Source organism: Streptomyces sp. NPDC006368, assembly GCF_040612535.1.
GTDB lineage: Bacteria > Actinomycetota > Actinomycetes > Streptomycetales > Streptomycetaceae > Streptomyces.
This window is the reverse complement of sequence record NZ_JBEXQK010000005.1, coordinates 115,049-171,446: the sequence shown is the minus strand read 5'-3', so window position 1 is coordinate 171,446 and position 56,398 is coordinate 115,049. Positions and strand designations below refer to the sequence as shown.

The 56,398-nt window shown below is 72.3% G+C and carries 46 protein-coding genes and 8 pseudogenes (1 of these 54 only partly in view); 25 read left to right on the top strand and 29 right to left on the bottom strand.

The genetic code is table 11. The features are described from left to right. From ABZZ38_RS06915 to ABZZ38_RS06895, 5 genes and pseudogenes are all read right to left on the bottom strand, one after another. A pseudogene (locus ABZZ38_RS06915) lies at nt 1-172 on the bottom strand (lysylphosphatidylglycerol synthase transmembrane domain-containing protein) (its annotated part extends 710 nt beyond the left edge of the window); the annotation flags it as partial. Nucleotides 173-201: 29 nt separating this feature from the next. Then, on the bottom strand, nt 202-1,206 hold the full coding sequence (locus ABZZ38_RS06910) for a class I SAM-dependent methyltransferase (protein WP_356736521.1): 1,005 nt from the start codon (nt 1,204-1,206) through the stop codon (nt 202-204). After that, nucleotides 1,203-2,324, bottom strand: a complete 1,122-nt coding sequence (locus ABZZ38_RS06905; protein WP_356736596.1) for a glycosyltransferase family 4 protein — start codon at nt 2,322-2,324, stop codon at nt 1,203-1,205. The genes ABZZ38_RS06910 and ABZZ38_RS06905 overlap by 4 nt, the downstream gene beginning before the upstream one ends. Nucleotides 2,325-2,386: 62 nt before the next feature. After that, nucleotides 2,387-2,785 carry a 6-carboxytetrahydropterin synthase gene (locus ABZZ38_RS06900; RefSeq protein ID WP_356736519.1) on the bottom strand — a complete coding sequence of 133 codons (399 nt, stop codon included), beginning with the start codon at nt 2,783-2,785 and terminating at the stop codon, nt 2,387-2,389. Between the two features lie 78 nt (nt 2,786-2,863). Beyond that, nucleotides 2,864-3,865 (bottom strand): zinc-binding alcohol dehydrogenase, encoded by a 1,002-nt coding sequence (locus tag ABZZ38_RS06895; RefSeq protein WP_356736594.1) that lies wholly within the window; start codon nt 3,863-3,865, stop codon nt 2,864-2,866. Nucleotides 3,866-4,033: 168 nt separating this feature from the next. Between ABZZ38_RS06895 and ABZZ38_RS06890 the strand changes: the two genes are divergently transcribed. Next, on the top strand, nt 4,034-4,789 hold the full coding sequence (locus ABZZ38_RS06890) for a CDP-alcohol phosphatidyltransferase family protein (RefSeq protein WP_356736517.1): 756 nt from the start codon (nt 4,034-4,036) through the stop codon (nt 4,787-4,789). A gap of 76 nt (nt 4,790-4,865) precedes the next feature. Here the strand turns inward: ABZZ38_RS06890 and ABZZ38_RS06885 are convergent, their stop codons facing one another. Beyond that, nucleotides 4,866-6,476 carry a sulfatase gene (locus tag ABZZ38_RS06885; RefSeq protein ID WP_356736515.1) on the bottom strand — a complete coding sequence of 537 codons (1,611 nt, stop codon included), beginning with the start codon at nt 6,474-6,476 and terminating at the stop codon, nt 4,866-4,868. Nucleotides 6,477-7,138: 662 nt separating this feature from the next. Here ABZZ38_RS06885 and ABZZ38_RS06880 point away from each other — a divergent pair. From ABZZ38_RS06880 to ABZZ38_RS06865, 4 genes and pseudogenes are all read left to right on the top strand, one after another. Further along, the gene (locus tag ABZZ38_RS06880) at nt 7,139-7,267 is read left to right on the top strand and encodes a hypothetical protein (protein WP_356736514.1); all 129 of its coding nucleotides are present in this window, start codon (nt 7,139-7,141) and stop codon (nt 7,265-7,267) included. Between the two features lie 140 nt (nt 7,268-7,407). Next, a pseudogene (locus tag ABZZ38_RS06875) lies at nt 7,408-7,674 on the top strand (DUF5701 family protein); the annotation flags it as partial. A gap of 272 nt (nt 7,675-7,946) precedes the next feature. Further along, entirely contained in the window at nt 7,947-8,348 is a 402-nt protein-coding gene (locus ABZZ38_RS06870) for a hypothetical protein (protein ID WP_356736512.1), read from the top strand. A 636-nt stretch (nt 8,349-8,984) separates the two neighbouring features. Then, nucleotides 8,985-9,221, top strand: a complete 237-nt coding sequence (locus tag ABZZ38_RS06865) for an XRE family transcriptional regulator (RefSeq protein ID WP_356736510.1) — start codon at nt 8,985-8,987, stop codon at nt 9,219-9,221. Nucleotides 9,222-9,438: 217 nt separating this feature from the next. On the opposite strand, the gene ABZZ38_RS06860 is transcribed toward ABZZ38_RS06865, so the two are convergent. Next, nucleotides 9,439-9,804 (bottom strand): STAS domain-containing protein, encoded by a 366-nt coding sequence (locus tag ABZZ38_RS06860; protein ID WP_356736508.1) that lies wholly within the window; start codon nt 9,802-9,804, stop codon nt 9,439-9,441. A 207-nt stretch (nt 9,805-10,011) separates the two neighbouring features. Between ABZZ38_RS06860 and ABZZ38_RS06855 the strand changes: the two genes are divergently transcribed. Then, complete coding sequence (locus ABZZ38_RS06855; RefSeq protein ID WP_356736506.1) at nt 10,012-10,401, top strand: ATP-binding protein; 390 nt, start codon at nt 10,012-10,014, stop codon at nt 10,399-10,401. Nucleotides 10,402-11,102: 701 nt separating this feature from the next. On the opposite strand, the gene ABZZ38_RS06850 is transcribed toward ABZZ38_RS06855, so the two are convergent. From ABZZ38_RS06850 to ABZZ38_RS06830, 5 genes are all read right to left on the bottom strand, one after another. Then, nucleotides 11,103-11,393, bottom strand: a complete 291-nt coding sequence (locus tag ABZZ38_RS06850) for a DUF6338 family protein (RefSeq protein WP_356736504.1) — start codon at nt 11,391-11,393, stop codon at nt 11,103-11,105. 591 nt (nt 11,394-11,984) lie between these two features. Further along, complete coding sequence (locus tag ABZZ38_RS06845) at nt 11,985-12,404, bottom strand: subtilase-type protease inhibitor (RefSeq protein ID WP_356736502.1); 420 nt, start codon at nt 12,402-12,404, stop codon at nt 11,985-11,987. Nucleotides 12,405-13,178: 774 nt separating this feature from the next. Continuing rightward, on the bottom strand, nt 13,179-13,763 hold the full coding sequence (gene thpR / locus ABZZ38_RS06840; protein ID WP_356736500.1) for an RNA 2',3'-cyclic phosphodiesterase: 585 nt from the start codon (nt 13,761-13,763) through the stop codon (nt 13,179-13,181). A gap of 357 nt (nt 13,764-14,120) precedes the next feature. Next, nucleotides 14,121-14,642: a hypothetical protein gene (locus tag ABZZ38_RS06835; RefSeq protein ID WP_356736498.1), complete on the bottom strand. Its 522-nt coding sequence runs from the start codon at nt 14,640-14,642 to the stop codon at nt 14,121-14,123. A gap of 303 nt (nt 14,643-14,945) precedes the next feature. After that, nucleotides 14,946-15,089 (bottom strand): hypothetical protein, encoded by a 144-nt coding sequence (locus ABZZ38_RS06830; protein WP_356736496.1) that lies wholly within the window; start codon nt 15,087-15,089, stop codon nt 14,946-14,948. Nucleotides 15,090-16,099: 1,010 nt separating this feature from the next. Here ABZZ38_RS06830 and ABZZ38_RS06825 point away from each other — a divergent pair. From ABZZ38_RS06825 to ABZZ38_RS06795, 7 genes are all read left to right on the top strand, one after another. Continuing rightward, a complete protein-coding gene (locus tag ABZZ38_RS06825) occupies nt 16,100-16,297 on the top strand; it encodes a thiazolylpeptide-type bacteriocin (protein WP_356736494.1) in 198 nt (65 codons plus the stop codon). 52 nt (nt 16,298-16,349) lie between these two features. Beyond that, complete coding sequence (locus tag ABZZ38_RS06820) at nt 16,350-16,532, top strand: thiazolylpeptide-type bacteriocin (protein ID WP_356736492.1); 183 nt, start codon at nt 16,350-16,352, stop codon at nt 16,530-16,532. Nucleotides 16,533-16,674: 142 nt separating this feature from the next. Beyond that, nucleotides 16,675-19,644 carry a lantibiotic dehydratase gene (locus ABZZ38_RS06815; RefSeq protein WP_356736490.1) on the top strand — a complete coding sequence of 990 codons (2,970 nt, stop codon included), beginning with the start codon at nt 16,675-16,677 and terminating at the stop codon, nt 19,642-19,644. 32 nt (nt 19,645-19,676) lie between these two features. Beyond that, nucleotides 19,677-20,825, top strand: coding sequence for a hypothetical protein (locus ABZZ38_RS06810; RefSeq protein WP_356736488.1), 1,149 nt, complete (start codon nt 19,677-19,679; stop codon nt 20,823-20,825). Beyond that, a complete protein-coding gene (locus ABZZ38_RS06805; RefSeq protein ID WP_356736486.1) occupies nt 20,822-22,867 on the top strand; it encodes a hypothetical protein in 2,046 nt (681 codons plus the stop codon). Before ABZZ38_RS06810 ends, ABZZ38_RS06805 begins: the two co-directional genes overlap by 4 nt. Further along, nucleotides 22,864-24,786 (top strand): TOMM precursor leader peptide-binding protein, encoded by a 1,923-nt coding sequence (locus tag ABZZ38_RS06800; protein ID WP_356736484.1) that lies wholly within the window; start codon nt 22,864-22,866, stop codon nt 24,784-24,786. Before ABZZ38_RS06805 ends, ABZZ38_RS06800 begins: the two co-directional genes overlap by 4 nt. Before the next feature lie 116 nt (nt 24,787-24,902). After that, on the top strand, nt 24,903-26,585 hold the full coding sequence (locus ABZZ38_RS06795) for a thiopeptide-type bacteriocin biosynthesis protein (protein ID WP_356736482.1): 1,683 nt from the start codon (nt 24,903-24,905) through the stop codon (nt 26,583-26,585). Nucleotides 26,586-27,385: 800 nt separating this feature from the next. On the opposite strand, the gene ABZZ38_RS06790 is transcribed toward ABZZ38_RS06795, so the two are convergent. Continuing rightward, entirely contained in the window at nt 27,386-28,123 is a 738-nt protein-coding gene (locus ABZZ38_RS06790; protein ID WP_356736480.1) for a hypothetical protein, read from the bottom strand. A 537-nt stretch (nt 28,124-28,660) separates the two neighbouring features. Between ABZZ38_RS06790 and ABZZ38_RS06785 the strand changes: the two genes are divergently transcribed. Continuing rightward, nucleotides 28,661-29,404: a methyltransferase domain-containing protein gene (locus ABZZ38_RS06785; RefSeq protein WP_356736478.1), complete on the top strand. Its 744-nt coding sequence runs from the start codon at nt 28,661-28,663 to the stop codon at nt 29,402-29,404. 561 nt (nt 29,405-29,965) lie between these two features. On the opposite strand, the pseudogene ABZZ38_RS06780 reads toward ABZZ38_RS06785, so the two are convergent. After that, a pseudogene (locus ABZZ38_RS06780) lies at nt 29,966-30,408 on the bottom strand (MarR family transcriptional regulator). A gap of 22 nt (nt 30,409-30,430) precedes the next feature. Then, nucleotides 30,431-30,637, bottom strand: a pseudogene (locus tag ABZZ38_RS06775) (hypothetical protein); the annotation flags it as partial. On the opposite strand from ABZZ38_RS06775, the gene ABZZ38_RS06770 reads away from it, so the two are divergent. From ABZZ38_RS06770 to ABZZ38_RS06755, 4 genes and pseudogenes are all read left to right on the top strand, one after another. Then, complete coding sequence (locus ABZZ38_RS06770) at nt 30,610-30,738, top strand: hypothetical protein (RefSeq protein WP_356736476.1); 129 nt, start codon at nt 30,610-30,612, stop codon at nt 30,736-30,738. The pseudogene ABZZ38_RS06775 and the gene ABZZ38_RS06770 overlap by 28 nt on opposite strands. Nucleotides 30,739-30,836: 98 nt before the next feature. Then, complete coding sequence (locus tag ABZZ38_RS06765) at nt 30,837-31,445, top strand: SGNH/GDSL hydrolase family protein (protein WP_356736474.1); 609 nt, start codon at nt 30,837-30,839, stop codon at nt 31,443-31,445. A gap of 176 nt (nt 31,446-31,621) precedes the next feature. Continuing rightward, a complete protein-coding gene (locus tag ABZZ38_RS06760) occupies nt 31,622-32,503 on the top strand; it encodes an alpha/beta hydrolase (protein ID WP_356736592.1) in 882 nt (293 codons plus the stop codon). A gap of 237 nt (nt 32,504-32,740) precedes the next feature. Further along, nucleotides 32,741-33,289 (top strand): annotated as a pseudogene (locus tag ABZZ38_RS06755) (transposase family protein); the annotation flags it as partial. 113 nt (nt 33,290-33,402) lie between these two features. Here ABZZ38_RS06755 and ABZZ38_RS06750 read toward each other — a convergent pair. The 3 genes from ABZZ38_RS06750 to ABZZ38_RS06740 all read right to left on the bottom strand — a co-directional run bounded on the left by ABZZ38_RS06750 (nt 33,403) and on the right by ABZZ38_RS06740 (nt 35,856). Beyond that, nucleotides 33,403-33,951, bottom strand: a complete 549-nt coding sequence (locus ABZZ38_RS06750) for a putative immunity protein (protein WP_356736472.1) — start codon at nt 33,949-33,951, stop codon at nt 33,403-33,405. Between the two features lie 491 nt (nt 33,952-34,442). Continuing rightward, the gene (locus ABZZ38_RS06745) at nt 34,443-35,090 is read right to left on the bottom strand and encodes an HAD-IA family hydrolase (RefSeq protein WP_356736470.1); all 648 of its coding nucleotides are present in this window, start codon (nt 35,088-35,090) and stop codon (nt 34,443-34,445) included. Nucleotides 35,091-35,097: 7 nt separating this feature from the next. Next, nucleotides 35,098-35,856, bottom strand: coding sequence for a DeoR/GlpR family DNA-binding transcription regulator (locus ABZZ38_RS06740; protein ID WP_356736468.1), 759 nt, complete (start codon nt 35,854-35,856; stop codon nt 35,098-35,100). 73 nt (nt 35,857-35,929) lie between these two features. Between ABZZ38_RS06740 and ABZZ38_RS06735 the strand changes: the two genes are divergently transcribed. Continuing rightward, nucleotides 35,930-37,204, top strand: a complete 1,275-nt coding sequence (locus ABZZ38_RS06735) for an MFS transporter (RefSeq protein ID WP_356736466.1) — start codon at nt 35,930-35,932, stop codon at nt 37,202-37,204. 152 nt (nt 37,205-37,356) lie between these two features. On the opposite strand, the gene ABZZ38_RS06730 is transcribed toward ABZZ38_RS06735, so the two are convergent. Both ABZZ38_RS06730 and ABZZ38_RS06725 read right to left on the bottom strand, forming a co-directional pair. Beyond that, nucleotides 37,357-39,216 (bottom strand): SpoIIE family protein phosphatase, encoded by a 1,860-nt coding sequence (locus tag ABZZ38_RS06730; protein ID WP_356736464.1) that lies wholly within the window; start codon nt 39,214-39,216, stop codon nt 37,357-37,359. A gap of 39 nt (nt 39,217-39,255) precedes the next feature. Further along, nucleotides 39,256-40,206, bottom strand: coding sequence for a helix-turn-helix transcriptional regulator (locus ABZZ38_RS06725; RefSeq protein ID WP_356736462.1), 951 nt, complete (start codon nt 40,204-40,206; stop codon nt 39,256-39,258). A gap of 681 nt (nt 40,207-40,887) precedes the next feature. Between ABZZ38_RS06725 and ABZZ38_RS06720 the strand changes: the two genes are divergently transcribed. The 3 genes from ABZZ38_RS06720 to ABZZ38_RS06710 all read left to right on the top strand — a co-directional run bounded on the left by ABZZ38_RS06720 (nt 40,888) and on the right by ABZZ38_RS06710 (nt 42,643). Then, nucleotides 40,888-41,184 carry a DUF1232 domain-containing protein gene (locus ABZZ38_RS06720; protein ID WP_356736460.1) on the top strand — a complete coding sequence of 99 codons (297 nt, stop codon included), beginning with the start codon at nt 40,888-40,890 and terminating at the stop codon, nt 41,182-41,184. Nucleotides 41,185-41,934: 750 nt separating this feature from the next. Beyond that, a complete protein-coding gene (locus tag ABZZ38_RS06715; RefSeq protein WP_356736458.1) occupies nt 41,935-42,330 on the top strand; it encodes a DUF2267 domain-containing protein in 396 nt (131 codons plus the stop codon). A gap of 133 nt (nt 42,331-42,463) precedes the next feature. Then, complete coding sequence (locus tag ABZZ38_RS06710) at nt 42,464-42,643, top strand: DUF6381 family protein (RefSeq protein WP_356736456.1); 180 nt, start codon at nt 42,464-42,466, stop codon at nt 42,641-42,643. Nucleotides 42,644-42,788: 145 nt separating this feature from the next. Here ABZZ38_RS06710 and ABZZ38_RS06705 read toward each other — a convergent pair whose 3' ends face one another. The 5 genes and pseudogenes from ABZZ38_RS06705 to ABZZ38_RS06685 form a co-directional block, all read right to left on the bottom strand. After that, nucleotides 42,789-43,952 (bottom strand): S8 family serine peptidase, encoded by a 1,164-nt coding sequence (locus tag ABZZ38_RS06705; protein ID WP_356736454.1) that lies wholly within the window; start codon nt 43,950-43,952, stop codon nt 42,789-42,791. Next, entirely contained in the window at nt 43,949-44,656 is a 708-nt protein-coding gene (locus tag ABZZ38_RS06700; protein ID WP_356736452.1) for a hypothetical protein, read from the bottom strand. The genes ABZZ38_RS06705 and ABZZ38_RS06700 overlap by 4 nt, the downstream gene beginning before the upstream one ends. A 428-nt stretch (nt 44,657-45,084) precedes the next feature. After that, nucleotides 45,085-45,183 (bottom strand): annotated as a pseudogene (locus tag ABZZ38_RS06695) (IS5/IS1182 family transposase); the annotation flags it as partial. 495 nt (nt 45,184-45,678) lie between these two features. Continuing rightward, entirely contained in the window at nt 45,679-46,131 is a 453-nt protein-coding gene (locus ABZZ38_RS06690) for a hypothetical protein (RefSeq protein ID WP_356736450.1), read from the bottom strand. 749 nt (nt 46,132-46,880) lie between these two features. Next, nucleotides 46,881-48,524 (bottom strand): FAD-binding oxidoreductase, encoded by a 1,644-nt coding sequence (locus ABZZ38_RS06685; RefSeq protein ID WP_356736448.1) that lies wholly within the window; start codon nt 48,522-48,524, stop codon nt 46,881-46,883. Between the two features lie 136 nt (nt 48,525-48,660). Between ABZZ38_RS06685 and ABZZ38_RS06680 the strand changes: the two genes are divergently transcribed. Beyond that, nucleotides 48,661-49,239 carry a DUF2165 domain-containing protein gene (locus ABZZ38_RS06680; protein WP_356736446.1) on the top strand — a complete coding sequence of 193 codons (579 nt, stop codon included), beginning with the start codon at nt 48,661-48,663 and terminating at the stop codon, nt 49,237-49,239. A gap of 323 nt (nt 49,240-49,562) precedes the next feature. Here ABZZ38_RS06680 and ABZZ38_RS06675 read toward each other — a convergent pair whose 3' ends face one another. Together ABZZ38_RS06675 and ABZZ38_RS06670 are read right to left on the bottom strand one after the other, a co-directional pair. Continuing rightward, entirely contained in the window at nt 49,563-50,447 is an 885-nt protein-coding gene (locus ABZZ38_RS06675) for a hypothetical protein (RefSeq protein ID WP_356736444.1), read from the bottom strand. Nucleotides 50,448-51,108: 661 nt separating this feature from the next. Further along, nucleotides 51,109-52,353, bottom strand: a complete 1,245-nt coding sequence (locus ABZZ38_RS06670; protein ID WP_356736442.1) for an MFS transporter — start codon at nt 52,351-52,353, stop codon at nt 51,109-51,111. A 134-nt stretch (nt 52,354-52,487) separates the two neighbouring features. On the opposite strand from ABZZ38_RS06670, the pseudogene ABZZ38_RS06665 reads away from it, so the two are divergent. Then, nucleotides 52,488-53,421: pseudogene (locus ABZZ38_RS06665) on the top strand (LysR family transcriptional regulator). A 581-nt stretch (nt 53,422-54,002) separates the two neighbouring features. Here the strand turns inward: ABZZ38_RS06665 and ABZZ38_RS06660 are convergent. Then, complete coding sequence (locus ABZZ38_RS06660; RefSeq protein ID WP_356736440.1) at nt 54,003-54,185, bottom strand: hypothetical protein; 183 nt, start codon at nt 54,183-54,185, stop codon at nt 54,003-54,005. Between the two features lie 143 nt (nt 54,186-54,328). Here ABZZ38_RS06660 and ABZZ38_RS06655 point away from each other — a divergent pair. Then, nucleotides 54,329-54,752: pseudogene (locus ABZZ38_RS06655) on the top strand (transposase); the annotation flags it as partial. Nucleotides 54,753-55,147: 395 nt separating this feature from the next. Here the strand turns inward: ABZZ38_RS06655 and ABZZ38_RS06650 are convergent. Continuing rightward, nucleotides 55,148-55,942, bottom strand: coding sequence for an arylamine N-acetyltransferase (locus ABZZ38_RS06650; protein WP_356736438.1), 795 nt, complete (start codon nt 55,940-55,942; stop codon nt 55,148-55,150). Nucleotides 55,943-56,398 lie beyond the last annotated feature (456 nt).

Below are 56,398 nucleotides of genomic sequence, written 5' to 3'. Positions count from 1 at the left end.
CCAGGCCTCGGGCCACCAGACGCCAGCGCCACGCGCTGAGAACGGTCGTGAACAGACCGAGGCCGAGAGCGGTCAGGAGAATGGGAAGGTCGATGCCGCGCAGCCCGTCCAGCAGGGCGCCGCCGCCGTGCCACCACACCACCGCCGTGAGGATGGCGGCCCCCGCCACCATGCCGAGGGGGGCCCGCACCGCCCCCGCCCTCACGCGCCGCCGCCCGTCGACCCGGGCCCGGGCAGGGCGAGCACATCGCTGTGGTGCACCACCGCCCGCAACTCCCCGGCCTCGCAGGCCTCCAGGCGGCGCCGCAGATACGCGGTGGTACGTGGCGCGAGGTCGGGGCGCTGTTCGCGGGCCGCACCGACCCAGCCGCGCAGCCACCGCGCGATCAGCGCGGACTCGGCGCCGCCGAGCCGCCACGGGGCGTCGGCCACCCGTACGGTCATGCCGTGGCGCGCGAACGCCTCGCGGGCCGCCGCGACGGCATCGGGTCCGAGGAGCCGGCGGCCGTGGTCGAGACGGCGCTGATGGTCGTTGAACGCGCCGCCGACCGCCCCGTCCAGCGGGTCGGCGGGGGTCAGCTCGACCCGCCCCACCACGGACAGCGCCAGCAGTGCCGGACAGCCCGCCCCCGCGCACGCCGCCGCCAGCCGGTCCAGCTCCTCCCGCGTGAGCAGGTCCAGCAGAGCGGAGGCCGTCACCAGATCGGTGCCGGTCAGCTCGTCCGCGCTCAGGCGGGCGATGTCACCCCGGTGCGGCGTGACCGTGACACGGCTTCCGTCGGCGGCCGTACGGGGCATCCGCGCGGCGGCCAGGTCGAGTAGACCGGGATCGTGGTCGTGCAGGATCCAGTGCTGGGGGCCGTTCAGCCGGGGGGCCAGCCAGCGTCCCAGGGAACCGGTGCCGCAGCCCAGATCCCGGATCACCAGCCCCGCGTTCCGCCGCGACCGGCCGCCGCGAGTCGGCGAGACCGCCGCAGCCGCCGGTTCCACCGGTTCTGAAGGTTCCACCGGCCCTGACGGTTCCACCGGTTCTGACGTCTCCTTGGGGCTCTCCTGATACGCCGGTGCCACATCCGTCGGCCCGGCCCCGGAGGAGAGGTGACGCCGCAGCGGGGTGAGGAGTTCGGACGCGCGGGCCGCGGCGTCGGCGCCCTCACGCAGCGCCAGCCACTCCGGGGCGTAGCGTGGTCCGTCGGCCGCCTTCACGCCGCCTCCCGGCCGGGTTCCCGCCGGAGCTGTTCCAGCGCCCGGGCGAGGCTCCGGGTGGTCGTCTCCCAGCCGGCGAGCGCGGTGCGCCGCCGTCGCGCGGCGACCTTGGCACGGTGGCGCTCGCCGGGCTCACTCAGCCACCGCCGTAGCGCCGCGGCCAGTGCCGCCGGGTCGCGCGGTGGCACGAGCACGCCCGGGAGGCTGCCGTCGGGCGCGTACCCGACCGCTTCCGGCAGCCCGCCGACGGCCGTGGCGAGGACGGGAACGCCGCGCGCGAGCGCCTCGGTCACGGCCATGCCGTAGGTCTCGGCGTGCGAAGCGAGCACCAGGAGGTCCGCGCCGGCGTAGCTCGCGTTCAGCTCGGGCCCGCTGCGGGGTCCCGCCAGGTGGACGCGGTCGTCGAGACCGTACCGCTCGATCAGCTTCCTCAGCCGTAGGACGTAGTCGGGGTCCTGACTCAACCCGCCGACGCAGACGCAGCTCCATGGCAGGTCCCTGACGGCCGAGAGGGCCTCCACCAGCTCGTGCTGGCCCTTGCGCGGGGTCACCGAGGCGACGCACAACAGGCGTGGGGCGTCGCCGGTACCGGACGAACCCCCCGACGTACCCGGCGACGCGGGGCCCGACGCGCCGCCGGGCGCCAACGGGGCCGTGTCGGCTCCCGGGACGGCGACGTGGACCCGGTCGGCGGCGAGCCCGTGGTGGTCCACGAGCCTGCCGGCCGCCCAGTGACTGGTGGCGACGACCGCCGTCACCGCACGCAGCACCCTGCGCTCCCCGGCGTCCAGCGCCGCCGCCGATTCCGGGGCCGGCCCCGTCTCGTCGCCCAGGGGCAGGTGCACCAGCACCGCGAGGCGCAGCCGCTCGGCCCGGGCCACGACGACGTCGGGTACGGCGCAGGCGACGAGCCCGTCCAGGAGGAACAGGGTGCCGTCCGCCGCCTCATCCAGGACCCGGGCCAGTTCCGCGCGCTCGGCGGCCGTCGGCTGTGGCCACCTGCCCGCGACGACGTGTTGGCGGACCTGCCAGCCGATCCCCGGCAGGTCCCGGCACACCCTGCGGTCGTAGACGCTGCCGCCACTCGGGGCGGCCGGGTCGTCGACAGCGGCGGGCATCACCACACGCACCGAACGCTCGGGCAGGGCGGCGCCGGTCGTCCTCGCGGCGGTCGCGCCGCTCACCGGGCCCGCTCGTAACTCGCCCACGCGATGTGCGATTCATGCAGCGTGACCGCGATGGCGGCCAGTTCGCGGGCGCCTTCGCCCAGCGCCCCCGCGCGCACCCGGTCGGCCAGACGATCGGCGATGACCTTGGCCAGGAACTCCGTCGAGGTGTTGACGCCGGCGAACTCGTCCTCGTCATCGAGGTTGCGGTAGTTGAACTCGGCCACCACGCTGCCCAGTTCGCTCGTGGCGAGCCCGATGTCGACCACGATGTTGTCGGCATCCAGCTCGCCACGGCGGAAGGTGGCATCCACGAGATAGGTGGCTCCGTGCAGTCGCTGCGCGGGTCCGAACACCTCCCCACGGAAACTGTGGGCGATCATGAGGTGCTCGCGGACTGTGACACTGAACAACGGTGGTGACCTCCCGGTCCGGCCTGTGCGGGCGCCTGCCGCCCCTGCCGTTCAGTACGGCCCGGGCACGCCGCGCGTTCAGAGCCGATCCGGGGAGGCGCCGGCCGCGTCGTACACGACCCGGTGGCACAGCCCGGGCAGGTCACCGGCGGCGATCTGGGACAGCACCGAGGGCAGCTCCTCGAAGGCGCACTCGCCGGTGATCAGCGCGTCGAAGGCGGGGTCCGCGAGCAGTTCGAGCGAGAGCGCCAGCCGGTCGGCGAAGGTCCGGTGGGAGCGGCGGGCCGGTGACACCCTCCCCACCTGGCTGGCGCGCACGACCAGACGGCCGGAGTGGAACGCCTCACCCAGCGGCACGCTGACCCGCCGGTCCCCGTACCAGCTGAGCTCCAGGACCGTTCCCTCCGGGGCGAGGAGTTCCAGCGAGCGCGTCAGCCCCGCCTCGGTCGCGCTCGCGTGGACGGCGAGGTCGCAGCCGCCCAGGGCGTCATCGGGGAGCGCGAAGCCGACACCCAGCGCCGCGGCGACGGAGGCGCGGGCGGGGTCGGCGTCGACGAGCTGGACGCGTACGCCGGGGTAGCGCGCCAGGAGCGCGGCGACGGAGCAGCCGATCATCCCGGCCCCGACGACGGCGATCCGGTCACCGATCAGCGGAGCCGCGTCCCACAGGGCGTTCACCGCGGTCTCCACCGTCCCTGCCAGCACCGCACGCCCGGCGGGAACGGCGTCCGGCACCGGCGTCACGGCGGTGGCGGGCACGACGAAGCGGCTCTGGTGCGGGTAGAGGCAGAAGACGGTACGGCCCACCAGGTGGGGCGGCCCCTCCTCGACCGAACCGACGTTGAGGTAGCCGTACTTGACCGGCCCGGGGAAGTCGCCGTCCTGGAACGGCGCCCGCATGGCGGTGTGCTGGCTCTCCGGTACGCCGCCGCGGAAGACGAGGCTCTCCGTGCCACGGCTCACCCCGGAGAACAGCGTGCGCACCACGACGTCGTCGCCGGCCGGCTCCGGGAGCGGAACGTCGCGTATCTCGCCGTCGCCGGGGGAGCGGAGCCAAAAGGCCCGTGCGGTGCGCTTCATCGGCGTCCTGATGGGCGTCCTCATCGGCGTCCTCCTGCTGAACGCTCGGGTGACGGTGCACGTTGTGAAGGTCACGAGGCCGCGCACACCGTACGCGGCGGCCATTGACTCTGTCACACGTCCGGAGGGTGCCCCGTGTCGGTGGGCGACGTATCCCAGGCAAGTCCGTTGCGCCACGAGCCGGCCGTGGGGGCGGTCGCGCAACTCGTCCTGCTGGTCCTCCTCGGCGCGGTGACCGGGCTGGGACCCGCGGGTTGGCTGACAGGCATCGGGTTCACACTCGTCACCTGGGCCGTGCTCACCCGTGCGCTGCGCCGGTCGTGGCCCACGGCCGCGCCCTTCGGCCCGGCCAACGGCGTCACCCTGGCGCGGACGATGCTCGTCGGGTGCGTCACGGCGCTCGTCGGCGACCTGGTCGCGGACGAGGCCGCGGGCCTCTTCGCGAGCCGGCCGCCCATGGTCCCCCTGATCGCCCTCACCACGGTGGCGCTGGCCCTCGACGCGGTCGACGGCCGGGTCGCCCGGCGCACCGGGACGGCCTCCTCCCTGGGGGCGCGCTTCGACATGGAGGTCGACGCCTTCCTCATCCTCGTGCTCAGCGTCCACGTCGCCCTGTCGATGGGGGCGTGGGTCCTGGCGATCGGCGCCATGCGGTACGTCTTCGTCGCGGCGGCCCGGGTGCTGCCGTGGCTGAACGGGCCGCTCCCGCCGAGCATGGCCCGCAAGACCGTGGCCGCCGTGCAGGGCGTCGTCCTTCTCGTGGCCGGCGCCGGGATCGTCCCGGGCGTGCCGGCGTACGCGGTGGTGGCGGTGGCGCTGGCGCTGCTCGTCTGGTCCTTCGCCCGTGACATCCGGTGGCTGTGGCGCGTCAGGGTTCCGGGCGGCGCCGCGCCCGCCCGGGAGGCGACGCACGCCGGCAGCTGAGGCCCCGGGCCGTACGACACGCGCCCGGCCGGGGTGCCGGCCGGGGCCGTCGAGGGTCAGCCGCCGCTGCCGGGGGTCATCGCGGCCCGTAGGCGGCCAGGAAGCGGTCACGGAAGGCGTCCATGCGCCACACCGGGGCGGCCGGCCCGGGTTTAAGCCCCTCCTGCCAGCCCCAGCCCGAGATCCGGCCCAGCACGGCCGGGTCGCGGGCGACGATCGTGACCGGTACGTCCCGGCCGTGCCGGTTCCGGGTGACCGTCGGGACGGGCTGGTGGTCGCCGAGGAAGACGACCACGGTGTCGTCGCCGCCGTACGTCTCCACGTACGAGATGAGGCTGTTCAGCGAGTACTCGATCGCGCGCCGGTACTCGGTGCGCACCCGGGCGGGGTCCTTCCACACCTCCTTGGGGTCCTTGCCCGCCTTCTTGACGCTCTCGTAGACCGAGCCGTCCCCGATCTCGTCCCAGTCCAGCATGGTGGGGATGGGCGCCCAGGGGTTGTGGCTGGAGGTGAGGATGATCTCCGCCATCAGCGGGTCGCGGCCCGGTTGGCCGTGCTCAAGGCGCTCGAAGGCCGACAGGCTGTACTGGTCGGGCACGGGCGCCCAGCTGAAACCGGGGCCCTCGTACCCGAGGTTCCGGGAGTCGTAGACGTCGTCCAGGCCGTAGAACCGTCCCTCCGGCCAGGCCCGGGTGACGCCCGGCATGACGCCCACCGTCCGCCAGGCGCCCGAGCGACGGAAGGCACCGGTGAGCGTCAGGCGGTCGCCGGCCGTCAGGTCGCGGTAGCGCTGCTGGTTGTCGATCCACAGGCCCGAGGCGAACGTGGCGTGGGCCAGCCAGCTCCCGCCGCCCGCCGTGGGAGACGTGAGGAAGGCGCTCCGGGAGGAGAATCCGGCGGCACCCAGCCGGCGCGACCCGTCCGCGAGCACCGCGCCGACCTCTGACGCCATCTCCGAGTCCTGGACCGCGCTGCGCCCGTAGCTCTCGATGAAGACGAAGAGAACGTCCTTGCCGCGCAGCCCGGTCAGCAGCCGGTCGGCCGGGGTGCCGCGGAAGGAGTCGACGGCGGACTCCTCGGCGAACGCCTCCCGGTCCGCCAGGCCGGCGCGCACCTGCTGTACGCGGCTCTGCGCGAGCCCGGCCGTGCTCCGGGCGGCGACCGCCGTGCCCGAGACCTGGACACCGAGCGCCGCGCAGAGGACCCAGAGGGTCCCGACGGCCAGGGTGGCGCGGGTCGCCAGGGCACTGTGCCGGACCACGAGGCGGCTGAGCCGGACGACGGACAACACCATGAGGACGAGCAGGGCGACCACGAGCAGCGCGACCCCGATCGTGGCCCCGAACGCGCCGGCCCGGCCTATGGAGTCGCCGAGGAACTCCTGGGCGTCGTCGAACAGGATCCAGTCGAGCACCGGGTCGAACGGCCGGACGAGCACGGAGCGGAAGCCCATGTCGAGCAGGCTCAGAAGCGTCGACAACCCCAGAACCGTCCCGCCGAGCACGGCAACCACCCGCCTGACCCCCGGCCGCAGCACGAGGAGCAGCGCGACGCCGCATATCGCCTCCCCCGGTATCCGCGCGAACGCGCCGGGCGAGAGACGCTCCGGCTCGTTCGGCAGAAGAAGGGCGACGAACACCAGCACGGTGGCGAGACCCGACGCCACCCACGCCGTGACGCGCCCCACGACCGAGGGCTCGTCCCGTCGGTCGCCTCCCGCGAGGCTGTGCGGGCAGGCGGTGTCACCTGTGCCGGCGCCCCCGTCCGCGACCGTGTTGCTCGGCGGCGGGCCCTTCTCCGCGCTTGGGACGTCCGCGTTCGGCGGCTGACGCGATGCCCGGATCAACACCCGAAGGTCCTTCCGTACGAAACCCGTTGGCACGGCGACACCGCGCCCACCCACGGGCCGGGGCCGCCGTTGGCAGTACGGTTCGCCGACGTTCCCGGTTCAAGCGGCGGGACGGGCGGCGCACCGACGCGGAACGAACCCGGCGCGAAGGACACGTGGCGAGACCCCGACGGGAACCCGCCGGCATCAGCCTTCGCTCCACGGGCCACTGAGAATGTGCGCACTCACCTTTCCAGGAAATCTGAAAAGGACCCAGGCTCAGGAGATTCACATTCCGCCCTGGCGAGAGCCCGCCACATTTCAGCGTAACCGCGCATATGCCGGTGCGTTATGTGGGTTGTTATCGCCCCGGCGATGGCGAACCAATCGTGACCTGCCTGGTTATCACATTTCCTCGTGTGGGAGAGGACCGCATTGTGAATTCGGCACTTTGGCTTCTGCTTGCCTGCGGATCAGCTTGTACGGCACTTTCTGTCTTTTTGCCGTCACCGACCGCCAGGATGCGGACGATCGACATCATCGAACTGCGCCGCCGCCGTCGCATGTTCGAGATTCTCGCGGCGAACACCCGCACCGCCGGAGACCGCCCCACGTCGCCGACTTCGGCGGATGACCCGGCGATGCCGTGAGCGACGTCGCCGGGCGCGCGCCGACATGGCCCATTTCGTTGAGCGCGGTCGACGTCGCGCAGGTCGGGACCTGTTCGTGTCTCGGAACAGGCCCTGGAACGCGGGCTTGCGCGCGGGTAAGCCGCACGCCGAAATGGGATCGCACTCCGCTGCTGCTCACCGAAGGGATCCACTGGGTGCTCCAGCAGCCGGCGGTCCTGGAGCGCAACCACTGCTTCATGACCATCGGCTCCCGGCTGCGCAAGGCGAACGGCACGCTGGACGCCCGCACCCCGGCGATCTGGATCAGCAACGGCACGGGGCGGGACGGCCGCGAACGGCGCAACGCCCCGAAGGTCGGCTGGTGCTGGTGGGGCAACCGCCACACCTGGCTGGGCTTCGCCTCGGCCACGGGCCGCGGGCACTAGGTTCCGCAGAACGGTCCGGCCGCCCCGCCCCGGGGACGGCGCACACAGGTCATCCCGGCCGGGCCCACCGGCCCCCACGGGTCCGGCCGAGGCGGATCGTGCGCGGGGCACCGCCGGAGCGTGCGCGGGGCGCCGCCGGAGCGCGGCGCCGGACGGTTCGCTCCGGCGGCACACCGGGTCGAAGTCGCTGTGTCGTTGACACGTCCAACGTGAGGCACGATCTTTGTGCGTAGATGACCGTGGCTCACATAGGGGGAAATGCCATGCGGTTCGTGCGTACGACGTTGGCGGGCGTGATGATGGCCTCCGGGATGCTCGCGGTGAGTGCCGCTCCCGCGCAGGCGGCCACGTACTGCAGCGCGTGGAAGCAGGTCGAGAGCTTCCAGCAGCGCGTCTGCGTCATCACCGAGAGCAGTACCAAGATCAAGCACCGGCACTACGTCCGCAACCTGATTGACCGGACGCAGAGGACCCAGGTCACCACGTTCCGGTACATCAACGGCAGCGGCAGCATCTGCAAGAGCGCGCGCGTGGAGACCTTCTCCGCTCTGCAGACGAAGAGTTGGTCGTGTGACAGCCGTCGGCTCTCAGGGGCGAAGTACATGAGCCGCGGCTACATCACCAAGCAGGCCGGCGGCAACGTGCGCGTGGACTCGCGGACCATCACCGGCTGACCGCCCATCACCGTTCGGGTGGTTCCTCGCCGGCTGCGGTGATGTCCGTGGTCCATCGGCCGGTGCAGAAGCTGGTGCAGGACCACCCGCACGGCCCACTCCGTGGGTGAGCGCTGCTCGACCGCCTCACGTCGCGGCCCGACCGCCGGCGTCGTGAACCCGGTGGCATGAGCGAGACGAAGGCGTCGTGACACCCCGGTGCGTGTCCGAGAACCACCTCGGTGACCAGCGGGACCCGACCGACCGGCGTGCTGAAACCTCCCGTGGAGCGGATGCGCACCCCAGGTCCGGAAGCCCGTGCCCGGCCCGGGTCGCGCTGCCCGGTGGGCTCGCGCTCCCGGTTGAGACGGTCGTGGCCGAACGCCGGTGGAGGCGGTGCCGGTCTGTCCGGCGACCGGATGACGCCGACCGGATGACGCCGGCCGGTCCGTCCCGGCGATGCCCGTGCCGCTCCAGCGAATGCTTCGGGAAGCCGAGGCGGAGGCCGGCCGTGCGGCGTCTGAGCCGGCCCCGGCACCGTCCGGGTCGTGGCCACCCTCAGCGTGCGCGCCCCACACCATGCCCGGACGGCAGGCACGACCACACCGCTTCCGGCCCGGCAGGGATGAGTCCTCCGAACCGGGACATACGAACTTCATGGCCGACCTTTCGCAGCTGCTGCAAGAGACCATGCGCCGCCGGCGCCTGAACGCGCAGGCTCTCGCCGACCGTACGGGCATCCGCACGCCACGTATCCGGGCCTTCGCCGAGGACGGCGCCCACGGCCCCGTACAGCCCACCGAGCAGGAACTGGCGGAACTCGCCGCCGCTCTCAAGCTGCCGTTGCCCACCGTACTGGCGGCCGCCCGTGCCCCCATCGGCGCACCGGCCTGACCCTCGCGGTACTACTGACGGGTGCGCCTCCGCTTCAGCGCGCGGTCGCCGGGACGTCGACCGGCCGGCGCCGGGTAAGCCATGCCGCCGCCGGCTGACCAGGAGCCGGGCGCGGCTGTGCGGCCGTCCGTGTGAAGACTGCAGACGTGCAGACGGAGACGTCCCGCGCCGCGGGAGCTGCGAGCGAAGGCGGCGGTGCGGACGTACGCAGGAGTGCTCAGCTGGTCAGGGCCTGCTCGACGGTGGGGTGGCAGGGGATCATGGCATCCAGGCCGACGAGCTCGATGACCCGCAGCACAGGCGTCTGGGCCCCGGCGATGCGCAGCCACCCCTGGGTGTCACCGGCGGCCCGGTGGGCGGCCACGAGGACGTTGATCCCGCTGGAGTCCATGAAGGTCACGCCGCTGAGGTCGACCACGGTCCGCGGGGCCGTCGCGCCGTCGCGGGACAGCAGGGCCTCGCCGAACAGGTCTTTGACGTCATGGTCGATCTCGCCCTGCACGGCCACGACACGTATGCCGGCGACGGCCGAGTGGGCGATGGACAGCCGACTGGGCCGTTCCGCTCTGTGGGTGTGGTTCACCGTTTCCTCAAACGCGCTCGGGCGTGCCCCGGACGGGGCGTGTGGGGTCGATTCTGCCCCGCCTTCCCAGCCGTATGCCTCCAGCCGGCTGCACGGCATATGTGACGGCATGGCGGGTACAGGCGCGCGTGGGACGGGGGATTGAGGACGATGCCGATGAAGTCCGATACAGACGGCGATGGTCGTACGGTGCCCGACGATGTCCTGATGAGAGTCGGCTATGCCCTGGGTGGCGACGACGGGTGCATCGCCGAGGCGCGTCACCACGCCGTCGCCTTCCTGGAGCAGGCCCGCAGTGGTCATGAGCTGTTCGTGCCGGCGCGTGTGATGGACCTGACCCAGCTGGTGGTCAGCGAGCTGGTCACCAACGCCCGCAAGTACGCCCCTGGCCCGATTCTGATGGAGCTGCGCATCACCGCCGGGGTCGTGGAAGTCGTCGTCTGGGACAGCGACCCCACGGTGCCCGCAGTCCGGGCCGCCGACCCCGGCAGGATCGGTCAGCACGGCCTGGAGATCGTGAAGGCCGTGGCTCAGGACCTCAGCATCCGGCAGGAGCCGGTCGGCAAGCGCGTCACGGCCCGCATCACCCTGTCCTGAGCGCCCCGGAACCCGTGCGTCCCTTCGGCATGGTCATGGCCGCGCGCACCCGGGTGGCCGGGGCCGCAAACGGACCGGTCCGCCCGCCTGGCCGCAGGTCGAACTGCTCGTCCGGATCGCTGCCGTTGAGCTGCGGTCACCGACGGACGACCTCGTCAGGGTGTGGGCAGCCGCGTACCAGAAGTGCGGAGGCTCGCCGGGCCGGTTCACAGCGCTGCCCACGTCACGGGTCACGCAGGCTCCCGCCTCCTCGCCCCGGCCCTGGTGGAAGCGGAAGCGGGGTCGCCCTTTCCGGGTGCCGTGGCCGCGATCGTGTCGGCCGTGGCGGCCCTGACCTCTGTCCTGACCGGTGCCGACCCGGGGACGAGCGCCAAACCGTCCGCGCCGAGTTCGTCAACGGCACCAAGCGGAGCCCGCAGCCCCACTCCCTCCCCGCGCCTCTCGGTCTCGCCCTCCGTCACAGGCAGCGGCCCCGTCCACGCGCCGCGCACGCCGCCTGGCACACAGGACGTCGTCCCTCCCCGTGCCACCCGCTCCGGCAGCGCGGGTGCCGGCGTCACGAAGGGTCCGCCGACGCACCTCAGCGCACGCAGTCGTCGGCGCTCCCGCACGGACACCCAGGCGGCCGCGGCGGCCGGCACCAGGACGAACAGGGGCTGCGCGACCAGTCCCGACACACGCGGGTCGCGCGTGAGGCCGCTTCACCCCTGACCGTTGCCACCGCGTGCCAACCTCAGCAACTGCGGGCCTGCGACGACCAGGTAAAGGGTGTCGAGGACGACCGAGGCCGTCGCAGCCCGCAACACCCGTTCCGCCTGATCGCGTTGCCCGGGTACGGGGCCGCGCCAGCGTTCTCGCAGGAACTGGTACGTCACCCCGGGCAGCACCACGAGAACCAGCAACGCGACTTGAAGCACGGTCGACGGCGCTTGCCCCACAGTTCGCCTCCCCCGTCCCGAACTGTTGTCATCGATCGGACCCCGACGATACATAGCCTGGGCTCGCGTCTCGTCGAATCGCCCGAGCCGGGAGAGCCAGGGCGTCGGTGGGCCGGCTCGCCGGTCTGCCCGATCCTGAGCCCTGATCCGTGGTGACCGCCGAGTCGATCCATGCTCCCCGAACGGCGGGCTCGTCGAAGCGACGCACCCGGGTCCCGGTTCGCCACGTCGGGCTGCGCGTCAGGTGGTTGGTTCGTACGGTGCGGGATTCCGCGAACCCGCCGGCTTCCCGTGTCCGGGGCCTCCATGGCCGACGACGGCACACACTTCGACGGCGACTTGGTCGTCGTACGAACCCGACCCTCCGCCGGCCGTCGAAGTGCCGGGGTCCGGCCGCAGCAGCCCGTCATCGTGCCGCGCTCGGCCGTGTGCCGTCCGCCCCCGGCCCCGGCATCCGGTCCCGGCCCCGCACCGGTGCGGGGACGGGTTCAGGCGAGAGGGGGGAAGGGCCCCGGGCCGCGCGGGTCGGCCGTTCGACATCGTCGGCTGCGCGGCGCGAGGCCGGGGTTCCCTCGCGTCGGGCCGCGCGCCGGCCCCCGCCCCGGGGGATACGCGCGGCAAGACGGTCCGGTCCTGGCGGGGCGCTCAGAACGCGAAGACGGGGTTTCCGTTGAAGGTCACGGACATGGCGCACGTGTTGGAGAAGGTGTGCTTCCAGGAGATGCGGCGGCCCTGCCAGACACCGTCCGCTGTGACGGTGACGGGGTCGTAGTGCATCGGGCAGGCGCGGTTCGAGTCCGGCGCGGCCAGGAGCGCGTCGAGGGTGCCCGCGGTGGCGGCGAGGGCCGCACAGGCCGCCTCGGGGTCGGGGTGTGTTCCCTGGGCGGTCGGTGCGCAGCTGAGGGTGGACGCCCGTACGACGGTGGTCTCGTCCTCGCCCTGGGTGACGGTGAGGACCACGGCGGACGGGGCGTACAGACTGGCGGGCCGGGCTTCCGCGACGCCGGTTGCGCAGGCCAGGCCCAGAAGGGTGGCGGCGGAGACAGCAGCGATGTGACGACGCACGGCGGGACTCTCTTTCGAATCAAAGGTCAGATGCAGCAGTTGGCTGCGCTTTGCGGACTGGACGCTGCCGAGTGTGTCGGTTGTGAAAGTCGCGCGCACATCGACCACCGATTTATAGACATCTCGTTCGATTGTCGGCGACCGAATGGTCGTTCAGGCAGCTCAGCCGGGCAACGCGGCCTGCCCGATCACGTGCCGACGCAGCTGGATACGCCGACGTGGCGTCCGTACGAGGGGCTCTGACCTGCTGTCGGTCGCGCTCGGTTCATCAAACATCCATCCAACGTGACCGGATAGGAGTGGTCGTGAAGCCTCCCGGGGAGCGGATTGTCCAACCGGGCCGGTGAGACCGTGGCCGCAGCGGGCGTACCGCCGGGCGCCCTGGCGTTCGAGGCGAAGGCTTCTTCCGTGGGCAGGTCGCCGGTTCAACGGACCGACGCCGAGTTCGATCGCCCAGGTCGGCCCGGTCACTCTCCCCACGGGGCGTCGGCGAGGTCGACGCCGTGCACGGCTGATCTCGGGGCGGCATGGGCCCTGGACCGGTTTCCGTTGGGAGGCGGCTCGGGTTGAAGGGCACCGCGGACGCAGTCGAGCGCGGTGAGAGCCGCCCCGCGGGGGGATCTTCTTTTCCGGCGCCGGGGTCGCGGAGACCACCCTTCCCCACGATCGTACGGTCACGGTGCACCCCAGCGCCCCGGTGCGTGCGCTCGAACCCGTTCCGCACCCCCACGGCGTGGCCCTCGCCCTTTTGCCCACCCCGCCGGCAGGGACGGTTCAGCTCGCGCCGCTGAAGGGCCAGGCCTCGATGTCGCGGTAGTGAATCGGACCTGGGCCGCGACCGAAGTTGCTGCCGACCAGATGCAGACGCTCGGCCCACCAGGTACGGCCGGTGAACCCGGACAGTCCTGCGGCGGCCCGCACCGCGCTGGAAGCGTCGTCGCGGCGGGAACGGGCGAGCGTCAGGTGGGGATTCAACGGCCGGTCCGGGAAGGCGACGCCGTGTTCCTTGACCAGCGCCCGCACCTCCCCGGCGAGCAGCCGCAGCCCTTCGACGTCCCCGCCGATCCCGGTCCACAGCACACGCTCGTCGAAGTGACCGCCGCCACGCAGGGACAGGTGCAGGGGGTGGCGGCTCCCTGCGAGTTCCGCGAGCGCCGGCCGCAGGAGCGCAACGGCCGGCCTCGGCAGCTCACCGAGGAACACCAGGGTGATGTGCCAGTCCTCGATGCGGTTCCACCGCATGCGCGGGTAGGCGTCGTAGGCGGGCCGCAGCGCCCGCGCCAGCTCCTCCTTGGCGTCGTCGGGCGGAGCAAGGGCTATGAAGACGCGGATGGTCGCGTCCTGAATCCGTTCGTTCACGACAGACTTCGTACACCACCGGCGCCGGCCGCTGCCGCGCGTGGTGGGGGCGTCATCCGACGAGACGGAACTCGCCGTTGCCCACACGGACCCCTGCCAGGAGCGAGGGCACGGTCCCCACGCGTACGAGGGCGTGGTCACCGCCCGCAGGGCCAACAGCTTCCCGAGCACCACACGGGTGCTGATGACGGACGGCTCCCCGCAAGGCGATCCGCGACGTAGGGGTAGGTGACGTACGGGTAGGTGACGTACCGCTCGCCCCGCGCCTCGCGTGCCGGGCCCCCGGCTGCGGCGACTGCGAGCCTCGTTCCGAAACGATCACCAAGGTGACCTGTGGCACGTCGGGGCGTTCGCGGGTCAGTCGTCGTCCACGGGCAGGGGTGGCCCGGTGAACGCCAGGTCGAGGACGTAGCTCTCCCGTGCGGGGCTTTCGGCCCACGCCTGGCCGATCTGCTCGATGCTCCAGTTCTCGTCGATCCGGCGCAGCGTCTGGTCGTAGTGGTTACTGGTGGCCTCGCGTCCGTTCCACCACGCGTGTCCCTCGTACACGCCGGGCCGGGGTAGGGGGCATTCGCCGGCGGGTCCGAAGGTGAGCTGGTTGATGACGAGGAGGCCGGTTTCGGATTCGAGGGTGATGGGCGTGGTGCCTTCGGCGTCCTCGGGGGGATGCGGGGGAGTGGCCCAGGTCCGGATCGTGATGTGCACGGGGATGTCGGGTTGGAGGCTGTGGAGGTACAGGTGGTAGCCGTTGCCGGCCACCACCCGTAGCCGCGACGCGTCCAGCGCCTTTTGGTCACCGAGGTAGGCGTCGACGTCGTAGACCTCGATGATGCACCGGTCCGGTCGAGCGGTGACGCTGTACTCGGTAAGGGGTTCCATGAGGGCCTCTTCTCCCATGCCAGGGTGTGATGTCACGTAGTACGGCTCACCGCCGAGTATGCGGTTCAGGGTTCACAAGGTGCACATGCCATTGAGCGCGCGGCCAGCCGGCTTCGCTGTCGTCTCCTTCACCCCGCGTGGGTGGCTGGATGGCGGTCACTTCGCGTCCGAGTCGCCGGGGTTGGCGTCGATGGACGTACTGGAGTGTCGACCGTTGAGGTGCGTTGCGGCGTCATCGTCAGCCACTTTCCGGGACGTGCGGCCGACGTGGTGCCGGCTCGCTTCGGAAGCCGAGGTGGACGCTCAACGGGCCGCCTTGGGGCAGTTGTTCCAGCCGGTGGCCGGTTCGGCTGTGGGGTCGATGAACTGGAGGGCAGGACCTGGCCGAGCGGACGCGGTGGTCGGCGTGATCAGGCCGAGTTCCGAGAAGTTCCAGCGCAAGGCCATCCGGACGCACTGCCCAGAGCTCGACGCTCGAATGGTGGTGCGGGATCGGCGTGCGGCTGCCGCCGAGCAGGAACCCGCGCATGCCCTCGGTGGCTCCCGGGCCGCGTCGGCCCCGGAGCCGGGCGGTGAAGCTCGTGAGGAGCGGCGCGTCGTACGTCTGCGTGTCCCGCGCCCTCCTGCTGCCGGTAATCGTCCACCCTGCGAACGGTGTTCGGCCCGCGAGTGTGATGTTCCGGACCCGGGGCGCCGGGTTCCGCTGTGTGCTCCTCACCGGTCCGCCCCCCACCGACGACTTCCCCCGGCCGTCCACCGACTGGTCGTCGGTCGCCGGCCGTCGTGCCGGTGCTCCTACGCCGTCGACCGCTGCATCCGGTCGCCATTCGCTCCGCATCCGGTCGCCGGTCGCCGACCGTTGCCGTCTCGCGCGTTGTCTCGAATTCGCTCCTGGTGACCGCTGTGGCTCGTCGCCAAAGCGGCTCCCAGGGGTGCGTACGGCCCGGGAATCCCCGCTTTCGAACGGCTGTGGCGGCCACCACCCGAGCCGCGTGGCCGTCCGCGTGCCGGAGCGGCGGGTAAAGGCGCTCCGGTCCGCCGCGGCTTGATTGGCCACCTCACCGGTGTGCGGGTGGTCTTCACGGACACATCACCCGGTAACTGCATCCGGAGGTACTGCCTCCATGGGCGCCGACAGCGAACACATGGGTACGAGTGCCTCGCCCCGCAAGCCCCGGAGCGGCCAGTTCGGCCCTTCCGCCCGGCTTGAACGCGCCGCCGTCGCATATGAGCCAGGGGAGTGAACCAGCCAATCCGCCGAGGGGCTTGTGAAGGTTCCTGGCACACCCGACACCGGCCATATAGTCGGACCCGCACATGCCTGATCATTTGCGGTTACCGGGCGTCCTTCCCGCGGATTCCGCCGGCTGACGCGCACCCCGTGAACCGCAACGCTCCCTTCCGTATCGCCTGTTCAGCGCGTTTCCGGTTTTCGCCCCTCATCGAAGGAGCTCCGCATGTCCGACACCGCACCCATCACCCCCGGCTTCGACCTCCAGGACCTGGAGCTCGACCTCAGCGACCTGACCGTCACCTCCATGCGCGACACCGCCGCACTCCCCGAGGGCGGCGCGTCGTGGGGTTCCTGCTCCTGCCAGGGCTCGTCGTCCTGCGCCCAGCCGCAGGTGGAGACCAGCCCGCTCACCGCGGGCTGACCACCCGGGCACACCCCACCCGTGCACCGACACGGCAGACAAGGAGACATCCATGTCCGACACCACCAGTGTTCCGGGCTTCGACCTCGCGGACCTCGACCTCGGTGAGCTCACCGTGACGTCGATGCGCGACACCGTCGCGCTCCCCGAGGGCGGCGCCTCCAACGGAGGAAGTTCCTGTTCCTGCGGCTCGTCCTCGTGCGCCACCCCGCAGCTGCCGGACCTCTCGCTCTAGGGATGGCACCCGTACCGTGCCCGGGCCGCGCCCCCTGACCGCGAGCCGGGTACGGGACCGACCGACCCGCCGCGGGCCGCACTTCTCACACCGGTGTGCGCCCCGCGGCGGGTTCGGTACGACGAAAGGGAGGGGGAAACGTATGCCGTACCTCGAGAACGCCGATGCGGAGGCCGTCGCCGGCCCCGATGCGCACACCGCCGACCGGCTCGCCCACTCGGCGCCGTACGCACTCGTCCGCGCCACCGTGCTCGCCCATCCGGCCCAGACACCGGCCGCGGCGGACTTCCGCGCGCTGCTTCGCCGCCTGTCGGAGCTGGACGGGGAGCTCGGCGACCTCACCCGCCCCCTCTGCGACGACCTGTACACCTCCCGGGACGGCCACCCGGAAGCCTTCCACCGGGACGTCGTGCTGCCGCTGCGGCGCACCGTGCACAACGGGCGCGCCCCGCGCCCCGCCCTCCTGGGCCGACTCGGCGACCTTCCCGGGCGGCTGCCCCGACTCGCCCTCTGGCTCACCCTGCGGGAACGGCGCGCCGCCCTCCTCACCGAGCTGGACCTCGCCGCGCCCCGCGCCCTCGCCGCCGAACGCACGGCACTGGCCGCCTTGTGCCGGGAGCCCGCCCTTGCCCGCGCCGTCGCCCTCACCAGCGCCGACCTGCTCCGCGCGGTCGAACGTGCCGGCACGGGCGCGACCGACCGAAGGGCCCGCAAGGAAGAGCCCAACGTGCTGCGTTACGCCCTGAGGGCCAGCACCAAGACCAGCCCCCTGTCCTGGTTCACCGCCGTCGGCTGGGGTCCCCTGCCGCAGTCCCCGGCGCCGCGCCCGCGGGTGAAGTCCTGGGGACGGCAGCCGCTTCTCGACGGCCCGCTGCACGCGACGGTCACGGTCAACCGCGCCCTCACAACGGCGCTTTCCGCAGCCCTCCTGGACCGCCCGCACCGCCGTGCCACGCGCCCTCACCGCATCACCAGCACCGCTTCCGTCACCGAGGGCCGCGCCACGTACGCACGCGGCCGGACCACCTTCGCCGGCGGACGCCATCTCGTCACCGTCGAGGACGAGGTGGAGGTCGCCTTCGGCGGCCCCCTGCGCCTGCTCACCGAGCGCGCCCGAACCCCCGCCCCGCTCCATGAGCTGGCCCACGCGCTCGCCTCCGCGCTGCCCACCGGGCAGGGCGCCAAGGACGCGCACCGCGGGGAGAGCACGCGACCAACGGAGGGGAACCTCGATGCCGCCACGGACTTCGTGGGCCGCCTCGCCGAAGCCGGTCTGCTCGTACCCACCGACCCGGTCCCGCACCAGGACGCCGACCCGCTGACACGCCTCTCCGCATGGCTGCGCGCCCTCGGTACGGCACACGCCGAGGACGGTGCCCAGGCGGACCGCATCGACGAACTGGCAGCGCTCAACGCCCGGTTCGCCACCACCCCGGCTCACGAACGCCCCGCTCTGCTCACCGCGCTGGCACACCGCTGGACCGAACTGCTCGCAGACAACGGCCGTCCCGTCCCGGCCGGGTCGGCTCCGCTGAACCTCCTCTCGGAGGACGTCGTCGCGCCGGGGCCGCTGCGACTCGACGGCTTCGTCGGCGCCGCCGACCACGAAGCCCTCGGCGAGGTCACCGCGCTCGCCGAACTCTTCGACCTCGGCCACCTCATGCGGCGTTTCGCCCGGGACCGCTTCGTCGAGCGCTACGGCAACGGTGGGCGCTGTGCCCACCCGTGGGAGTTCGGCGCCGAAGTCGCCGCGGCCTGGGAGCAGGCGGGGCGGATCGCCGCCCTGCGCCACGAGGACAGCGCGGCGTTCCCCACGGGCGGCGCCGAGATCGCCGCCTTGCGCGAGGGCGTCGCCGACGCCGTACGGGAGACGCTCGCCGCGCGGACCCCGGCACCCGGGCCGGACGACGACGTCGTTCTGCCGCCCGGCCTCGTCAGGAGCCTGGGGGAGCGGTTGCCGCGCTGGGCGGTGGAACGGCCCGTCAGCTACGCGTACTTCCTCCAGCGCGACCCGGCCGACGGGCTGCTCTGCGTCAACCACGTCTACGGTGGTTGGGGCCGTTTCACCAGCCGCTTCCTGGACGCCCTCGACCCGCGGGCCGCCGAGGGGGTGGCCCGGCAGATCCGTCGTGGCCTGGGCTACGGGGCTCAGGGCGCCGGTACCGACGAGGACACCGAGCCGTTCCGGCACGCGGAGGGGAACTGCCGCGCGGATGACGCGCGGCACGCGGACGGGAACCGTCACACGGATGAGGCGCGGCACCCGGATGGGAACCGTCACACGGACGGGGACCGGCACACAGGCGACGACCACACGGACAAGCGCCGCAGCGCGGGCGGCGCTCCCGCCCCGGGGCGCCGCGCCGGGGCGCGCGTCGCCCAGATCCGTCCCGTGAACGGCTTCAACGCCAACCTCCACCCCCTCCTCGTCCCCGAAGAGATCGGCCCCGACCGGGGCTCGGCGTCCATCGCGGAGGACGAACTGGAGCTCTTCCACGACGAGACCACCGACCAGGTCCGGTTCCGCATACGGGCCACCGGTGACGTCCTGGACGTCCTGTACCCCGGTTTCCTCGCCCCGATCATGCTCCCGCGCCGCATCGCGCCCCATCTGTCCGACCAGCCTCACGGCGTGGTCGACTTCCGCTCCCTGGTGCCCCGCTACACCGTGCGGGCTCCCGGCGGATCCGTGATCCGCAGCCCACGGCTGCGCCACCGGCACGTCGTCCTGCTCCGCCGCCGCTGGCTGCTGCCGTCCGGCGTCGTCCGCGCGTTGCGCGACGAACTGGCGACCGCCGACGAGGTCCCGGCGGAGGCCGCCGCGCGCTGGCGGACACTGCTCGCCCTGCCCGAACAGATCTTCCTGCACCCTGCCGCCACGGCGCCGACGGGACGCGCCACCGACGACTTCCTGACGCATCTGAGCCGCCCGAAACCGCAGTTCGTCGACCTGGGGAACGCGCTGCACCTGCGTTGTCTGGCCAAGTGGCTCTCCCGCCACCCCGACGGCGTCGTCCTGGAGGAGGCACTGCCCGCCCCCGGCGGATCGGCCGAGCCGACCCGGGCGGTGGAACTCGTCCTGGAGACCTACCGCCCCCGTCACTCGTCATGACCCGCCGCAACCGGAGAGCCGAGGAAACCACCGTGCCTGCCGGACAGCCCCGGAAGACCATCTCCCTCGACGTGGTCGCCTACTACCACCAGCCGGTCAAGGCACCACTGCTGCGCGAGGCGATGCTCCCGCTCGCGGAGGCCCGCGCACGCCAGGGACTGGCCGCGCACGTCGAACGGCATTGGCTGCACGGACCCCATGTGCGCCTGCGTCTCGAAGGCCCCGCCGGAAGCGTCCGCCCGGCCGCGCAGGACGCCGCCCGCGCCCTGCGCGACTGGATCCGCGCCCACCCGTCCCACAGCGACCTCGGCGAGGACGAACTGCTCGAGCAGGCCGCGGAAGCGGGCCGCGCCGAACTCGTCGCCCCGCCCTACGGCCCGATCGTGGCGGACAACACCGTGCGCGTCGAGCCGGTCGACCGCACCTCCCTGCACGGCCTGCTCGGCGCCGACGGTGTGGCTCTCCGGGACGACCTGTTACGCAGCGGGCTGGGCGCGCTGCGCGCCGGCGCCGACTTCCTGGGCGCGCACGGCGACAGCGCCCAGGCGCGCGTCCAGCTCGCCGTGGTGGCGCTCGCCGCCCACGCGGCGGCCCACCCCGGGGGACTCGCCGGCGGTCACTACTCGTACGTCTCCCACCTGGAGGACTTCCTGGTTCACGACGACCCGGACGGGCGCCTTCGGGACGGGTTCGCACGCCGCTGGGACAGCGCGGGCGAGGTGGTGACCGCGCTCGTCGGCCGGGTCGCGGAGGGCGGCGCCCTGGGGTGGGAGCGGGCGTGGGGCACGTGGTCGGCCGCGGCCTGGGACCTCGCGCAGAGCCGTCACGACGCCGGGGCGGACCTGCACGGCTCCCCGCTCGAATACCGGGTGCGCGCGGCCGCCACGGGGGACGCCGCCGCGATGGAACGCTGGAACCAGGACGTACGCACCCGCTACAGCGAGTTCCACCGGCTCCTGCGCCGCTCGGACCCGCACGGCACGATGTGGAGCCGCCCCGACTACCTCGTCTACCGGGCCTGCACCAACGCTCTGTACCGGCTCTTCGCGATCTGCGACATCCGGCCGCTGGAGCGCTACCTCGCCGCGTACCTCGTCATCCGTACGGTCCCGGTCCTCACGGGCTGCGACTGGCGCGCGCAGGTCGGCGCGGTCGTCGACGCGGTGGAGGGACGCTCATGACGACCGGGACGTCCGCTTCCACGACCTCCGACACGACCGCGCCACCGGCCGGCCCGCCGCTGCCCTGGCGGCTGCGCCCCGGGGTCGCCGTCACCCCCCTGCGCGACGGTCTGCACCTGCGCGGGCGGCGGGGCGGCGTGACCCTGGAGGGCAGCGCCGCGCTGCCCCGGCTGTGGCAGCTGCTGGAAGAGCCGCTGCGCACCGGCCGCCTGACCGGGCCGTTGCGGCAGGCCGAGCCGGGAACCGCCCTGCGCGCAGCCGTGGACACGCTGGTCGGTCACCTCCTGGCGTACGACCTGCTCGTGGCGGAGTCCACCGGTCCCGCGGCGGACTGGCTCATGGCGACGGCGGAGATGCCGGCCACGGTGGCCGCCGCCCTCGCGGCGACGCGAGTGGAGGTCGTGTCCGGCGCACCCGTCGGCCAACCGCCGCCCGAGCGCCCGCGAACGGCTGGGCCACCCGGCGGCCCCGGTGCCCTGGCCGGGGCCACCGGGCGGGCGCTGTCCCACGGCGGGGTGACGGTGGCGTACGCCGTCGACTCCGCCCTTCCCGAGGGGCTGATCCAGCTGCGCACCACTGACGGCAGCCCCGGTCGGCCGTGGGCGGTCGCCGCCGGCGTGCGGGGCGGCATGGGGTTCGTCACCGCTCCGGGCAGTCCGGAGCAGGCCGCGGCGGACGCGCTCGCCCTGTCGGCACGGCTGGCCGCCGGTGCCCTGCCCGCCACTTCGACGGCCCCGCCCCCGCCGGCGGCCGTCCCGCCACCGCGCCCCGGCACCGGCGTCCCGGAACCCGTGGTCCTCCCCGCTCCGTTCGTCCCGCTGCTCGCCGCAGCCGCCGCCCACCGACTCCTGTGCGCGGCGGGAGGGTTGCCGGACCCCGTCGACGAGGGGGAGGACCACCGGCTCTTGCCCGGGCTGCCCGCCGTGCTGGTCGCGAGCTCTCGACCGCTGCGCGCCGAGTACCACAGCTGGCTCGGGCCCGACCGGCTCGACCCGGACCGCAGGAAGGCCATGGAACCCGCCCGCACCCTGGCGGACGCGCTGGAACGGGTGGCCGCGCTCGGCGCGCAGCACATCGGCACAGTCCCCACGCCCACCCCGGGAGCGCTGCGCCAGCTGCCCGTACCGCTCGCCGCCTGCGACTTGCGGGACGGCGCGGCACCCACGCCACGCGCCGGTACGACACCCCCGTCCCGCCCTGACACCGGGCGCACGCCACGCTTGGGCACGGTCCTCGCCGGGGCGCCGCGCCTGGACCTCGCCCGCCTGGAGGCGTTCTGCCGGGTGGCCGAACTACGCCTGGCCGACACGCACTCCACCGTGCGGTTCACCGTGGGGGCGAACCCCGGGCACGCCTGGGGGCGGGCCCTGCGCCGGGCCGCCACCGGCCCGCGCGCACCCGGTCCCGCGGGCGTGCCGCTCCCGGACGGTTCCTGGTCCGGCCATCCGCAGGCCCGCCACTGGTGGACGACGCTGACGGAACGCCTGGACGCGCGGGCCCGCATGGAGGTGCTCCGCCTGAGCCCTGACGAGGAGGCCTACCGCGCCGTCGTGCACACGCGCGCGGACCGGCCGGCCCCGGCCCCGTACTCGGGACCGGACCTGCCCGGCGACCGGCGGGCCCCGGGCTCGTCCCCGGGACCGGACCTGGGCGCCGACCGGCCGGCCCCGGGGCCGGGCCTCGGATGGGCCGTCGAGGCCACCCCTGGCGACGCGGCGGCGTTCGCCGCGCTCGCCGCCACCGCCGCCGTCAGCGCCGCCCAGCAGGACATCACCGTCGCGGACCTGTGCGCGCCGGGCGGCGCGGTGGCCCCTTTGGCCGTGGCCGAGGCCCGGCCCGCGCCCTGGGAGGACAGTCGGTGGACCACCGGCTGGCTGTCCGAAGTGGCCGACCGGGAAACGGCCCTGCAGACCGCCCTCACCAGGCTGACCGGCTTACACGCCCGCCAGACCGCCCCGGCCACCCCCGAAGCGCGAGAACTCGCCGCGCAGCTGCGCGCGTACGGCTTCACCGTGCTCGCGGTGGGGGAGGACGAACGGTGACACCGACCCCGTACGAGACGCTCGGCCCGCTGCCCGTGCCGGTCCTCGGTCCCGACGCCGCACTGGCCACCACGACGGGCCGGGCCGTCGTCCTGCTCACCCGGTGGACCCTGGGAGACGCCGAGGAGCTCAGCCGCCACGCGCTCACCCACCCGGTGACCCTGGTGCCCGTGCGCCTCGACGGCGCGCTGTCCGTCGTCGGGCCGGTGCTCGGGCCGGCCGCCGCCGCGTGCCTGTCCTGCTCGGAGTACCAGCGCCTGGCCACGGCCGGCGGCCGGGTGCCCTGGCGGAGCCCGGCGCTGACGCTCGGCGGGATACCGTCGCCCGCCCTGGGCGAGTCGATCGGAGCGCTCGCCCTGGACCTGCTGGAGCAGGCGCCGCCGACGACACCGGGAACGGCCGCCGCACCGGCCGCGACAGCGACCGTCCACGTCGTGCACAACGGACGCGCGACCTGGTCCACCCACCAGGTCCGCCCGGTCGGCGGCTGCGCGGTGTGCCGCCCCCTGCCGGACGACTCGGCCGACACGGTCGAACCGGTCCCGGCCGGGCCGCGGCCGGTACCCGACCCCATGGTGCTGCGCGGCGCCAACAGCCGCACCGGCACCGAGGACCTGCGCGCCGCGCTGCACGACGAGCGGTTCGGACCGGTGCGCCGGCTGTTCCGCTCCGAGGACTCGGCGTTCTGCCTGACCACGGCGTTCGTGACCGACGGGCGCCCGCTCGACGACGGCGGATACGGCCGCGCCGGCGACTTCGCCGGCAGCGAGCGGGTGGCGCTCTTCGAGAGCGTCGAGCGGTACGTGGGCATGCGCCCGACCGGCCGCCGCACCGTCCTGCGCGCGTCCTTCGCCGCGCTGGGGCCCGGCAGGGCGGTCGACCCCCGGCGGCTCGGGCTGCCCGACCCCGCCTTCCACGGCCACCCGGCGTCACGGACGGTGCCCTACAGCCCCGATCTGGAGCTGGACTGGGTGCACGGCTGGTCGCTCACCCGGGGCCGGCCCGTCGCCGTACCGGAGCACGTCGCGTACTGGGACGTGCCGGGCGGCGACACCCGCGTGGTCTACGAGTCCTCCAACGGCTGCGGACTCGGCAACAGCCTCGAAGAGGCGACCCTCTACGGACTGTTCGAAGTCGCCGAGCGGGACGCCTTCCTGATGGCGTGGTACGCGGCCACCCCCCTCCCACGTGTCGAGCCGCCGGCCGACGACCCCGACACCGCACTGCTCATCGACCGCGCGGCGCTCCTCGGCTACCGGCTCCTCCTCCTCGACGGGACGAACGACTTCGGGATACCGGCGGTCGTGGCCGTCTGCCGCTACGAAGGCACCCATCCGCAGGCGCCCCGGATGTTCCTGGCCGCCGGCGCGCACCACGATCCCCGCGCGGCCATCCGGTCGGCGGTCGCCGAAGTCGTCACCAACGTCATGGAGTCCCCGCACCGCGCCACCGCCGACGGGCGGCCCCGCGACCCCGAACGGCTGCGGCCCATGCTGGACCGGCCGGAGCTCGTCATCACCCTCGACGACCACGTGGGGGTGAACACCCTTCCCGAGGCGGAGCCGCGCCTGGACTTCCTGTTCCGCGCGACGCCTTCCCAGCCGGTCGCCGACACCTGGCCGGGCGCACCGGAGCCGGTCACCGATCTGTCCGCCCTGCTCGCGTCGGTCGTCGCCCGGCTGGCGGACGCGGACCTCGAAGTCATCACCGTCGACCAGAGCGAACCGGGTCTGCGCGACCGCCTCGGCCTGTACGGCGCCAAGGTCATCGTGCCCGGCTCCCTGCCCATGACCTTCGGACACGTCAACCACCGCACCCGAGACCTGCCCAGGCTCCTGCGCGTTCCCCACCGGCTCGGCCGCACCGACCGGCCCCTGCGCCACCGCGACCTGGCGCTCCACCCGCACCCCTTCCCCTGACCGCCCCACCGCCCCCGACCGTCCCGGCCCGCACCCCTACCCAGCACAGCCCGCCGGCCGTTCCCCGGCCGGGGCCCCTCCCCGTCCACCCCCTTCCCGCCGAACGAGGGCCGCACGTGACGACCGACACCTGGCACAGCCACCACCTGTTCCTGCACTCCGGCACCGAGGACACCGACGCGTTCCTGACCCGGTGGCTGGCACCCCACCTGGACGGACTGGTCGCTTCCGGCCAGGCCGCGCGGTGGTTCTTCATCCGGTACGGCGAGGACGGCCCGCACCTGCGGATACGGGTACAGGGGCTGAGCGCGCGCGCCGCCGCCGAACTGCCCGGAGCACTGGCACGAGCGGCCAAGGAGCGGCCCGCGGTGACGGGCCCCTGGCCGTCGTATCACGGGGAGGTCCGCGCCGTGGAGTACGTACCGGAGACCGGCCGGTACGGCGGCCCGCGCGCCCTGCCCACGGCCGAGGAGGTGTTCGTCCTCTCCTCCCGTCTGGCCGTCGAGGCGTTGCGGACGCTCCGGGACAGGACCGGCGGCGCCGCGCGCCTCACACTCGCGGCCGACCTCGCCCACGCCACGGCGTACGCCCTGGGCATGGACCGGCTCGCGGCGGCGCGGTGGCTGCGGCGCCATGCGTCGGGCTGGCGGTGGGTCACCGAGGTGGCGCTGCTCCCCGGCGCGGCGGTGCACACCCGCGTCCACACCGTGTACGCGGCCCAGCGGACGGCGCTGCGGCAGCGGGCGCGCGACCTGCGGGAGGGACTTGAGGGCGATACCGGGGAACCGTGGCTGCTGGAGTGGGTCCAGCGGGTGCGAGAGGCCGACGAGCGGCTGCGGACCGAGCTCGCGGTGCCGGACACCGCCCTGCCGTGGGTGTGGGCGTCCCAGCTCCACATGCTGTTCAACCGTCTCGGCGTCAGCCCCGACGAGGAGCGCGCGGTGTGTCTGCTCGCCGCCCGGACGCTGCTGGACACCGATGACGCGCCGTCGTTCTTCCCGGAAGGGCACCGCGCGGCGGACTTCCAGTACCTGGAGCGCAGCAAACTCCGAATCGGCCCCAACGGGGGCTCACCGCTGCGCACTCTGCCGCCGTCGGCGCTCCCCGTGGGCGTGGCGGTCACCGCGGGCCCGCCGGAAGTGCCCCTCCCCGCCGCCCCGCTGCCCGGGATGTCGCTGCGCACCGCGCTGACGAACCGGGCCTCCGCACGCGGCGCGCTCCGTGGGCCGCTGGACGCCGAAGGGCTCGGCGCGCTGCTGTGGAACGCGCTGGCGCACAGCGGCACCTCCCGGCAGCACCTCGCCGACGGCACCACGCGCGCGCTGGACCACCGCCCCTACCCGAGCGCGGGCGCCCTGTACACGGTCCGGGTGCGGCTGCTCGCCCTCGACGTGACGGGCGTCCCGGCGGCCACGTACGACTGCGTCCCCGAACGCCGGACGCTGCGGCCCGTGGGCCCGGTCCCGCCCGTAGCGGACATCACGCCGCTGTCGACGTACTTCTCCCGCCCCTCGCACGAACCGGACTGGATCGGCGTCGACGAGGCACCGGTCCTGCTGGGCGTCTACGCCGACCTGGGTCTGTTGCGCCGCCGGTACGGGCTGCGCGCTCTGCGGCTGGCCCTGCTGGAGGCCGGCCACCTGACCCAGACCCTCCTGCTGACCGCCACGGCCCTCGGCCTCGCGGGCACCCCGTTGGGCGGCTTCCACGACGACCTGGCGCACGAACTGTTCGGGCTGGACGACCTGGACCATCCCCTCCAGTACCTGCTGCCGCTCGGCCGCCGCACGTCGGGCTGACGTCGCTGTCGCCCGCGCGGGACCTGACTCACGGGGCTGGTGTGCCGGTTCACCGCGGCCCGGCCCCCACTCGCCGCCCGCGCGGTGCGCCGCGAGCCGTACCGGCGGGCTGCCGTTGGCGACGGCCGACTCGTGGGCAACCCCGAGGCGCGGATACGCCAGGTGTACGCCGGCCTGACCACCCACTCCGCAACCCCCGGTACAACATGATCGGCCGGTACGCCTTCCGGCTTCCCGATCCGCCGGGTGGCCTGCCGCCCCTGGGAGATCCGGCCGCGGTCGATGAGGAGCAGGGCTCAGACCGGGACCAGGCCGACATCGGCGGACGGGTCAGCCGTGACGGAACCGCTGGTGCCACTTGTTCTCTCCGGCCGACGATCGAAGTCTCATCCGCGCTCGCGGAGGTACGCCTCCAGCTCCCCGGCCCCGGGCAGCATCGCCCGCGCGCGGGCGGACAGCCGACCGTGCGCGGGCGGCAACCCGGCCGTCAACGGCGCAAACGCCCGCTCAGAGCCGGCCACCCAGGGGCGCCGGCAGGCTGGTGACCTCCGCGATGGCCTCCGGTGACGGTGTGAAGCACCGCTCCACGCTCTCGGCTTGCGGTGCCCGGTTTCCGGAGGCCCTGCTGTCGTTGTCGTACGAGCTCGGGTCCGTCACTTCAACCCGTCGGCCACGACGTGCGGTTGCCTCGCGCACGTGTACCGCAACGCGGCCGACCATCCGGACCGGTGCGCCGGGAACCCACCGGCATGACGGACGTGGAGTGGGCGAAACGACCAGCGCACGTGATCTCGGACGAGTCAGCGCGCTTCGTCCAGGGTGGGGACTACCCGAAGGTCCTTGCCGCCGCTGTCCGAAACCGTATGACGGTGGAGTTTCTCGCCGTCCCACCAGGTGATGGTGGCCCGCCAACGGCTGTCCTGGCGCTGGGTACGGCCCACCAGGAAGAGGGAATAGAAATCACCCGCAGCAACAGTGTGGGGCAGACTGAGTGACCGGCCCATGTCTTCCTCCAGCTGCCGGGCCGCCTTCTGCCGCGGGCTGCGCAGCAGATACGCAGCGGGAACGGGACGGTTCAACGGCAGCGTATCGAGGTCGACCACCAAGTACGCGGGCTCGTCAGGACCGGCCCCGCAGCCGGGTGGACCGGTCACTGTGCCCGGCGCGGGCTTCTCACGGCGCGTCACCGTGATGGAGATGTCGCGGATCTCAACGGACGCACCGGCGTTGCCGTGCACACTGATGGCCGCCTCCAACGCGCCCGCGTGGGCCATCCGCCCCTCGCGCAGCCACGTTGCCAACTGCTCCGCGGACGCCTCGTTCACCCTCCGGCGCAGCGCGGCGTCGGTTTGGGGGATGTACCAGCGGTTCAGACAGCTGTGGTTGTTGGCCTCGATGAGCAACGTCGCCGGCTCTGCCGGGAACAGCGCTTGCCCGGCCGACATGGCGGTGGGGACAGCGAAGGCGAGCCCGGCGACGACCGCGCTCCACAGGCTGAGCTTGTTGGTGGTGGAAAGAGCGCGGTAACGGCGGGTCACGCGCCGCAGCCGGCTGACCCGGGGGAGTGCGGGTGCCGGCACCGGGGCCGAGTCGGTAGTGGGCGCAGTCGACGGCGGCCGTGCTTCGCCATCCGCACGGCCCTGCTGCGGACCCACACGACTCGCCATGGAACACCCTCCCCGGTGACGATCCCCCGGCGCCCTCGACGTACTTCGGAAGGCGCCTTGACTGCCGCACAGTCTAAAGAGTTGCCGATCATCCAACGCCCGACCACATCCAACGCCCGACCGCAGGCAACGCCCGACCGCGCGGCGGCTGGGCCCGATCGCCTTCCAGGTGCGGCGCGGCGCCGAAGTGCTGGGCTACGACCCGGCGAGCCTCCTCGGAGCAGCGGGACGTATGTGAGGTGGTGTTGGGTGATAGGAGGATCCGCCGGCCGACTTCTTCGTGTCATCTGCCAGTACGGCGTCCGGGCCGGGGCGGAGGAGACTGCCATGACCACGACCCGGCGAGCCTCGGAATCCGGAGGGGTCGGCGTGGTCGCGTACAGGACGAATCACAGGAGGGGGCGGCACGTGAGCGTGCAGCAGTACGACGAGATCGGCGAGGCATTCGAGGGGTTCAAGTCCCTGCCGCTGATGCGTTACGGGGAGGTGCCGAGCTTCCTGGGCATGGTCGGGGACGTGAGCGGCAAGTCGGTTCTCGACCTGGCGTGCGGCACCGGTTTCTACAGCAGGGAGTTCAAGCGGCGCGGCGCCACGGAGGTGATCGGTGTCGACATCTCCGTGGAAATGATCGCCGCCGCGCGGGAGTTCGAGCGGCGTGAGCCGCTGGGTGTGCGTTACGAGGTCGGTGACGTGGCCGAGCTGCGGCCTCTCGACCGGCTCTTCGACGTCGCGGTGGGAGTGCAGTGTCTCAACTACGCCGAGGACATCGCGGCGATGGAGCGGATGTGCCGCAACATCCACCGGAGCCTGGTGCCGGGTGGAGAGTTCTTCGTGCTCGCCCAGAAGCCCGACTACCGGTTCGACTGTCCGTCCCTGGACACGTACGGGTTCCGCTGCGAGCCGACCGGCGAGGAGATCGAGACGGGTCCGCGGGTGCGGGTCACGGCTCTCCTCGACCCTGAGCCGATCAGCATTGTCGCCACGGCCCCGCGCCGGGAGGTCTACGAGGAGTGTCTGCGGGCGGCCGGGTTCAGCGCGGTGGAGTGGGTTCCGCTGCGGGTGTCCGAAGACGGCGTCCGGCAGTTCGGCGAGGACTTCTGGGCGGACCTCCTCGCGAACCCGCCGCTGGAGATGCTGCGCTGCCGTGCCTGACCGGCCGACCGGCCGGACCTCGCGTACGGTTCCGCCCTGCGGAACCCCCCGGGACGGCGCGAACCTCGCTGGAGCGGGGAGCGGGGAGCGGGGAGCGGGGAGCGGGCCGGGTGGCGAGGGCGATGCCGTCGGCGGTGTCCGGCCGGCCGGTGTCCTGGTGGAGGGTCTCGTCGTAGAAGCCGGCGAGGAGCTCGGGACCGGCCCGGCTCCGCGCGGGGGCCGGGCCGGCGTCCGCCCGTCGTACGCGTGCCGGGACATCCCTGAAGTCACCGGCGAGCGTCGACACGATGCACACATGGGACTGGACTCCTCGGCACGGCTCCCGGCGCCTCGGGGTGCGACCCGGCATCAGCTGGGCGTAGTGCTCGGCCGGGTCGCGCTCCACGACGATCCGCAGTTTCGGCTTCTACGCGTCACAGAACGGCTGCGCCCGCCCCCAGCGATCGCCGTGTCCCATGAGTGCGTGAGTGCAGTAGGCGCTGAGGTCAACTGGTGACCTCCTTCGGCGCCGTCGACCCCGACCGACGGTCGCGTACGCCGCTCATCGGCTCGGTCGGGCGGTCAGGCGGTCAGCGCCGCAAGCTCCGCGTTGGCGCGCTCGGTGACCAGGGTGAGGACGCGGCCGGTGGCGGCCAGGTCCTCGGCGGGTATCCCGCCCCAGATGCGGGCGGGATGGGGGCGGTCTCCGCGCCGACGGGGGCGATCAGCTCGCGCCCTGCGTCCGTGGGGAGCAGGTGCGCGCCGTCCGCGACGAGCAGTTGCTTGGCCAGCAGCTCGTCGAGAGCGGCGCGGATGTCGGCCGGACTGGCCTTGAGGGAGCCCCGGACCTGGGTGAGGAGATCGTCCGGCGTCGGTGGGGCGTCGGCGGTGACGGCGGCGCGCAGGGCGATCTGCTGCTGGAACGTGACGCCGTGCCGGGCCAGGACGTGCTCCAGGACGCCGCGGGCGGCGTAGTGGGCCAGGCCGAGGACGCGGGTGTCGGCGAAGGGTGCGGTGGTGGTCATGGTGTTGTCCCCGCCCCTTCGACCGCTGACTGGGTCGCTCGCCGGCGCGCTGCATGCCGTGCAGCGAGGCGACCAGTGAGTACTGCGCGTGGGTGAGGCCCAGCGGGGCCACCGCGCGATCGACCGCGACGCGCCACTTGTTGGCGAGCCCCCACACCAGGAATCCGGGCGTGGGGCCCGTGCACCCTTGCTCATGCTGAAATGGCTTTTCTGGCGGATGCGACGACACAGGCCGAGCAGACCGCCGACCCCGCATGGCTGCGCACACAACAAGATGGCGGCGAGGTGATCCGAGAGACCCCGTCGGGCCGGGTCGCGCTGTTCCCCTGAGGGATTGCGCAGATGATCTTGTAGGGGCAGCATGTCCTACCGACGGGACACCGCGGTCGTCAGGGAGGCGCGGCGACCGGACGGGGGAGGAACACGCCATGATCAGGCTGTCGGACGGGCCCATGACCTGGGTGGCCGCCGGGGACAGTGTCACCCAGGCCGTATTGCACACCCATGGCGCCCGCGGTTGGGTCGAGCACCTGCACGAGCGTGTCCGGTGGCAACTGGGCCGGCTCACCGACGTTGTGGTCAACACCGGGGTCTCCGCGTGGGGCGCGGCCGACGTACTCGCGGCCCACGACCGCCTCATCGGCCGGTTCGATCCCGATGTGCTGTCCGTATCCCTCGGCACCAACGACTGCCTCGCCGGGGAGGAGGGGCTGCCCGAGTTCCACGACGCGATGCGCGGGATCATCGCCGGGGTGAGCCCGCAGACGCAGATCGTCCTGCATACGCCGGCATTGGTCAGTTCCTCGGGCCGGGAGCGGCGCGTGGCACTTCCCGCGTACTGCCGGGCCGTACGGGAGATCGCGAAGGACACCGGCGCACTGCTCGTGGACCACGAGGCCCACTGGCTGGAGCACCACGGCACGGCTGACCCGATTCCGTGGCTCGACGACCCGGCCCACCCGAACGCGGTCGGCCACCTGCGGATGGCGAATCACACCCTGCGTGCCATGGGCCTTGGTGAGCTGGACCCTCTTTAGTCGCGAACGCCAATGGACGCCCTTGCAACGACTTGACCGCCCGCAGTGATCAGCGGGCCGGCATTGGTCCAATGAGCTGTCAGCCGGACCGGACGGGAGAGACCGTGGCTTTTGATCCGCAGCTTCGAGCCCTGTACGACCAGCGTGCCGCGCAAGGCGCCAGGCCGTTGTACGACATGACACTCGCCGAGGCCAGGGCGGCAGACCTGGCCGCTGTCCAAGCCGACGCGGGGACGCCTGAACCCGTGCGAGAGGTGTTCGACGAGTCGATACCAGGTCCTGCCGGAACACTGCCCGTCCGCGTCTACCGGCCCGAGGCCGACCAGGGCCCCCTCCCCGTACTGGTCTACTTCTTCGGCGGTGGCTGGATACTGGGAAGCATCGAGACGAGCGACGCGATCTGCCGGAGCCTGGCCAACGCTGCCGGGTGCCTCACCGTCGCGGTGGGGTACCGCCTGGCACCGGAGAACAAGTTCCCCGCCGCGGTCCAGGACTGCTTCGCGGGCCTGCGCTGGACCGCCGAGCACGCCGCCCGCCTGGGCGGTGACGCCTCGCGTATCGCCGTCGGCGGCGACAGCGCCGGCGGCAATCTCGCCGCCGCCATGACCCTCATGGCGCGGGACGCGGGTGACCCCGCCATCCTGGCTCAACTGCTCGTCTACCCCAACACGGACTATTTCGCGGACACCACGTCCCGCCGCGAGAACACCGACCCCCTGCTGTTCAACGACAAGTCCGTGCAGTGGTACTGGGACAATTATCTGACCTCCCCCGAGGACGGAAGGAACCCTCTGGCATCCCCGCTGCGCGCATCCCGCCATGCGGGTCTCCCACAGGCTCTCGTGATCACCGCCGAGTACGACCCGCTGCGCGACGAGGGCGAGCAGTACGCCCAACGCCTGCGCGACAGCGGTGTCCCGGTCGAGTCCACGCGCTACCCGGGCGTGGCCCACGGCTTCTTCGCCATGGCAGGCGCTCTCGACGCGGGTGGCCGCGCCCTCGAGCAAGCAGCCGCATACCTGCGCACCGTCTTTGCCGGCGACTCAACCGAAGCCTGATGACCTCATGGCTTCACTTGCTTCCGGGCTGGGCGTTCACCACGCGCCGGCCTGGAGTTGGGCAGTGCGGGCCGACGGCGCACAGCACCGTCTGCCGCTGTTCACGCGGACCGTCAGCCACCTCGCCGGTCTGTTGCGTCGCCATCTGAAAGCGATCCGTCCAGGTGGCGAGTGCCGCCCGGACGGATTGCGGTGCTCGTCCTGGCGGTGCTGCGCCACGACCAGCGTCTGGCCGACATGGCTGGCGGCAACAACGTGTCCGAGACCACCGTCCGCCGCTGGCGCGACGAGCTGATCACCCTGCTCGCCGCGCAGGCTCCGCGCCTGGACCGCGACCTGAAGAAGGCCGCCAGGCAGGGCGGGGTGGTCGTCCTGATCGACGGCACCCTCATCCCCACCCAGCGCCGCACCGGGAAGGCCGACCGGCGAAACTACTTAGGCAAGCACCACCATCACGGCCTGCGCTTCCTCGCCCTGACCGACGAGAGAGGCCGCCTGATCCGGATATCCGCCGCCAGGCCCGGCCGCACCCACGACAACACCGCCGCCCGCCACGACCACATCCTGGCCCACCTGCGCGCCGCCGGCCTCGGCGCTCTCGCGGACCCCGGCTTCCGCGGCTTGGACGACGACGTATGCGACCCCGTGATCGTCACGGGCTTCCATGCCAGCCGCACCCACAAGCTGACCGCTGGTCAGAAGGACGTCAACCGAGTCCTCGCCGTCGGACGCGCACCGGTCGAGCACGGCTTCGCCCACCTCAAGAACTGGCGGATCCTCGCCAAGCTCCGCACTGACCCCGCCCACGCCACCCAGCTCCTGCGCGCCCTGCTTGTCCTGACGAACCCTCGAAGTCAACCGCTGACGGAGGTGGGGCCGCACCGGCTGAACGTTCAAAGTCACTCGGCGAGGGTGAGTGAACGAAGGTCAGCGTCCAGCATGCGGATCAACTCACCAACCCGCCCGCCGCCACTCGGCGCCGTTGGGAACCGTTTGAGCACGTCAACGACGACCGGTGTCGCACGGTGCAGCGTCTGCTCAAGGTGTTCGGCCCCAACGCTCCGATCGTCGTCGGCGACGAGTTCGGCCGCTCTGGCCGCGTAAGCGCCGGCTCCGAGGATGTGCTTGACCTGGGTGGCCTTGGCCAGCGGATGCAGGTAGGCGGCGCCTGCCGCAGACATCGCTGCCCGAGCCGCCTCGCGCGCAGCCGCTGTGTCCGCGCTCTTGGCTGCTTTGAGTGCCGCCCACGCTCTGTCGCGCAGAGCCTTCCCTCGCTCACCACCTCGAGCGAATTCCCACGCGGCGCCGATAGCGTCTCGAGGCCGCAAGTCGTCCGGCTGATCGCCCTCGAATACCTCGAGCACCACTTCGGCGCACGCTGCAGCGAACGCGGTGACCTCACGAAGATCTTGCTTACTCAGAGCGATCTCGCTCGCTTCCTCTGTCATGACTCCATCCTCGACCATGCACTGGACAGCCAGGCGGCTGGGCCGGCCCTATCCCGACTGGCTCCCGAGCAGACCGGATCGTGGAAGGCCACCCGGCCACAGCAGGCTGGAATCGGTGAGCCGACCGCTCTGCCGGATGACCTCCTCCGCAGACTGTCGCCCCCGGCCAGCGTGAGCCCCCCGGAGGACTGTCGCACCAGCCCTTTGACCTGCGATTTCAAGTTGGCGGAGGCACAGTCAAGGCCACCCTTCGACTGATCGGCAACGCTCCGCGAGAGCCCACCAGTCATCCCCCACACCCCCAACCCCCTGACCTGACGGGGACAGGCCGTTCCATGGCAGGCGACACCGCGACGGTGTGAACCGTGCCGAGGGGCGAGCCAAGGGGTGACACAACCACGAGTGGGGCCCGCGTGCGGGCGGTCCCGCCCGGAAGTGGCCGCACCCGCGGCCCCTCCCCGCCGTGCCGGGGCTGTGGCCGCCCCCGGCGGTCAGTCGCCGGTCCGGTCTCGGCCCTCGGCGGGCGCGTCGAGCCGGTGCTCCCGGAGTGCAGCACGCAGTTCGGCCACACCGGTGAACAGCGCACCGCGCAGCCCGGCGGCGCGCGCCGCGTCCACGTTCTCCTCCCTGTCGTCCACGAAGAGGACGTCCGCGGGTTCCGCACCGAGCGCACGCACGCACCACGCGTATGCGCACGGCTCGGGTTTGGCGTGCCCGATCCGGCAGGAGAACCCGCACACCTCGAAGTGCTTCAGCCAGGCGTGGTGCGCCTCGTAGTGCGCGGCCAGTTCCGGTGGGATGTTGGAGAGCAGACCGAGCCGCCGGCCCGCTGCCGCGAGCTCCTCGACGAGCGCCACCATCTCCCCGTCGACCGCGCTCCAGCCGGAGACGTCGGCCTCGATGAGCGCCCCGATCCGTGCGGCGTCGAAGCGTGTGCCCAGCGCCGTCCCCACCTCGCGCCAGTAGGCCGGACCGGTCAGTTCGCCCCGGTCGTACGGCGGGCGCAGCCGCCAGTACGCGTCCCAGAAGGCGGGCGAGGGCGCCCCGGCGGTCGCGACGAGCGCCGTCCTCGCTTCCGCGGACTGGTGCCGTGCGATGACCCCGAACAGGTCGAAGAGGACGGTGCCTTGGGATGTCATGGTCGTCTCACACCTTCCGTACGGTGACGCCGGCCGTGGCCAGCGCGTCGGTCACCCCGGTCGGCGCCGTCTCGTCGGTGACGACGGCGTGGAGCGCGGTGGGTGGCGCCACGAACGCCAGGGCCGTGCGGGAGAGTTTGGCTGCCTCGGCGACGGCGATGGTGCGCCGGGCGGACGCGATCGCCGCGCGTTTGACGGCCGCGTCGGCGAGGTCGTAGGCGGTCAGACCGTCGTCGGCGGTGAGGCCGCAGCAGCCGATGACGGCCGTGTCGAAGCGGACCGCCGCGAGGGACGCCTCCGTGAGGGGTCCGGTCAGCGCCAGCTCGCCCGCCCTGGGCTCGCCCCCCGGGAGCAGCAGCCGCACCGAAGGGGCGCCGGTCAGCGCGTTGGCGGCGTGCAGCGACAGCGGCATGACGGTGACGCGCCGGTCGCGCAGCGCCCGGGCGACCTCCAGGCACGTCGTCCCGCTGTCGATGACGACGGACTCACCGTCGGCGATCAGCGCGGCGACGTCCGCCGCGATCCGGCGCTTGACCTCCACCCCCTCCTGGGCCCGCAGCCCGAACGGCGGCTCCTCGCCGCGGAGGAGCAGACTGCGCGCCCCGCCGCGAAACCGTTCCAGCACACCCTGTTCGGCCAGGATTTCCAGGTCGCGGCGCACCGTCATCTCGGAGCAGCCGGTGAGCCCGGCCAGCTCGGTCACGCTCAGTTCGCGCGCCTCCCGTACGGCGGCGGCGATCCGGCGGTGTCGTTCAGTGGTCCCCATGGACACATTGAACATGCGACGTGTTCGAAAAGCAATCTATCGAACAGTCCCAGTGTTCATTATGATCGACACCATGAACAAATCCCTGCGGGCCGCCCGCGTCGCCACATTCGCCTTCTTCGCTCTGAACGGCTTCGTGATGGGCATGTGGATCGTGCACATCCCCGCCGTCGAGTCCCGTACGGGGATCGGTCATGCCGTGCTGGGGTGGCTTCTTCTGTTGCTGGGCGGTGGTGCGTTCGCCGGGATGCAGCTGTGCGGCCGCCTCACCGACCGCCTCGGCGCACGCCGGGTCGTGCCCGCCGGTGCCGCGCTGTGCAGTGCGGCGGTGGTGCTGCCGGGCCTGGCCTTCGACGCGCCGACCCTCGGGGGCGCATTGCTCCTGCTGGGCTTCGGCAACGGCTGTCTCGACGTCAGTATGAACACCCATGCCGTCCAGGTGGAGCGCGGATACGGTCGACCGGTCATGTCCGCGTTCCACGCGGTGTTCTCACTGGGCGGCGTGCTCGCCGCGCTGGTCGGCGCGCGGCTCATCACCTGGGGTTGGGACCTCGGGCTGACCCTGACCGCCGTCGCCGTGACCGGCCTCGTGGTGACCCTCGCCGCCACTCCGGCTCTGCTCAGCCCACCGGGCCGTGTTGGGAGCGGCGCGCGCTCCGACGGTACGGCGGCCGACGCCGGTACGGCGTACTCCGATACGGCGGCCGACGGCGTACGCCCGGCCGGGCGGTGGCGGACACCCCGACGGGTGTGGGTCCTGGCCGTGCTGGCCCTGTTGCTCATGCTCTGTGAAGGCGTCGCCAACGACTGGAGCGTGCTGCACCTGGAGGACGTGCTCGGCGCGTCCGCCGCCACCGCGGCCTTCGCCTACGGTGCCTTCGCCACGGCCATGACGGTGGGCCGGCTGCTCACCGACCGGGTCGCCGCCCGCACCGGACCGGTGTTCGTCGTTCGCTACGGCGCCGCCGCCGCGGGCGCCGGTCTGGCCGTTGCCGCGCTGTCGCCGTGGGTGGCGCCCGCGCTGGTGGGCTGGGCGGTGTTCGGGCTCGGCTTGTCCGGCTGTGTACCGCAGTTCTTCAGTGCCGCCGGCCACACGGACGAGGACGCGGCCGGTGCCCATGTCTCCCGGGTCGCGGGGCTGGGCTATCTCGGCATGCTGGCCGGGCCCGCCGTGATCGGCCCGCTGACCCATCTCGTACCGCTGAACCTCGCGCTGCTGCTGCCTGTGGCGCTCTGCGCGGTGGCGGCCGTGGCGGCGGGCGTGCTCCGCGCCGACCCACCGCCCGCGTCCGGGCCGGCGACCAGGCCGGCGTCCGGCGCTCCGTCGGTCGACACGGGCGCGGCCTGAGGGCATCAGCTCCGGTGGCCGCCCGGTTCCTGCCGCCCTTTCAAGCCCCGCGCGATCCTCCGGGAACCGGCCGGACATGGTGCGCCGAAACCGACACCGAAACCGACACCGAGGCAGTAGCGGTGTGCCTCGGCCGGCACGGCGGATCGTCGTCAGGTGATGCGCAGGGCGAGGATGGCGAAGTCGTCCCCCGGCGGTGTCGGACCGTGGCCGAGGACTTCCTTCTCGAGCGCGGCGACGGTGGCGGCGGCGGATGAGCCGTGCGTACGGGTGAGGACGTCGCGGACGCCGTCCTCGCTGAGCATGGCGGTGCCCGAGCGGCGTTCGGTGACGCCATCGGTATACAGCAGGAGCAGGTCCCCGGGGTGGAGGTCGTCCTCGGTGGTGTGCAGTGGGGGGTCGTTCATGATGCCGAGGAGGGTGCCTACTCTGCCGAGTCGGGTGATCGTTCCGTCGGCCCGGCGCAGCAAGGGGTGTGGATGCCCGCCAAGGGTCAGGCGCATGCGAGCCGGTGATGCGCTGAGGTCCAGGTCGGCGTAGGCGGCTGTGCAGAAGCGCTGGACAAGGTGGTCGGCGATGATCGCGGCGTTGACGGCCTGAAGGACGCCGCGGGAGTCGGGGTCCCATCGCCGGGCGGCGCGGGCGGTGTGTCGCACCAGACCGGTGAGCGCGGCGGCCTGGGGGCCCTTCCCGCAGACGTCGCCGATGACCAGGCCCCAGTGGTGAGGATCGGTGGGGACGATGTCGTAGAAGTCGCCCCCCACCAAGGTGCCCTGGTCTCCCGGGTGATAGCAGGCGGCGATCTCGACCTGCGGTATGTGGGGCAGGGCCGGGGGGAGCAGGCTTCGCTGGAGGTAGTGTTCCACCTCGCTCTGCTCTGTGAAACGCCGGGCGTTGGCGACGGCTTGCGAGGGGCGGCGGGCGAGTTCCTGTGCGAAGGGGATGTCACCCTCGGTGAACAGTGTCTGTGCCGGGGTGGCCTGGGTCAGGACCATGGCGCCGATGACGGCGCCCGCCTGTGTCATGGGCACGGCCAACCAGGAGGCCGCGGGCATGAGCCGGCTCAGGGCGGAGCGGTGTTCGGCGTTGCGGGCGAGGCGGTCCAGGGTGCGGGGGGCGTCGGTGACCAGTTCATGCAGTCCGGTGCGGATGACGGCTCCCACCCCGCCCTCGGCATCCAGCCGCGGAGGGAACTCGTCCATCGGGGCGCGCAGGGCCCGTTCCTGCTCGGGGTCGCGGTGGACCAAGGCGGCCAGCTCGGGCTGCTCGGTTTCGTCGAGGACGTGAATGAGGCATCCGTCGGCGATCTGCGGAACGACCGCGGCCACGATATCGCCGAAGGTCGTCGCGGGGTCCAGGGATGTGGACAGCACGGCGCTGACCTCGGCGAGGGCGCGGAGCTGAGCCTGTTTGTCCGCGGTCTCCCGTTGCGGCCGGGCGCGCTCCATGGCCAGGGCGCATTGCACGACCAGCGCGGTCAGGAAGCCGCGTTCGGAGTCGGTGAAGTCGTGACGGACGGAGAAGTGGAAACTGACCGCGCCGAACAGCCGCCCTTCCACTGCGAGGGGCAGGACGGCAGTCGAGTGGTACCGCCGCGTGAAAAAGTGGGCGGCCTTCGGGAAGGCCTTGGCGCGGTCGGCCGGATCGGCGAAGAAGAGGGCTTGCCCGCTTCTGGCGGTATGGGCCATCGGGTAGGGCGCGCTGATGCTGAAAGGGGCCGGCTTCTGGGCCCCGCGTTCCACGTCATGGATGTGCCGGACCGTGTAGTGGTCACTGCAGGGTTCGTTCAGGACGGCGGCGCCGACGGTCGCCCCCACAGCGGGCATGATCTGCTCGGTGAGGATCGTCATGACGGAAGCCAGGGTCTCCGCTCCGGCCAGTGCTGCCGTGACCTGGGCGAGGAGCTTGACCGTCGGGTGACGATACCGGCCTTCAGCCGGCAGCTCCGCGCGTTCGCGGGCACACTCGCGGCGGCTGTTGTACGTCGTCGCGCCACGGGCGACCGTGCCCACGACCGTGCCCGCGCTCGGAGCTCGGAGCTCCGCGATGGTTCAGCCACGGTTGCCTGAACGCGGTGACCGTACCGGCGGCGGGCCGGTAGGCACCGTGGCCGCTGAACCGCCCGGCGGTCCGGGGGGACGCGTCACCCCGGACGCGTAGGCCTTGATGGTCTCGGTGATGAAGGCCCGGCTGCTGTCCGGGCCGAGGGCCTGGGTCTGCAGGTGGGCGTACATCACGCTGTACCGCTGCACGTCGGATGATTTCTCCAGGTAGAGGTCGCTGGTGAACCTCTCCAGGTACACCACTGCCTCGCGGCTGTCGGGGAACCGCAGGATGGAGAACCGTCCAGAGAGCCCCGGGTGAGCGCCCGCCGCGTGGGGGAGGACCTGGACGGTGATGTGCGGCTCGGTGCTCAGTGCGTGCAAGTGCTCCAGTTGCTCGCGCATGATCTCCCGGCTGCCGACGACGCGCCGCAGGGCTGACTCGTCCAGGACAACCCACAGGCGAAGCCGGTGCGCGGGGTCGTAGATCCGATGCTGGCGGCGAAGCCGCACCTTCAGACACGCGGCGGCCTGCTCGACCGTGACCAGGGGGATCGTCTCCTCGATCACCGCGGCCGCGTAGGCGGGGACCTGCAACAGGCCGGGGATCACCATGGACTCGTAGGTGCGGATGGAGGCGGCGTCCGTCTCCAGGCCGACGTAGACGCTGTGGGGGATGTCGCCGTAGGCGTACCACCAGCCCTGCCGGCTGGATTCCCCGGCCAGCTCCATCAGGGAGTCGACGACATGTGGGTCGGTGACGCCATAGAGCTTGCACAGATCCCGTACGTCGCGGGCGCTGACGGCGCGTCGGCCGGTTTCCATGTGACTGACCTTGGCCTGGGAAATCAGCAGATGCGCCGCCACCTCGACACCGGTCAGACCGCTGGCCAGGCGGAGCCGGCGCAGCTCCGCTCCCAGGCGCCTCCCTCTGACGGTGGGGCTGTTGTTCGCCGCCACGGGCGGTGTACCTCCGGCTCCAAACCAACGCGTGCGCCAGCAGGTTGGCATGGAGTGCCGCCTGTTGATCACGCGCCGTGCCGCTGGAGTCGGCGGCGGCGAAAACGGATTGTGACGATGTAATGTGCCGTTCGGTGATGCCCCGAACAGAGCAGCGTTCCACACGGCAGAGGGCGGGCGCGACGCCCGGACAGGCAGGGGGCAGCCTGCCTGTCGGGCTCAGCCGGAACGAGGTGACGGCGTTTCCCGGCCATCGGCCGGCACGGTCGGCTCCTCGAATCCGGACCCGTCGAGCCGGCGCACCCCGTGGATGCTTCGCGCGACGGCCTCGGGTCGCTTCGGTCCGCTCGCCGCACGGGTATGTCACCCTCCGCCGAACGCACGTCATCGGCTCGGCAGGGTGTGGGAGGCGGGTGAGCCATGGGACCGTCCGTGCGGAACGGAGTGGCCGGACCGGGACGCGGCGGGATCCGTGGCGACTGCAGCGTCCACGACTCCGACGACGGGCGCCGTTGCGCGGGTGCTGTCTCTGCTCCGGCGGTGTGCCGTCCCCCACAGGTCCGGCCGGATACGGCGCTTCTGACCCGCCGTGGGTGAAGTCCCGCCCGTACCGATAGGCCAGGGGCTCGGCGGGGTAGGCGGGAAGGGAAGTCCGAGACCGCTACAGGCTGGGGGCAGCTGATGAGCTCGGAACTGAGGATCGTTCTCGTCGTCGCGGGAGCCCTGGCCGCGGTGACATGTGTGCTGACGATCGCCCTGTTGGTCAAACTGGCAGCAGTCCGCCGCGGCCTGCGCTCGGCAGGTGTTCCCCTGGAGAACAAGACACTTTTCTGGGGCGCGGTCATCTACGCGCTCTGCCCGGTCGATCTACTCCCGGATCCGATCTTCCTCGACGATATCGGGCTGCTGTTGGTCGCCCTTCGCGCGTTGAAGTCCGAGGCCGTGCCGAAAGGCGTGAGGAATCATTCCTCGATCTAGCCGGCCTGGTCGGAGCCATCCGAGTGCGCCGGAGGCGGACCACACCCGGTCGACCTTCCCGCCCACAGCGCGAGCGAACCATCGACCGCGCGGACACCGGCAACCCCACGAACGCCGACTCACGGTGCACAACACCGGCCCGTGCTCGGCCACGCCACCGGCGTGAGCCCCGGTGACCGCTCCACGGCACCGACGTCGTACCCGCCCGGCGGCTCCCGCCGGTGCGGAGGGCGCTTCCTCGGGTACGACTGCGCGCGGGTGGTGCGACCGTCGCGGCCGGCGTCGATCCGGTCCCCGAGCGCACGCGCACCGTCCGAACCTGTGCGGGGCTTGGTAGGGACGGGAAGCGCGGCGGTCTGCTCCAGCACCGGCGGCTCAGGCGCAGACCGGGGTCCTCGTCGACCGACGCCACACCGGGACCCGCCGGGGCGGTGCTGCCGGGGTCCGTCAGGCTCCACCCCAAGGATTCGCGCGGCGTCCCATTGCCTGAACAGCGCATGGACTCGTGTGCCCGGACAGGAAACGCCGGTAACGCCACGATGGAGCAATACGCGCGGTGTGCCGGTCCCTGTCGACGAGGATCGCCGTCCGCGGCGGTGAAGGCGTCGCACGGATCAGTGGCCGACCGCCCGGCGGACGGGTGACATCCGCGCCCCGGCCCCGGCGATTGCCGCGCTTGGGGGGTGGGACGCGCGGTCGCGGGCAGGCGGCCCTGAAGACACGGCTGCACATCGACAAGGGAGGCCCACCATGGCGATCACACAGGACGAGTTCCTGACCCAGGTCCAGGAACGCGGCCAGTACACCACCACATCCGAAGCCGAACGGGTCACCCGCGCGGTCCTGGCCGCCCTGGGCGCCCACCTGGTAGGCGCCGAACGCAAGGAACTCGCCGACCGGCTCCCCGCCCCACGCCGGCCGCTGCTCCTCGACCCGCTGCCGGCCACCACCCCGCTCAGCCCACCGGACTTCGTCGAAACCGTCGCCCTCCTCATCGAGGGCGCCACCCCTGACACCGCCCGCTGGGACACCAGCGCCGTCCTCAGCACCCTGGCCGACCAGATCCACGAGGACCTGCTTCGCCGCATCCTCACCCAGCTCCCGCCCGGTTACGCACTGCTGTTCGGTCGCGCGGAACTGGCCTGACGGACCACGCCTCAAGGCCCGGTTCCCGAACGGGGGGAGCACGTGACTGTTCGGGATGCGGGCACCGGCGGGCGCTGCTTCCCTGGTGTGGCCCGCCCGCCCCAGGGCCGGCCGAAACCCGATGGAGTGGATCATGAGCGTCGCAGATGAGTTCGGTGACCGCATCCGGCAGATGCGTGCCAAGGCGCAGGAGATGGACCGGGAAGCGGAGCAGGTCCAGGACCCCCACGAGCGACAGCGGCTGAAGGACAAGGCCCGTCGGCTCAAGCAGCAGAGCGACCAGGAAAGCGGTGAGGGCTCCGACCCCAGGTAGCGGCGCCCGAAGGGTTTGCGGGCACGGACGCCTTCACCCCGAAGTCCACGACCTCGATGCGGGCGTGGCGGTTCGGCGACGGTCGGCAGGATCGAGGGCCACGTCATCGCCCGCGCCGGAAGGCGGTACGAGGGGCTGGTCTGTTTCAGGCAGTGGCTCCCTGCCTTTTGCGGAGGGCCAGCAGCAGGCCCACGACCACGAACAGGAGGCCGCCACCCGCTGCGCCGAGCCCAATGGTGAGGAGGTCCTGTTCGATCGGCGGGTGGCTGATCTTGCTTGTACCCGTCGGTGATGCGAAGTGCTTCATTTCTCCCTGGTAGGGCTTTGGCTCGGTGTCGATGCGGGGCGGGTCGGCTGCCGCGCGGACCGCGGCTGCGGCATCGATCTGTCCGGCGCCGACAAGCGGGTTGTGGCCGCCTGAGGGCGCGTGCGCGGTGCGCATGAGGATCGCGCGGGTTTGAGCCGGGGTCAGGTCCGGGTTCACGGCGAGCATGAGCGCGGTCACGCCGGAGGCGAGAGCGGTGGCCGGCGAGGTGCCGCTCACCTTGTGGTAGCCGCCGCTCTTGAGGGCGCTGGTGATGCCCACGCCGGGGGCGGCGATGGTGTTGTGCGTGCGTACGGTGCTGAAGTCGGCGCGGGCGCCACCGCGCTTCGTCGCGGCGACGGAGATCACGGTCGGGTACCCGGCGGGGAAGTTGCCGTCGTTCAGCTCATCACCGCTGTTGCCGGCTGCGGCGAGGATGGTCACGCCCTTGTGCACGGCGCGGGACGCGGCCCCCAGTTCGCTGCCGTCCAGGTCGGAGAACATACCGCCGCCGAGTGACAGGGATATCACGTCGGCGCCGTTGGCCACCGCGTAGTCGATGCCCTTCGCGAGCGGGCTGACGCCGTCCTTGAGGCGCTCCAGCTTCTGCTCTTCGCTGTCGTCGATGACGCGGGCGGTGATGATCCTCGCCTTGGGGGCGGCCTTGAGGACGTCGGAGACCATGGCGGTGCCGTGTACGCCGTAGTCCTCGTCGCCGGGCCGCAGACCGTCGCTGTTGTAGAAGTCGGGGCCGATCTTCGCGACGCGTCCCTTGAGTGCCGGGTGGTCGGGGTCGATGCCGCTGTCCAGCACCGCCACGGTGACGCCCTCACCCTGGGTGGTCCGGTGAGCGGTGGGCAGGTCGAGCGCGGTCGACTCCCAGCTGGGTGGGGCGTTCTCGGCGGCTGCGGCCGACGGGGCGCCCCAGGAGAGCGCGGCCCCCAGCAGGGAGGCGAGAGCGGTGCCGGTGATGGCGGTGGTGTGTATGAAGCGGGTGCTGCTCATCGCAGCCCTCCGTTCTGCAGGTTGGAGAGGTGGGCGACGAAGAGCTCGACGAGGTCCTGGGCGTCGGCGTGCCAGGATTCCCGGTCGGTGTCGTTGTCCATGCCGAACCCGCCCGGCAGCTCACCGGCGACGTGGCCGTCGGCCGAGCCGATGCTGGCTCCGAGGACGTACGGCATGTGCTCTCCGGGAACGGCCATCAGATGGGAGCCGTTGCGGCTCTTCCACTTGGCAGCGGCGGTCCCTGGCACCGCGTACGGGGCGACGGCCCCCTCGATGGCACGGTTGTCCTGGTATACCTCGTCGACCTTCTCCTTCGGTCCCGCGTTGCGCGGCCCCTCGGGGAGTACGACGACGGCGATGGTCGTCACCATGTTGGCGGTGGGGTCGACGTACGTGGCCCGCAGGACCGCCTTGCAGCCGTTGTCCTGGGCGGCCTTCAGGGTGGTGCGGGTGAGGCCCTTGTCGCAGTCGGTCTCCGGGGAGATGCCCATGCGGTGCCACAACGCCTTGTCACGGTCGTACAGGCCGCCGTTGTAACCTCCGCGGCCACCGATCGTGAGCGGGAAGACCTTGTCGACCTGCTCGTCCCGCCACATCACGCTGCCGTACGCGTAATTCGGGAGCTCTTGTTGGGCGTTGCTGTAAGCGTGCGCGGTGAGGGCACCTCCGCCAAGGAGCAGTAGCACCCCGAAGACGCTGAGCACAGTGCCGACAACCTTTCGGCCACGGCCGCCCCGGGGAGCGTCACCCTGGGGCAACCACTGCGGCTGACCGGGAGGCGGGCTGCCCGGTGGTGGAAAGGGGACGGCCGGCATCGGAGGCTGCTGGGCATACGGATTCGCGCTGCTCGGATGGGGGTGCGACGGGTATGACATCTTCTTCTCTCCCACGGAACAACAAGCGGTGGGAGCGGCCGGGCCCCCCGGGATGATCACATAAACGCACTGCTTGTTTGAGTGTCAAATGAGCTGCCCGCGTGGGCGTTACGGCCGTTCCGACCCCCACTCCCGACCGGGACGAGTTCGACGTGGTGGCGTGGGAAGCGTCTTGTCGGTCAGGGGCTGAGCCACATGAGGGTGCTGGTGAGTGTGATGGCGGCGAGGCAGCGGTCGGGGTCGGTCGGGGCGTGCGTCGTAGCGACGCCCCGCCGTTGCTTGAGGCGGTGGAAGCAGCGTTCGACGACGTGGCGGCGCCGGTAGGCGGCCGTGTCGAAGCCCGGGCGCATCCGCCCGCGGACAGAGAAGGTGCGGCCTGTTCCGGCTCGTACGCCCGGCGCCCACGCCGGGGCCGTTGCGACCGGGTGCGGCTGGGGGCCGGTAGTCCCGACCCGTCGTCTTCCCGGTCCCGCCGGCTCCTCCGTCGGCCGCCGCGCCGGTCCCGGCCCGGCCACAGCCCCTGGTCATCTTCCCCACGCCGCTGCCGGGCCGCCTCAACCACACCACCGATCGACGTCGCCGCCGCACCCGGGCGGCGACGTCGTCGGCGAACGTGGCCGTGAACGATGACGACCAGACGGTGGGGCCGCGCCGGGCCCACGAGCACCGCCTGTCGGACATCCCCCTCGCCGCCCGGCAGCCACCGACTCCTGCCGTCGCACGCCCACCGCCTGTTCGCCGCCCACCGCCTGCCGCGGTGTCGGGTTTCCGGCGGTGTGCCGTTCAGCCGATACCTGGTCACCCCGTGCGGGATGCGCCGCTCCGGTTCGTCGCCGGCGTCCGGGTGCGCCTCAGCTGACCGCCTGCTTCACGAGCGCGGCGATCCGCGCCTCCACTTCTGCCGTCACCTCGGTCAGGGCGAAGCCTGTTGCCCACATCGTGCCTGCGTCCAGCTTTGCCTGGTCGCTGAAACCGAGCGTGGCGTAGCGCGTCTTGAACTTCTCCGCGCTCTGGAAGAAGCAGACGACTTTGCCGTCCAGCGCGTAGGCGGGCATGCCGTACCAGAGCTTCGGGGCCAGGACGGGAGCGTTGGCCGTGACGACGGCATGGACGCGCTCGGCCATGATCCGGTCCGTCTCCTGCATTTCGGCGATCTTCGTGAGCACGTCCCGCTCCGCCTGCGCCGCCTTGTCCGCGCGCGAGCTGCGACGCGCCGCCGTCTTCAGCTCTCGGGCGTGGTCTTTCATCGCTGCCCGCTCCTCGGCCGTGAACCCCTCGTACGTACTGCTTTCGGCACTGCTCATGACAGACTCCCCCTCGAACGCCTCGATGCCCGGATCTTGAGAGGGACGTTACCCCCGCCCACTGACACCGGGCCGCAACCGGCCCTACCGCCGGGCTGTTTCGGCACGAACCGGCTGGTGACGTCGACGATCACTTCTCTGCCGCCTCCCGGCCGTGACACGGCGTGCTCCTTCGCAGCACCGTCATCACTCGAACCGCTGGTTGTCGAGTCCGTCACCTCGAGCGGGGGAGGAGCGGGGACACCCGGCACCCAACGGTTGCTCCCGACGCGCTCGGCGCGACAGATCGGCCGCGACAGAGTGGAGAGCGGTAGGGGAGATCTCCTCCGTGCCTCCGACGGAACCTCGGCCCTGGCCGCCAGGACATCCGTACCGGCCCCTGAAGGCGCCCACACGGCAGCCGGCCCCTGGCAGACCTTGTTGGCGCCGGCAGGTCCGCCAGGGGCCCATGCGCAGCTGCGCGCGAATCCGTGACCGGTCTGTCGACCCGTCCACCGGGCGGGCAGCTCGTCCGGCCCGCGTCCCCGGCCCGGCCATCCGTTGTCCCGGCCGGGCGCGGCGCCGGGGCGCCGACGCGGAATGTGCGGGCGCCGCCGCCGAGTCCCGGCCGTATGCCGGTCTCCGCCCGTCCGACGGCGCCCGGCTCGTCCGGCGCGGGGTCGTGGTGACGAGAGCCCCGAGTGCTGCGGGCCCGCAGGTCGATTGGTACGCGGTGATTCACCGTGATGACACGGCCGGCATGCCGGTGATCAGAAAGTGTGGGCGTGACGGAAGAGGCGGCCGGGGTCGTACGTTGCCTTCACCTTGACCAGGCGGTCGATGTTCGCGCCGTAGTACGCGCGGCGCCAGTCGCGGAGGGCGGGGTCCGTGTAGTTCTGGTAGGCCTGGCCACTGGCCCAGGGACGCATCGCGTCATACGTGGCGTCGAGCCAGGCCCGGTGCCGGGCCACCGTCGTGGCGGCAGCGTTGTCGGGCCAGGAGACGATGTACTGGGCGAGGAACAGCGCGTCGCGGTGGACGAAGGCGGTGTCGGCCGCCCGGACCCGGTTCACCGCACCGCCCAGCGCGTCCAGCGCGATGCTGCCCGCCCCGCCGCCGCTGAGCCGCGCCAGCTGTTCCACCCGGGCGATCAGCGCCTTGACACCGTCGGCCGGGATACGGCGGGTGTAGAAGTCCGACCGTGCGGCGTACGACTCGCGCGCCACCCGGCCCTGCGGATTGCGGCCGGGCAGGCTTCCCTTCTGGTGGGCCTGCGCGACGGTGAAGCCCGACACTCCGCCCATCACCTTCATCGCATCCATGAAGGGACGCGTACGGACGGATTCCGACCGTGGCGCCGTGCCGATGGCGTCGACGAGCCGGTCGAGCCGGTTCTCCAGGTCCTCGCGTCCCGTAAGGGCGAGACCGCCGACGCGGACCGACCCGGGCCGCCCTCCCGCCGGAGCGGCGAGGTGGAGGTTGGCCCAGATTTCGTCCGGCGCGGTGGGTGCCCAACGCTGCCACGCGCGCACGACGGCAGCCGCACGCGACCAGGGCCAACTGAGGAAGAACGAGGTGCACTCCGGCGCCACGTGCGTGCGCATCCGCAGTTCGGTGACGACACCGAACTGCGCGTTGCCGCCGCCGCGCAGCGCCCAGAACAGCTCCGGGTCGCGCCGGGCGTCGACGTCCCGTATCCGGCCGTCGGCGGTCACGATCCGGGCGCCCGTCAGGCTGTCGCTGGTCAAACCGTAGGCCCGGCTGACGACGCCGATGCCACCACCGAGTGCCAGTCCGGCGACGCCCACCGTGGGGCAGGAACCGGCCGGCACGGTCCGGCCACGGGCGGTCAACCGGTCGTAGACGTCGATGAGTTTCGCACCCGCACCGATCGTCGCGGTGCCGGCCGTCAGCGAAACGGACGCCATCCTCTGTACGTCGATGATCAGACCCGGCCCGGACGACCAGCCCGCGTACGAGTGCCCGCCGCTGCGCACCGCGACCGGCACCGCGTGCCGACGGGCGAACGCCAGACAGCTGCGGACGTCCTCGGGCCGGGCGCAGTACGCGATCCCGGCCGGGCGCACGGCGTCGAACCGGGGGTTGAACAACCTGCGTGCCACGTCGTAGTCGCGGTCACCGGGCCGAACCAGCGACCCGTCCAGCCCCCGAGCCAGAGCAGCCCAGTCACCGGCGCGGGGTGCGCCCTGCGCTTTGCCCGCCGCCGCGCCGACTCCGGCCGGTGTGCCCCCGCCTGACGGCCGGAAGCCCGCGATCCCGGTGAGAAAGGCCCCGGACGCCGCGGCGGCGCCGGCGCCGAGCAGGCGGCGACGGGACAGCCTGCCACCCACCGGTATGCTCCCCGCGTGCGTGACGGCTTCCGTTTCCGCACCGATCCCTCGTGTCTCGTCCATCGCCCGTTCCCCACTGCTTCCGTTGACCATTCGCAATGGGGATGATGAGGAGAAGCGGCGGCAGGTTGCGTGCGCACGCCAGGACACGTCGCGCGCATCGGCATTGGACCGCCCATGGGCTGACGAGGGGGAACACATGGCAGGCAACGGTGAGGGCACCGGCACCCGGCGAGACGCACTCGACCGACTTCTCAGGCTCGGCACCCTGCCGGTCGCGGCGACCGCGCTGACGGGCACCGTGGCGCTCTACATGGCTCTGGTCGCCTTCGGCAACATCACCGATTTCGGGACCAACCAGCAATTCGTCCAGCATGTCCTGGCCATGGACACCACGTTCAAGGACCCGCAACTGATGTGGCGGGCCATCACCTCGCCCGCCCTGCAGAACGCGGCCTATGTCGCCATCATCGTCTGGGAGGTCCTCACCGCGTCCCTGCTCGCCCTCGCCACGTTCCTCTGGGCGGCAGGACTGCGCCACGAGACGTACGACCGGGCGCGCCGGGCAAGCACTCTCGGCCTGGTGATGATGCTGCTGCTGTTCGGGCTGGGCTTCATCGGCATCGGCGGAGAGTGGTTCGCCATGTGGCAGTCCTCGGACTGGAACGGTCTGGACGCGGCATCGCGCAATGTCGCCCTGGCGGCGTTCGTCCTGATCGTGATCCACCTCCCCGGGGCAACCCTGGCTGAGCGAACGGCTGCTCCCCGGGGGCAGTGACCGGCGGGTGAGTACGGTGTGCGGGTTCCACCACACCACCCGTGGAGGAGGTAACCGTGCCCGGCCGGCGCAGCGCTCCGACCGCGGCCGGCATTCGCGACGCCGCGCTGCGGGCGGACTGCCGGTCGGCGCGCCAGGAACGGAGACGGGCACTGCTGAACCGTGCCTGTCAGGGACGCGGGTAAGCCGTCTCAAGCTGCCGTTCGGGCTGCCGGTTGCGCCTGAGGTCCGGGCCGGGCGCCTGCCGCGTGCCGCCGCTCCGTGCCTGCAGCCCCCGCCCTCCCCCCGGTCCCGCCCTCCTTGCGCCCGGCGCCCGTACGGTGTCAGACGCGTCTGTCCGGCAACCCCATCGGGTTCGGGAAGCGCAGCGCCGTCGCGCAAGCCTCCGACAGCGGGGCCAGCACCGCCGCCAGCTCGGCGACCTCGTGCGCGGGCACGCCCCGCCACGGTCCGGCCGCCGCGCGGTCGGTGGCCGCCTCGACCGACGCGTGGGTGCGGAGCCCCGCCACTGTGGCCCGCCTGGTGACGGCGTCCAGCAGGCCACGCCCGGCCAGCCGCGCGGCCGCAGCCTCCCACTTCTCATCTGTCCAACCCCGGTACGGTTGCAACTCGGCGCGTGGCAGGTCGATGCCCGCCCGCAGCACCAGGGCCTCGCAGCCGTCAAGGCGCGCCGCGGCCAGCGCTGCCACGTGCCCGTCGCCCCGATGCTCGCGCAGCACGGTCGCGGCGTGCCACAGCAGGCCACGCGGGTCGTCGGGGCGCGGCAGCGCCGCGTTCGCCGAGGCGAGCGGACGGTCGGCGCAGTCAAGGCCGTCCACGTACCGGGCCAGCAGTGTGGCCACGTGCTCCACATCCCGCTCGCGGTCCGCCAGCAGCCGCGCGAGGGTCGCCCGCACACCGGCGCTCCGGGCGCGCAGCGCCCTGTCCGGGGTGATGGTGTCCCAGATGGACGGCAGAGCCCGCGCCACCATGTCGGGCGCGAACGAGAAGAACGCGGCGATCACGGGTGCGGATCCCACCGCGCCCAGCGGCGCGGCACGGCCGGCGAAGTAACCTCGCCAGAAGCCGCGCAGGCCGGCCTCCTCGAACGCGGCGTGGCACTCGGGGGCGAAGTAGGTGACCGCGTGCACCGGTTCGGCCAGCTTCCACAGAAGGCGGGCGGTGTGCTCGGGTGAGTATGTGGTGTCGGCACCAGTGGCGTGATCCATGCCATGGATTCTGCGCCTGGCAGGCTCGTCGGGCCACCCCGTCATGCGCCGGCCCCCCAGGACGGGGAGAACGCTCTGTCAGGCCGGTAGTTGAGGCGAATTCCGCGTCGTCACCACCCAGGAGCCGACCGAAGCGGCCGCGGCCGCCCAGGCCGCTGTCGACGTATTCGGCGGGATCGGCACCATCGCCTCGTGCTGGACGGAGGTTCCGCTGCCCGCCACCGGCACCCGGAACGCGCCCGCCCTTGGGCCGATCCATACACGCGTCGGTCGCGCAGGCTGAAGCGGTGGACCGCCGGGGGAGTGAGGAAGTCGGTGTAGGTGAACCATGCCTGGTCCGCCTCGCGGGGGGGGGGGGGGGGCACGCTGAGATGCATGACCGTGCCGCACCCGGTTCCGGGGGTGTCGATCCCGGACAGCAGGCGACCGGTGTCGTCATGCGGCGACAGACGGCCACGCCACGCCGTGCGGAAGGGGCCAGGAACCGCACAGCGGGCAGTCCGTGCTCGACGGCCCAGGTTTCGACGCCGACGCCGACGCCGACGCCGACGCCGACGCCGGTCGCGAGGCCGTCGCTCTCCCCTCCGAGCTGTACGCCGAGGGTGGATCGCTCCGAAGAGGGGCGGATCAGCCCGGTCGCGGTGACGGCCGTGGCGGCCCGTCAGGCGTGGCTCGGTGCCTGCTCCGGCTCGGAGGAATGCGCTGCCGCACGGCGGGGGAGCAGCAGCGGGGTCGCCAGCAGGAGCACGCCGGCCAGTCCGATGGCCGTACGCGGGCCGAGCAGGCTGCCCAGCACGCCCCAGACGGCCGTCAGTAGCGCGGTCGTGGCCTTGGTCGTCACCGCCCAGGCGGTCAGCGTGCGGGCGACCCGGTCGGTCGCGGTGCGCCGGAGGCGGCAGGTGGCGTAGACGGGATTGAAGACCCCGCAGCAGAAGATGAGCCCGAGCTCGACGCCCATCACCAGCAGCAGCCCTCCGGTCCCCGGCCCCAGGAAGACCAGGCCGACGGGCCAGAGCGCGCGCAGCGCCCCGGCCACGACCAGGACCCGGTGCTGTCCGAACCGGGTGACGAGCGGTCGGGCCAGCCGCGCACCGAGCAGCCCGCCGATCGAGGGCGCGGCGAAGGCGAGGCCGTACTGCCACGGTGCGAACCCGAGTCGGCCGAGCATCAGGACGGCCAGCAGCGGCGAGGCGGCCATCACCAGGCCGTTGAACAAGGCGGTGTTGAAGAACAGCGGACGCAGCGTCGCGTCGGCGAGGATGTACCGCCAGCCGTCGAGCAGGTCCCCGGCCCGCATGCGCGCGGCCTCCCGGTGCTCGGGCCGAGGCTCGTGCCCGCCCGTCGCGCGGATGCCCAGGGCCGAGAGCAGGTAGCTGACCGCGTCGGCCACCACCGTCGCCACCGGACCGAGGAGCCCGATCGCCGCGCCGCCCAGCGGCGGTCCGATGATGGTGGTCGTCCAGGCCGTGGACTCGAATCGGGCGTTGGCGACGAGCAGGTCCTCGGCCGGCAGCAGCGTCTTCAGGTACGCGCCGGAGGCGGCGCGGAAGGCGATGTCGGCCGCCGCGACGACAACCGAGACCAGCAGGAGCTGAAGGAAGGTGAGCGCGCCGAGCGCGAACGCGGCGGGGATCGTCAGCAGCGCCGCGAACCGCACCAGGTCCGTCGCGATCAGCACCGGCCGCTTGCGGCTGAACTCCACCCACGGGCCGAGCGGCACCGCCACGGCCGCGCCCACCGCAGCCCCCACGGAAGAGAGCGCGGCGACCTCGGCCGGTCCGGCGTGCAGCACCTGGATGGCGATCAGCGGTAATGCGCCGAAGGCGAGCCACGTGCCCAGCGCGCTGGTCCCATACGCTCCCCAGAGCCACCCGAACCGCCGTCCCAGACGGTGCCCGCTCCGCATGCCCGCCGCCCCTCGCCACTCATCCGCACAACCGATCCGCGATCGGAAGCATCAAAGCGAGCGCCGTATCCGGGGATCAAACAACCACAGGGTCACCCGGCCACAACCAACGGTTGTGCCCATAGGGTATCGACATGGACTTCGACACCGTCCGGACCTTCGTCGCCGCCGCCGACGCGGGCCAGTTCCAGGAGGCCGCCGCCGAGCTGGCGGTCACCCAGCAGGCCGTCTCCAAGCGCATCGCCGCGCTGGAGCGCCACCTCGGCGTGCGGCTGTTCACCCGCACCGCGCGCGGCGCCGAGCTCACCATCGACGGGCAGGCGTTCCTGCCCCACGCGCGCGAGCTGCTGCGCGTCGCCGAGCGCGCGGTCGCGTCCGTGCGCCCCGGCCGCCGTCCGCTGCGCGTCGACGTGATCGCCTCGCGCGGCGCGGCGTCGGGCCTGATGCGCGGCTTCCACCGCGCGCACCCCGAGATCGACCTCGACGTGGTGTGGCTGTTCGACATCGAGACGGCCATCGCCGCCATCCGGTCCGGTGAGATCGACGCGTCCTTCCGCGGTCGTCGCGCCCGGCCGGCCTCTTCCAGTGGACATCGAGGCCGTCCGGGTGCTCGACGAGCCGCTCCAGCTCCTCACCGGCCCCGCCCACGCGCTGGCGGGCGCACGGTCGGTGCCCCTCGCTCAGCTCGCCGGGCACCGGATCTGGATGCCCGGCATTGTCCCCGGTACCGAGTGGGCCGCCTATTACGACGACCTCGTCGCCGAGTTCGGACTCACCATTGAGGCGACCGGCCCCAACTTCGGCTCCGACGCACTCCTCGACACCGTCGCCGACACCCCGGCCCTGGCCACCTTCATGGGCGGGCAGACACGCCTCGTCTGGCCCGCCGACCACGGCCTGCGCCGCATCCCGGTGACCGACCCGACGCCCGTCTACCCGCACTCGCTCCTCTGGCACCGCGACAACCCCCACCCAGCACTGGCCACCCTCCGTGCCCACCTCGCCGCCACAGCGGCCGGCCACGACTCCGCCGGCACCTGGGTGCCGGGCTGGGTGATTCCGCGCTGAACGCGCCGCGTCCGCGGTCACCGTGGCCGGACCGACGGACGCTGACTCGGTGGAAGGCGTGGCCCAGCGGCACACTCCGGCTCTCCCCTTCATACGCCTCACCCCTGATAACCCTCGCTCCTGATCGGCAGCAGAAGTCGGTGCGTCCGGCCACTGAGCCGCCGAGCGAGCCATCCCCGCCGCCCGGGCCCGGTACCGGGCTGTCGTCCGCGTCGGCGGTCCGGTGCAGCTGCTCCAGGTACGCGTACGCGTGCGCTGCGACGCCTCCAGCAGCGCGACCCGGCCAACACGCTGAACTTGACGGGGAAGTCGTCCCGCCGCGTGGCCCGTCCGTTCCGCGCCGCGGTTCTGGCGGGCGGTGGCTGCCGACGGCCCGTCGTCGTCTCTTGCCGCCCGCTGCCGCCGTACGCGACCGCGCCGGCCGTCGGACCGGGGGCCCGCGCGTCGCCGCGCCGGTCACGGCCGCGACACGTCTCGTCGCCGAGCGAGTGGCCGCGGACCGCTGGGCATCGCGGTGCGAGGGCGCTGGACTCAGCCTCCCTCGGCGGCCCGCCGGTCTCCACGGCGGCGGGCCATCCCCGTCAAACCCGCTCGTCGGCCACGGTGACTTGGATGATGAATGCTCGGTCGACGGGTGGGGCTACGCGCACCAGGATGCCCGCCGGGTTGTCGAGCCTGGGGAAGGGATGCGGACCCACCTCAGTGAACCGGGGATCAGTCGTCAACAGCCGCATGATCAAGTTTCGCAACTCCTCGGTTGTCATGCCCGGTCAACGATGTGGCGGGCTCCTGGGCGTACTGCTCGACGACATCGCCATTATTTTTTCTCAACACACACAAGGCCGCCGACCAGCAACTGGCGTCACAACGGTGCGACAGGCCCAGGCCGACGTGGCTGCCCACGCCGAAAAGGACCCACGGAGCTCTCTACGGTGGGCTCAACCAGGTGAATCGATGTCGGTCGGCTCCGCCGGGCCCTGGCCGGGCTGCCGTTGCCCCGGGCGGCGGACGGCCGCCTGGTCCGGGCTGTGGACGTCTCGCCGTGGCTGCGTCCGGACGCCGCGACCTGCCGGGACCGCTCCTGCTGTCACCCCTGCGGCCGGGGCGACGCCAAGCACCGGATGGTGCCCGGCCGGCCATACTCGATCGTGGCCGCGTTGGAGACCGGCCGAACCTCCTGGACCGCCGTGCTGGACGCGGTACGCCTGGAGCCCGGCGTCGATGTCGCCGCCGTCACTACCGCCCAGGTCGGCGAGGTAGTCGACCGGCTGATCGCCGCCGGTCAGTGGACCGAGGACGATCCCGCCACCCTGGTCGTGCTGGACTCCGGCTAAGACGCACCCCGCATCGCCCACCTGCCGGCCGATCTGCCGGTGCAGGTTATCGGCCGACCCCGCCGCGGGTCCACGAGCCAAAGCCGACCTCCCAAGCACGGTGCCCCTGGATCGCATTCGCCGAGGAACGCCGTGACCGGTACACCGACCGGTTCCGCGCACCGCCACCATGGGCCCACCCCTTCACCCATGCGGGGTTTACGGTGCTCACGCGCGAGCGGCTCTTCATGCCCCTCTCCAAAGTCGACACCGGAGTGCTGACCCAAGGAGAGTGGCGCGAAGTCCGTTTCTACGGCATCACCACGTTGGGCGGAGCGCTTTTCCACGCTTGGGATTGATGAGCGACGGCCGTTGAGAGACAAGCCAAGCCTGCAGGAGCCTGAGCCGTGGCCTCAGCTCTTGTCGCTGGATGGCTCGGGCGGCAGCAGGTCCAGGACGATGCCGAAGTGGTCGCGGTAGGCGGCCAGCACCTCGTCGTCGCCTTCCAGTATCCGTTCCGTGCGCTCGCCGTCCAGGGTGGTGACCAGCTTGCGGCCGCTGAGGGTGATCCGCCCGGCCTCGGTGAGGCGCGAACAGACCAGGGACCGCGTGAAGTGCGACGCTGGCGATGTGCGGTGGTACCAGGCGCCGGCCCGGAAGTCGGACAGCTCGCGGGTGCGCTGTTCGATGCGGTACTGCACCTCCCCGTTCCGCAGGACGTCCACATCTCCGTCGGATGTCTCTTCGATACGGAACGTTCCGCCCGGATCCTCCTGCTCACCCCGGTCCTCGAGGGCGAGCGGGTAGTGGCTGTGGTCGCCGAACCCGACGTCCACGAGCCAGGGGCCGGTGCCGTCGTCGGTCTCGACGCGCAGCGCGAGATGGTCGTAGGGGATCCCGGGCCGCCCCTCGCTGTCGACACTGCGGGCCTGGAGGAAGGCGACGCGGAAGCCGAGGTCGCGCAGCAACGCGGCGAAGGCTCCGCCGAGTTCGTAACAGAAACCACCGCGGCGGGCGTAGACCACCTTGTCGAGCAGCGCCTTCTCCTCCAGGACGATGTCCTCGCCGAGATGGATGGAGAGGTTCTCGAACGGCACCGTGAGGAGGTGGCGCACATGCAGCTCACGTAGTGCGTCGGCGTCAAGACGGGTGGGGCGCGTGGCGCCGATGCGACGGAGATAGTCCTGTGTGACCGAGGCGGCGCTCATGGAAGCAGTCTTACAGAAAACGTGGCGCCCGTCATGGGGCTGAGGTCGTAGGGCTGTTGGCCGAGGCGGAACGGCATATGGCTTCACGGAGCCGGCCGCCTGCGCATCCGGTGGGAACGGCGGTGCCTGCGTTCGGGGCCGGCCACGGCACCGTGAGTGGTTGCCCCCGTGATCTCCTGCCCGGCGAACACCATCCGGACGCCGGGCATCTCGATGGCCGCCCGGGTCACCGCATCGGTGGCGGGTTGTCGTGTGCGCCCGGGGCAGGCTTTCCCTTCAGGCGCAGCAGTGCCGCGCCGCATGGTTCAGCAATTCGAGGAGACACGCGCCCCGCGCGTGCCGCGTAGTCATGCGGCCCAGCAGTGGTACGGGGAACTCGGCCTGTCGACGGCCTTCGCGGTGTCGGGGGCGTACTGCACGACGAGGGGGCCTTCATCCCCGCAAGTGCGGGTGCGG

Excerpts from the sequence above, each read along its gene's own strand:
- ABZZ38_RS06905 (WP_356736596.1), bottom strand. The coding sequence starts at position 2,324 with ATGCCCGCCGCTGTCGACGACCCGGCCGCCCCGAGTGGCGGCAGCGTC.
- ABZZ38_RS06895 (WP_356736594.1), bottom strand. The coding sequence starts at position 3,865 with ATGAAGCGCACCGCACGGGCCTTTTGGCTCCGCTCCCCCGGCGACGGC.
- ABZZ38_RS06880 (WP_356736514.1), top strand. The coding sequence starts at position 7,139 with ATGCGGACGATCGACATCATCGAACTGCGCCGCCGCCGTCGCATGTTC.
- ABZZ38_RS06865 (WP_356736510.1), top strand. The coding sequence starts at position 8,985 with ATGGCCGACCTTTCGCAGCTGCTGCAAGAGACCATGCGCCGCCGGCGC.
- ABZZ38_RS06855 (WP_356736506.1), top strand. The coding sequence starts at position 10,012 with ATGAGAGTCGGCTATGCCCTGGGTGGCGACGACGGGTGCATCGCCGAG.
- ABZZ38_RS06850 (WP_356736504.1), bottom strand. The coding sequence starts at position 11,393 with ATGTATCGTCGGGGTCCGATCGATGACAACAGTTCGGGACGGGGGAGG.
- ABZZ38_RS06835 (WP_356736498.1), bottom strand. The coding sequence starts at position 14,642 with ATGGAACCCCTTACCGAGTACAGCGTCACCGCTCGACCGGACCGGTGC.
- ABZZ38_RS06830 (WP_356736496.1), bottom strand. The coding sequence starts at position 15,089 with ATGGCCTTGCGCTGGAACTTCTCGGAACTCGGCCTGATCACGCCGACC.
- ABZZ38_RS06825 (WP_356736494.1), top strand. The coding sequence starts at position 16,100 with ATGTCCGACACCGCACCCATCACCCCCGGCTTCGACCTCCAGGACCTG.
- ABZZ38_RS06820 (WP_356736492.1), top strand. The coding sequence starts at position 16,350 with ATGTCCGACACCACCAGTGTTCCGGGCTTCGACCTCGCGGACCTCGAC.
- ABZZ38_RS06815 (WP_356736490.1), top strand. The coding sequence starts at position 16,675 with ATGCCGTACCTCGAGAACGCCGATGCGGAGGCCGTCGCCGGCCCCGAT.
- ABZZ38_RS06805 (WP_356736486.1), top strand. The coding sequence starts at position 20,822 with ATGACGACCGGGACGTCCGCTTCCACGACCTCCGACACGACCGCGCCA.
- ABZZ38_RS06770 (WP_356736476.1), top strand. The coding sequence starts at position 30,610 with ATGGCTTTTCTGGCGGATGCGACGACACAGGCCGAGCAGACCGCCGAC.
- ABZZ38_RS06765 (WP_356736474.1), top strand. The coding sequence starts at position 30,837 with ATGATCAGGCTGTCGGACGGGCCCATGACCTGGGTGGCCGCCGGGGAC.
- ABZZ38_RS06760 (WP_356736592.1), top strand. The coding sequence starts at position 31,622 with ATGACACTCGCCGAGGCCAGGGCGGCAGACCTGGCCGCTGTCCAAGCC.
- ABZZ38_RS06750 (WP_356736472.1), bottom strand. The coding sequence starts at position 33,951 with ATGACAGAGGAAGCGAGCGAGATCGCTCTGAGTAAGCAAGATCTTCGT.
- ABZZ38_RS06745 (WP_356736470.1), bottom strand. The coding sequence starts at position 35,090 with ATGACATCCCAAGGCACCGTCCTCTTCGACCTGTTCGGGGTCATCGCA.
- ABZZ38_RS06740 (WP_356736468.1), bottom strand. The coding sequence starts at position 35,856 with ATGGGGACCACTGAACGACACCGCCGGATCGCCGCCGCCGTACGGGAG.
- ABZZ38_RS06735 (WP_356736466.1), top strand. The coding sequence starts at position 35,930 with ATGAACAAATCCCTGCGGGCCGCCCGCGTCGCCACATTCGCCTTCTTC.
- ABZZ38_RS06720 (WP_356736460.1), top strand. The coding sequence starts at position 40,888 with ATGAGCTCGGAACTGAGGATCGTTCTCGTCGTCGCGGGAGCCCTGGCC.
- ABZZ38_RS06715 (WP_356736458.1), top strand. The coding sequence starts at position 41,935 with ATGGCGATCACACAGGACGAGTTCCTGACCCAGGTCCAGGAACGCGGC.
- ABZZ38_RS06710 (WP_356736456.1), top strand. The coding sequence starts at position 42,464 with ATGAGCGTCGCAGATGAGTTCGGTGACCGCATCCGGCAGATGCGTGCC.
- ABZZ38_RS06705 (WP_356736454.1), bottom strand. The coding sequence starts at position 43,952 with ATGAGCAGCACCCGCTTCATACACACCACCGCCATCACCGGCACCGCT.
- ABZZ38_RS06690 (WP_356736450.1), bottom strand. The coding sequence starts at position 46,131 with ATGAGCAGTGCCGAAAGCAGTACGTACGAGGGGTTCACGGCCGAGGAG.
- ABZZ38_RS06685 (WP_356736448.1), bottom strand. The coding sequence starts at position 48,524 with ATGGACGAGACACGAGGGATCGGTGCGGAAACGGAAGCCGTCACGCAC.
- ABZZ38_RS06680 (WP_356736446.1), top strand. The coding sequence starts at position 48,661 with ATGGCAGGCAACGGTGAGGGCACCGGCACCCGGCGAGACGCACTCGAC.
- ABZZ38_RS06675 (WP_356736444.1), bottom strand. The coding sequence starts at position 50,447 with ATGGATCACGCCACTGGTGCCGACACCACATACTCACCCGAGCACACC.
- ABZZ38_RS06670 (WP_356736442.1), bottom strand. The coding sequence starts at position 52,353 with ATGCGGAGCGGGCACCGTCTGGGACGGCGGTTCGGGTGGCTCTGGGGA.
- ABZZ38_RS06660 (WP_356736440.1), bottom strand. The coding sequence starts at position 54,185 with ATGACAACCGAGGAGTTGCGAAACTTGATCATGCGGCTGTTGACGACT.
- ABZZ38_RS06650 (WP_356736438.1), bottom strand. The coding sequence starts at position 55,942 with ATGAGCGCCGCCTCGGTCACACAGGACTATCTCCGTCGCATCGGCGCC.